At 52.1% G+C, this 41,661-nt stretch carries 42 protein-coding genes and 2 pseudogenes; 33 read left to right on the forward strand and 11 right to left on the reverse strand.

All coding sequences use genetic code 11. The features are described 5' to 3' along the window. Nucleotides 1-272: 272 nt before the first annotated feature. Nucleotides 273-662 carry an MliC family protein gene (locus ACFPVS_RS09455; protein WP_096294549.1) on the reverse strand — a complete coding sequence of 130 codons (390 nt, stop codon included), beginning with the start codon at nucleotides 660-662 and terminating at the stop codon, nucleotides 273-275. Between the two features lie 313 nt (nucleotides 663-975). On the opposite strand from ACFPVS_RS09455, the gene ACFPVS_RS09460 reads away from it, so the two are divergent. Continuing rightward, nucleotides 976-1,929, forward strand: coding sequence for a bile acid:sodium symporter family protein (locus ACFPVS_RS09460; RefSeq protein WP_096294548.1), 954 nt, complete (start codon nucleotides 976-978; stop codon nucleotides 1,927-1,929). Nucleotides 1,930-2,006: 77 nt separating this feature from the next. Here ACFPVS_RS09460 and ACFPVS_RS09465 read toward each other — a convergent pair. The 3 genes and pseudogenes from ACFPVS_RS09465 to trpB all read right to left on the reverse strand — a co-directional run bounded on the left by ACFPVS_RS09465 (nucleotide 2,007) and on the right by trpB (nucleotide 5,588). Then, a pseudogene (locus ACFPVS_RS09465) lies at nucleotides 2,007-3,277 on the reverse strand (O-acetylhomoserine aminocarboxypropyltransferase/cysteine synthase family protein). 282 nt (nucleotides 3,278-3,559) lie between these two features. Then, nucleotides 3,560-4,288, reverse strand: a complete 729-nt coding sequence (locus ACFPVS_RS09470) for a dienelactone hydrolase family protein (protein ID WP_096294547.1) — start codon at nucleotides 4,286-4,288, stop codon at nucleotides 3,560-3,562. A 94-nt stretch (nucleotides 4,289-4,382) separates the two neighbouring features. Then, complete coding sequence (gene trpB, locus ACFPVS_RS09475; protein WP_096294546.1) at nucleotides 4,383-5,588, reverse strand: tryptophan synthase subunit beta; 1,206 nt, start codon at nucleotides 5,586-5,588, stop codon at nucleotides 4,383-4,385. Nucleotides 5,589-5,823: 235 nt separating this feature from the next. On the opposite strand from trpB, the pseudogene aldA reads away from it, so the two are divergent. Next, a pseudogene (gene aldA / locus ACFPVS_RS09480) lies at nucleotides 5,824-7,023 on the forward strand (aldehyde dehydrogenase). A gap of 289 nt (nucleotides 7,024-7,312) precedes the next feature. Here the strand turns inward: aldA and ACFPVS_RS09485 are convergent. Then, on the reverse strand, nucleotides 7,313-10,255 hold the full coding sequence (locus ACFPVS_RS09485; protein WP_096294545.1) for an Rne/Rng family ribonuclease: 2,943 nt from the start codon (nucleotides 10,253-10,255) through the stop codon (nucleotides 7,313-7,315). A gap of 640 nt (nucleotides 10,256-10,895) precedes the next feature. Here ACFPVS_RS09485 and ACFPVS_RS09490 point away from each other — a divergent pair. The 12 genes from ACFPVS_RS09490 (at nucleotide 10,896) to ACFPVS_RS09545 (ending at nucleotide 19,592) form a co-directional block, all read left to right on the forward strand. After that, on the forward strand, nucleotides 10,896-11,885 hold the full coding sequence (locus ACFPVS_RS09490; protein WP_096296058.1) for an RluA family pseudouridine synthase: 990 nt from the start codon (nucleotides 10,896-10,898) through the stop codon (nucleotides 11,883-11,885). 526 nt (nucleotides 11,886-12,411) lie between these two features. Further along, complete coding sequence (locus ACFPVS_RS09495) at nucleotides 12,412-13,065, forward strand: HAD-IA family hydrolase (protein WP_198345362.1); 654 nt, start codon at nucleotides 12,412-12,414, stop codon at nucleotides 13,063-13,065. A 441-nt stretch (nucleotides 13,066-13,506) separates the two neighbouring features. Continuing rightward, entirely contained in the window at nucleotides 13,507-14,310 is an 804-nt protein-coding gene (locus ACFPVS_RS09500) for an ABC transporter ATP-binding protein (RefSeq protein ID WP_096294543.1), read from the forward strand. A gap of 62 nt (nucleotides 14,311-14,372) precedes the next feature. Then, nucleotides 14,373-14,894, forward strand: a complete 522-nt coding sequence (locus ACFPVS_RS09505) for an RDD family protein (RefSeq protein WP_096294542.1) — start codon at nucleotides 14,373-14,375, stop codon at nucleotides 14,892-14,894. A gap of 66 nt (nucleotides 14,895-14,960) precedes the next feature. Beyond that, on the forward strand, nucleotides 14,961-15,737 hold the full coding sequence (gene mlaE / locus ACFPVS_RS09510) for a lipid asymmetry maintenance ABC transporter permease subunit MlaE (RefSeq protein WP_096294541.1): 777 nt from the start codon (nucleotides 14,961-14,963) through the stop codon (nucleotides 15,735-15,737). A 5-nt stretch (nucleotides 15,738-15,742) separates the two neighbouring features. Next, entirely contained in the window at nucleotides 15,743-16,252 is a 510-nt protein-coding gene (gene mlaD / locus ACFPVS_RS09515; RefSeq protein WP_123804213.1) for an outer membrane lipid asymmetry maintenance protein MlaD, read from the forward strand. Nucleotides 16,253-16,288: 36 nt separating this feature from the next. Beyond that, the gene (locus tag ACFPVS_RS09520) at nucleotides 16,289-16,876 is read left to right on the forward strand and encodes an MlaC/ttg2D family ABC transporter substrate-binding protein (RefSeq protein ID WP_096294540.1); all 588 of its coding nucleotides are present in this window, start codon (nucleotides 16,289-16,291) and stop codon (nucleotides 16,874-16,876) included. A gap of 61 nt (nucleotides 16,877-16,937) precedes the next feature. Further along, a complete protein-coding gene (locus ACFPVS_RS09525) occupies nucleotides 16,938-17,216 on the forward strand; it encodes an STAS domain-containing protein (RefSeq protein WP_096294539.1) in 279 nt (92 codons plus the stop codon). Continuing rightward, on the forward strand, nucleotides 17,213-18,049 hold the full coding sequence (locus ACFPVS_RS09530) for an MlaA family lipoprotein (RefSeq protein WP_123804211.1): 837 nt from the start codon (nucleotides 17,213-17,215) through the stop codon (nucleotides 18,047-18,049). Before ACFPVS_RS09525 ends, ACFPVS_RS09530 begins: the two co-directional genes overlap by 4 nt. A gap of 241 nt (nucleotides 18,050-18,290) precedes the next feature. Next, nucleotides 18,291-18,653, forward strand: a complete 363-nt coding sequence (locus ACFPVS_RS09535) for a VacJ (RefSeq protein ID WP_096294538.1) — start codon at nucleotides 18,291-18,293, stop codon at nucleotides 18,651-18,653. A 67-nt stretch (nucleotides 18,654-18,720) separates the two neighbouring features. After that, on the forward strand, nucleotides 18,721-19,107 hold the full coding sequence (locus tag ACFPVS_RS09540) for an acyl-CoA thioesterase (RefSeq protein WP_096294537.1): 387 nt from the start codon (nucleotides 18,721-18,723) through the stop codon (nucleotides 19,105-19,107). Further along, the gene (locus ACFPVS_RS09545; protein WP_096294536.1) at nucleotides 19,104-19,592 is read left to right on the forward strand and encodes a peroxiredoxin family protein; all 489 of its coding nucleotides are present in this window, start codon (nucleotides 19,104-19,106) and stop codon (nucleotides 19,590-19,592) included. The genes ACFPVS_RS09540 and ACFPVS_RS09545 overlap by 4 nt, the downstream gene beginning before the upstream one ends. A 208-nt stretch (nucleotides 19,593-19,800) precedes the next feature. Here ACFPVS_RS09545 and sodA read toward each other — a convergent pair whose 3' ends face one another. After that, entirely contained in the window at nucleotides 19,801-20,421 is a 621-nt protein-coding gene (gene sodA, locus ACFPVS_RS09550; RefSeq protein ID WP_096294535.1) for a superoxide dismutase [Mn], read from the reverse strand. A gap of 246 nt (nucleotides 20,422-20,667) precedes the next feature. On the opposite strand from sodA, the gene obgE reads away from it, so the two are divergent. The 11 genes from obgE (at nucleotide 20,668) to ACFPVS_RS09605 (ending at nucleotide 30,830) form a co-directional block, all read left to right on the forward strand. Next, nucleotides 20,668-21,822, forward strand: coding sequence for a GTPase ObgE (obgE, locus tag ACFPVS_RS09555; protein WP_378595714.1), 1,155 nt, complete (start codon nucleotides 20,668-20,670; stop codon nucleotides 21,820-21,822). Nucleotides 21,823-21,827: 5 nt separating this feature from the next. Continuing rightward, entirely contained in the window at nucleotides 21,828-22,340 is a 513-nt protein-coding gene (locus ACFPVS_RS09560; RefSeq protein ID WP_232507476.1) for an AAA family ATPase, read from the forward strand. A gap of 155 nt (nucleotides 22,341-22,495) precedes the next feature. Continuing rightward, entirely contained in the window at nucleotides 22,496-22,951 is a 456-nt protein-coding gene (locus tag ACFPVS_RS09565) for an AAA family ATPase (protein ID WP_232507475.1), read from the forward strand. A gap of 10 nt (nucleotides 22,952-22,961) precedes the next feature. After that, nucleotides 22,962-23,468 carry a cysteine--tRNA ligase gene (locus ACFPVS_RS09570; RefSeq protein ID WP_378595715.1) on the forward strand — a complete coding sequence of 169 codons (507 nt, stop codon included), beginning with the start codon at nucleotides 22,962-22,964 and terminating at the stop codon, nucleotides 23,466-23,468. Nucleotides 23,469-23,471: 3 nt separating this feature from the next. After that, the gene (gene cysS, locus ACFPVS_RS09575) at nucleotides 23,472-24,875 is read left to right on the forward strand and encodes a cysteine--tRNA ligase (protein ID WP_123804207.1); all 1,404 of its coding nucleotides are present in this window, start codon (nucleotides 23,472-23,474) and stop codon (nucleotides 24,873-24,875) included. A 506-nt stretch (nucleotides 24,876-25,381) separates the two neighbouring features. Next, a complete protein-coding gene (locus ACFPVS_RS09580) occupies nucleotides 25,382-26,383 on the forward strand; it encodes a tripartite tricarboxylate transporter substrate binding protein (RefSeq protein WP_096294534.1) in 1,002 nt (333 codons plus the stop codon). 192 nt (nucleotides 26,384-26,575) lie between these two features. Beyond that, a complete protein-coding gene (locus ACFPVS_RS09585) occupies nucleotides 26,576-27,013 on the forward strand; it encodes a tripartite tricarboxylate transporter TctB family protein (protein ID WP_096294533.1) in 438 nt (145 codons plus the stop codon). Nucleotides 27,014-27,022: 9 nt separating this feature from the next. Then, complete coding sequence (locus ACFPVS_RS09590; RefSeq protein WP_378595716.1) at nucleotides 27,023-28,519, forward strand: tripartite tricarboxylate transporter permease; 1,497 nt, start codon at nucleotides 27,023-27,025, stop codon at nucleotides 28,517-28,519. 156 nt (nucleotides 28,520-28,675) lie between these two features. After that, entirely contained in the window at nucleotides 28,676-29,728 is a 1,053-nt protein-coding gene (locus tag ACFPVS_RS09595; RefSeq protein ID WP_232507473.1) for an AbrB family transcriptional regulator, read from the forward strand. Between the two features lie 141 nt (nucleotides 29,729-29,869). Beyond that, nucleotides 29,870-30,247 carry a heme-binding protein gene (locus tag ACFPVS_RS09600; protein WP_096294532.1) on the forward strand — a complete coding sequence of 126 codons (378 nt, stop codon included), beginning with the start codon at nucleotides 29,870-29,872 and terminating at the stop codon, nucleotides 30,245-30,247. Nucleotides 30,248-30,302: 55 nt separating this feature from the next. Continuing rightward, entirely contained in the window at nucleotides 30,303-30,830 is a 528-nt protein-coding gene (locus tag ACFPVS_RS09605; protein WP_096294531.1) for a superoxide dismutase family protein, read from the forward strand. A gap of 63 nt (nucleotides 30,831-30,893) precedes the next feature. Here the strand turns inward: ACFPVS_RS09605 and ACFPVS_RS09610 are convergent, their stop codons facing one another. Together ACFPVS_RS09610 and ACFPVS_RS09615 are read right to left on the reverse strand one after the other, a co-directional pair. After that, entirely contained in the window at nucleotides 30,894-31,406 is a 513-nt protein-coding gene (locus tag ACFPVS_RS09610; protein ID WP_096294530.1) for an acyltransferase, read from the reverse strand. 43 nt (nucleotides 31,407-31,449) lie between these two features. Further along, the gene (locus ACFPVS_RS09615; RefSeq protein WP_157742679.1) at nucleotides 31,450-31,590 is read right to left on the reverse strand and encodes a hypothetical protein; all 141 of its coding nucleotides are present in this window, start codon (nucleotides 31,588-31,590) and stop codon (nucleotides 31,450-31,452) included. A gap of 40 nt (nucleotides 31,591-31,630) precedes the next feature. On the opposite strand from ACFPVS_RS09615, the gene rpmE reads away from it, so the two are divergent. From rpmE to ACFPVS_RS09635, 4 genes are all read left to right on the forward strand, one after another. Further along, entirely contained in the window at nucleotides 31,631-31,846 is a 216-nt protein-coding gene (gene rpmE, locus ACFPVS_RS09620; RefSeq protein WP_096294529.1) for a 50S ribosomal protein L31, read from the forward strand. A gap of 197 nt (nucleotides 31,847-32,043) precedes the next feature. Next, nucleotides 32,044-33,699: a hypothetical protein gene (locus tag ACFPVS_RS09625; RefSeq protein ID WP_096294528.1), complete on the forward strand. Its 1,656-nt coding sequence runs from the start codon at nucleotides 32,044-32,046 to the stop codon at nucleotides 33,697-33,699. Between the two features lie 326 nt (nucleotides 33,700-34,025). Next, nucleotides 34,026-35,912, forward strand: coding sequence for a tRNA uridine-5-carboxymethylaminomethyl(34) synthesis enzyme MnmG (gene mnmG / locus ACFPVS_RS09630; RefSeq protein WP_096294527.1), 1,887 nt, complete (start codon nucleotides 34,026-34,028; stop codon nucleotides 35,910-35,912). 372 nt (nucleotides 35,913-36,284) lie between these two features. Beyond that, nucleotides 36,285-36,416, forward strand: coding sequence for a hypothetical protein (locus ACFPVS_RS09635; protein ID WP_255408361.1), 132 nt, complete (start codon nucleotides 36,285-36,287; stop codon nucleotides 36,414-36,416). 64 nt (nucleotides 36,417-36,480) lie between these two features. Here ACFPVS_RS09635 and ACFPVS_RS09640 read toward each other — a convergent pair whose 3' ends face one another. The 3 genes from ACFPVS_RS09640 to ACFPVS_RS09650 form a co-directional block, all read right to left on the reverse strand. Then, the gene (locus ACFPVS_RS09640; protein WP_232507472.1) at nucleotides 36,481-36,966 is read right to left on the reverse strand and encodes a hypothetical protein; all 486 of its coding nucleotides are present in this window, start codon (nucleotides 36,964-36,966) and stop codon (nucleotides 36,481-36,483) included. Next, on the reverse strand, nucleotides 36,945-38,276 hold the full coding sequence (locus tag ACFPVS_RS09645; protein ID WP_232507471.1) for a Na/Pi cotransporter family protein: 1,332 nt from the start codon (nucleotides 38,274-38,276) through the stop codon (nucleotides 36,945-36,947). Before ACFPVS_RS09645 ends, ACFPVS_RS09640 begins: the two co-directional genes overlap by 22 nt. Nucleotides 38,277-38,417: 141 nt before the next feature. Continuing rightward, complete coding sequence (locus tag ACFPVS_RS09650; protein WP_096294526.1) at nucleotides 38,418-38,957, reverse strand: DUF924 family protein; 540 nt, start codon at nucleotides 38,955-38,957, stop codon at nucleotides 38,418-38,420. Nucleotides 38,958-39,094: 137 nt separating this feature from the next. Here ACFPVS_RS09650 and ACFPVS_RS09655 point away from each other — a divergent pair, with 137 nt between their 5' ends. The 4 genes from ACFPVS_RS09655 to ACFPVS_RS09670 all read left to right on the forward strand — a co-directional run bounded on the left by ACFPVS_RS09655 (nucleotide 39,095) and on the right by ACFPVS_RS09670 (nucleotide 41,392). Continuing rightward, the gene (locus ACFPVS_RS09655; protein WP_096294525.1) at nucleotides 39,095-39,532 is read left to right on the forward strand and encodes a hypothetical protein; all 438 of its coding nucleotides are present in this window, start codon (nucleotides 39,095-39,097) and stop codon (nucleotides 39,530-39,532) included. Nucleotides 39,533-39,543: 11 nt separating this feature from the next. Further along, complete coding sequence (locus ACFPVS_RS09660) at nucleotides 39,544-39,720, forward strand: hypothetical protein (protein WP_157742678.1); 177 nt, start codon at nucleotides 39,544-39,546, stop codon at nucleotides 39,718-39,720. Between the two features lie 164 nt (nucleotides 39,721-39,884). After that, on the forward strand, nucleotides 39,885-40,508 hold the full coding sequence (gene rsmG, locus ACFPVS_RS09665; RefSeq protein ID WP_096296056.1) for a 16S rRNA (guanine(527)-N(7))-methyltransferase RsmG: 624 nt from the start codon (nucleotides 39,885-39,887) through the stop codon (nucleotides 40,506-40,508). A 113-nt stretch (nucleotides 40,509-40,621) separates the two neighbouring features. Continuing rightward, nucleotides 40,622-41,392: a ParA family protein gene (locus tag ACFPVS_RS09670; protein ID WP_096294523.1), complete on the forward strand. Its 771-nt coding sequence runs from the start codon at nucleotides 40,622-40,624 to the stop codon at nucleotides 41,390-41,392. The last annotated feature ends 269 nt before the right edge of the window (nucleotides 41,393-41,661 follow it).

Raw genomic sequence — 41,661 nt, forward strand, 5'->3', positions numbered from 1 at the left:
TGGGCAGTTGTCCGGCGGGCTGCCAATCGGGCAGCCGGTTAATTTTGAGCAACGGGCAGCTGCCGGTATGTTTGCCCGTCATGATTCGGGCTTGTTGGTGGAAGAAGCTGCTCATAAAAAAACTCCTCTGAATTCTTTAGGGGGAATTTAGGGGAGTTTTGGGTTTTTTTTGCAAAGGTCTCAGGCCGTCTGAAAACATAAGTTTCAGACGGCCTTTTTAGCTTTTAGGCAAACGTGTTTTTATTGCGATGACACGATTTCACACACCGAAATTATTTGCCGTGATAGCAGACGGTTGCGCCTTTGGCACCGTGCAAACCGGTATATTCAAAGTAGGCTTCGCTGCCTTTTTGGTGCCATTCCGCACCCGTACCCCACAGGCCGGTGTTGCCGGTGTAAAGCTCGCCGGAAGCGGCTGAAGTTCGGGTCAACTGAGCGCTGCGGTTTGCTACGGTGAGTTTTACCTTGTCTTCGCCGATGTTTTCGACATTTACGCTCATGCCGTTTTTGCATTCGAAGGTCATGGGTTTGCTCATGCCGGCATGGTGATGATGGTGGCCATCGCCGTGATGATGGTGATGGTGGTGGCTGTTGCCGCTTTGGGCGCAGGCAGCCAGCAGGATAATCGAAGCGGCCAATGTGGCGGCAGTAATGGTTTTCATAAAACACTCCTTTTCAGTTGCAGTATGCTTATGCATTACCGATAACAATTACATTCTCTACAATTTTCTGTAAAACTTATCAGGCCGTCTGAAAAATTAGCCTGTAAACGCCAATTGCAGGGCCGTCTGAACCATTATGTTTCAGGCGGCCTCATTTTATTGGTATATTCATAAAATATTATTCCTAAAAACAGTATATTGCGCGCAACCGTCTAAGAAATTGCCGCATATTTTGGCGGCAACGCATTTGCTAAACGCAGTAAAAATCTGTTAAAAACCGCTTTACCGATTTTTCTATATAAGGGATAACAAGATGTCGATTTTTGCTGTTATCAGCCACCAACTGACGCGATTTACTGCGCCGGTGATTATTTTGGCTTCCATCACCGCCTTTATTGAACCGGCTACTTTTGCCTGGGTGAAAGGCGACACGCAGATTTTGGTATTGGGCATCATCATGCTCGGCATGGGCATGACCTTGGGCAAAGCCGACTACCGCATTTTGGCGCAGCGGCCGTTGGATATTTTGGTGGGCGCGGCGGCGCAATATACCATCATGCCGTTGGTGGCGATTGCTGTGGCCAAAGCGCTGGATTTGTCCACCGGCCTGACGTTGGGCTTGGTATTGGTCGGCACGTGTCCGGGCGGGGTTTCTTCCAACATTATGTCTTTTTTGGCTAAAGGCGATGTGGCGTTTTCGGTGGGAATGACCACGGTTTCAACCTTGCTCGCTCCGGTGATGACGCCGCTGTGGATGATGTATCTGATCGGTGAAACCGTCGATATGGACGGCTGGGGCATGTTTAAATTTATGCTGCTGGTGACGCTGCTGCCGGTGGTCATCGGCTCGGTGTGCAATATGTTCTTTAAACATAAGCCTTGGTTTGCCGATGTCCGCGCGGTGATGCCCGGCGTGGCGGTGCTGGCTTTTGCCTGTATTGTCGGCGGTGTGGCAGCGGTACACGGCCACCGCTTTATGGAATCGGCACTGGTAATGTTGGTTGCCATCGCGGCCCATAACATCATCGGCTATATTTTGGGCTACTATTCCGGCGCATTGTTCGGCATGGACACAGCCAAAAAACGGACGTTGGCCATTGAAGTTGGCGTGCAAAACGCCGGTTTGGCCACGGGCTTGAGCGCGAAATTTTTCCCAACCAACGCCGAATCCGCCGTCGCTACCGCCGTGGCCTGTGTATGGCACTCGGTATCCGGCACCGTGTTGGGCAATTTGTTTGCTTGGTGGGATAAGCGCAAAGCGCAATAAGGTCGGGGTATCAAAAGGCCGTCTGAAAGTATTGCTTTCAGACGGCCTGTTTTTATGAACGGTGTTTGTTCAACGCCTTACTTCGCGGCTTCCAAAGCTTGCGCCAAATCGGCCAGCAAATCGTCGATGTGTTCAATGCCCACGCTCAGGCGCACCATGTCGGCACCGACACCGGCGGCGGCGAGTTCTTCGTCGTTTAACTGGCGGTGGGTGGTGCTGGCCGGATGGGTGGCGAGTGATTTGGCGTCGCCAATATTCACCAACCGCAGGAAGAGTTGCAGCGCGTCGATGAATTTGGCACCGGCTTCGCGGCCGCCTTTGATGCCGAAGCTGAGCAAGCCCGATGCTTTGCCGCCGTAGTCGCGGTCGATTAAGGCTTTATACGGGCTGTCGGCCAGCGCGGGGTAGTTTACCCATTCTACTTGCGGGTGGCTTCGCAGGAACTCGGCCACTTTTACGGCGTTTTCGCAATGGCGTTCCATACGAAGGGCAAGCGTTTCCAAGCCTTGCAGCAGTAAAAACGCGCTTTGCGGCGACAAGGCCGCGCCGGTATTGCGCAGCGGCACCACGCGGGCACGGGCGATGTAGGCTGCCGCACCGAAATGCTCGGTGTAGTTGACGCCGTGGTAAGACGGATCGGGCTGGTTGAAAATTTTGTCGAAACGCGGATTGCCGGCCCATTGGAATTGGCCGCCGTCAATAATCGCGCCGCCGATGGTGGTGCCGTGGCCGCCGATGTATTTGGTCAGCGACTGCACCACAATATCGGCACCGTGTTCAATCGGGCGGAACAAAGCCGGAGACGGCACGGTATTATCTACCATCAACGGCAAACCTTGTGCGTGGGCGGCTTCGGCAAAGGCTTTGATGTCCACCACGTTAATCGCCGGATTGCCGATGGATTCGCAATACACCAGCTTGGTGCGTTCATCGGCCAGCGCGGCGATTTGCTCGGGCTTGTCGGCATCGGTAAAGCGCACTTCAATGCCTTGGCGCGGCAGGCTGTGGGCGAAGAAATTGTAGGTACCGCCGTAGAGCGTTTTGGTGGCGATGATGTTGTCGCTTCCACTAAGGTTTGCACGGCATAGGTAACCGCCGCCATGCCGCTGGCCACGGCCAATGCGGCGATGCCGCCTTCGAGCTTGGCCACCCGCTCTTCCAATACGGCGGTGGTCGGGTTCATGATGCGGGTGTAGATATTGCCCGGCACGGCCAAGTTGAACAAATCGGCGCCGTGCCGGGTGTCGTCAAAGGTATATGACGTGGTTTGGTAAATCGGCACGGCGGCGGCTTTGGTGGTCGGGTCGGAATGATAACCTGCGTGCAGGGCGATGGTTTCTCGTTTCATGTTTTCCTTTTCCTTGAAGTCGTTATTGTTGAGGCCGTCTGAAAAGCCTTGTTCAGACGGCCTGAGACCTTTGCAAAACCCCATGAACCACCAATAAAAACCCAAACAGCCGTCATTCCCGCGCAGGCGGGAATCCATCTTAAAATTTCAGAAACTTATTTTATTCAACAGTTTGCCATACTCAAAAATGGATTCCCGCCTGCGCGGGAATGACGTCGGTTCTTTGTACAGTGGCTTTTCAGGCAGTTTTGGAAAGGTCGCGGCCTATATTTTAAAACACCATCACAAAACGCGTTTGAACAAATCCAGCATATTTTGCCATGATTGCTCGGCCGCTTCTTGCTGGTAGCCTAAATCCACACCGTTGCGCTCACCGTTGTGAGTGGCTTTCGGATTGGTGAAGCCGTGTTTGGCATTGGGGAACACGTCAATATGGAAACGGGCTTCGGCGGCTTGCATTTCGGCCCGGAAAGCTTCGACGTCTTCCATGGTCACCAAGGTATCCGACTCACCGTGCTCAATCAGCAATTCGCCTTTGATGGTGCCTTTTTCGGCCGGTTTGGAAGGGGTCAGGTTGCCGTGGAAAGTGGCCACCGCTTTCAACGGCGTACCGCGGCGGGCGGCTTCCAGCACCACACGGCCGCCGAAACAGAAACCGATGGCGGCCAAGCGCCCGCCGTCGCTTTCAGCTTGTGCCGCCAGCGCGTCTAAAGCCAGCTGTGTGCGTTCGGCCAGCAATTCCGGATTATTCACCAGCTTCATCATGTTTTCACCGGCCACCGTAGCATCTTCGGTGAGCATGGCGTTGCCGTATAAATCAGCGGCCAACGCAGCATAACCTTGTTCAGCCAAACGTTCGGCGCTGCTTTTGGCGTGTTTGCTCAAGCCCCACCATTCGGGTGCAACCAACACGGCGGCGGCTTTTCCACCTTGTGCCGGATAGGCGAAATGGCTTTGCAGGGTGGTACCGCTGCTGTCGGTATAGCTGACGGTGCGCGTGAGAATGCTCATGGGGATTTCCTTTCTCTAATGGTTAGACTCGGGTGGGATTTGGGTTGGATTAGGCCGTCTGAAAAAAATAATTTCAGACGGCCTATTAGTATCATTAAACCTTGATTTTACTCAACACATAATCAATGTCTTTGTCGCCACGGCCGGACAAATTCACCAGTAGGCGCTTGCTGCTGTCGAGTTCGGCAGCGCGGCGCAAGGCGTAGGCGATGGCGTGGGACGATTCCAGCGCCGGAATAATGCCCTCTTCGCGCGACAGGGTCAAAAACGCATCCAAACATTCTTGGTCGGTGGCGCATTCGTAGCGGCCGCGGCCGTTGTCTTTCAACAGGCAGTGTTGCGGGCCTACGCCGGGATAATCCAAACCGGAGGCGATAGAATGCACGGCGGCAGGTGTGCCGTCTTCTTCTTGCAGATAGTAGCAGTTAAAGCCTTGAATGTTGCCAAACCTGCCTTTGGCCATGGTCGCGGCGTGGCGGCCGGGTTTATCCAAACCTTCGCCGGCCGGTTCGACACCGACCAAATTGACCGATTCATCATCAATAAAGGCATTGAACAAGCCGATGGCATTCGAACCGCCGCCCACGCAGGCCACCACCTCATCAGGCAAACCGCCATATTGTTGGGCAAACTGCTCGCGCGCTTCATGGCCGACAATCGATTGGAAATATGCCACCATTTCCGGATAAGGCGCCGGGCCTACCACCGAACCGATGGCGAACATGGCGGTACCCAATTGCGACAAATACGATTCAAACGCCGAATCCACCGCCTCTTTCAGCGTACCCGCACCGGCAGACACCGGCACGATTTTCGCGCCCAAAATTTTCATGCGCGACACATTGGGATGCTCTTTGGCAATGTCGACCACGCCCATGTGGATTTCACATTCCAATCCGACCAAGGCCGAAGCGGTGGCCAGCGCCACGCCGTGCTGACCGGCGCCGGTTTCGGCAATGACTTTGGTTTTGCCCATTTTTTTCGCCAGTAGCGCTTCACCGATGCAGTGGTTGATTTTGTGTGCGCCGGTATGGTTTAAGTCTTCACGTTTCAGAAAAATCTGTGCGCCGCGTTGCGACAGGCTTTGGGCATGATAAATCGGACTCGGACGGCCGACATAAGCCGCCTGCAGGCGTTTCATTTCATTGATGAAATCTTCATCGCCGATGATGTTGTGAAACGCGGTGTTTAATTCTTCTAAAGCCTTGGCCAATTCGGGATGGCCGATTTTGCCGCCGTGTTTGCCGAAATTGCCGTCTGAATCCGGCAGAATCATGGGGTTTAACTGCTCTTTTGCCATGTTTGACTATCCTCTATTATCGGTTTCATTGAGGCCGTGTGAAAAGTGTGGCGACGGCGAATCTGTTTCTATTATAAACGATTTACCTGTGATTTGTTTTAGACTAATTTGTCAAATTATTTGTTTAAAATAAAAATATTATCATTTATATACAAGCCTTTGTCATTTTCTGCTTGTTTCAGGCGGCGTTATTTCCCACACTAAACTACATCCGACTACAAACCAGGAGGAACGCATGAAACAATTAGCGATGTACATCAACGGCCGCTTTGAAAACGATTTCCAAGGCCAATGGCGCGATGTATTGAACCCCTCGGCCGAAGAAGTGATCGCCAAAGAGCCGAAAGGCAGTGCGGCCGATGTTGACCGTGCGGTTGCGGCGGCACGTTTGGCGCAAACCGGATGGGAACGCACACCGGCGGTCGAGCGTGGCACGTATTTGCGAAAAATTGCCGGCGGTATTCGTGCGCGTGCTGATGAACTGACCGATGCCTCGGCAACACCATCGTGGTAAAACCGGGCAGCATTACCCCGATTAACTGCCACATCTTCGCCGAAATCGCCGATTCAGTCGGTCTGCCTGCCGGTGTCTCCAACGTGATCAACGGCGCAGGTGCGGAAATCGGCAATGCCTTGCCGGCGCATCCGCAAGCCGACATGGTGAGCCTGACCGGTTCGGTTGATGCCGGCCGCCAAGTGATGGAAGCCGCATCGCAAAACATCACCAAAGTCTCACTGGAATTGGGCGGCAAAGCCCCTGCCATCGTGTTGAAAGACGCGGATTTGGACTTGGCGGTAAAATCGATTTTGGCATCACGCGTGGGCAACCGGCCAAATCTGTAACTGCGCCGAGCGCGTGTATGTGCACAACGGCGTGAAAGACGCGTTCACCGAAAAAATGATTGCCGCCATGCAGGGCGTGCGTTTCGGCAATCCGGCCGAAGCAGAAAACGGCACACTGGAAATGGGCCCGCTGATTGAAGAGCGCGCAGTGAAACCGGTGGCCGAAAAAGTCGAGCGCGCGGTGCAGCAAGGCGCAACTTTGGCTTGCGGCAAACGCGCCGAAGGCAAAGGCTTCTTCTTCGAGCCTACGGTGTTGACCAATGTCGACAACAGCATGGACATCATGAAAGAAGAAACCTTCGGCCCGGTATTGCCGATTGCAAGCTTCGAAACGCTGAACGAAGTCATCGGCTTGGCTAATGATTGCGAATTCGGCCTTACCAGCTCGGTATACGCCACCAACCTGAACGAAGCCTTCTACGTCACCCGCCGCCTTCAATTCGGTGAAACCTACATCAACCGCGAAAACTTCGAAGCCATGCAAGGCTTCCACGCCGGTTGGAAAAAATCAGGTATCGGAGGCGCCGACGGCAAACACGGTTTGGAAGAATATTTGCAAACCCAAGTGGTTTATCTGGAAACCGATATTTAAGCAGATTGAATTCATCTCATTGAAGAAAGTAATTCAATCAAAAGGCCGAGACCTGTGCAAAACTTCAGACTGGAGTACAGTTTGACGTTACAGCAGCGCAAAAAGCGAAGACAGACCATCAAGATAGGCAAGTTTTCGAGCAGCACATAATGAAGAAATGTGCCAAAGATGACGATTTTGCAAAGGCATCAGGCCGTCTGAAAACTTCAGACGGCCTGCTATTCATAATGAAAAACAAAAAAGCCCGATGTTAACCATCGGGCTTTTGCCAAGACTAATTGCTTCATGCTCAATCTTTGCGGGTTTCCACCAAAATCATCTCAACTTCAACGTTTTCAGCTTCCACTTTCGGCACATCGGCACGGCGTAAACCGTATACCTTTTCCGGTTGCGCTTGAGCCAAAGCGGCAACGGCCTCAGGGTTGGTTTCGACAAACACCAATTCGCCCAATGACGGCATCGCATCGGCAACGGCCTGCTCTTTCTCCACCACTTCTTGCACCGCTGCTTCAACTTCTTTAGAGGCTCTGGCCGCAATCAGCTCGTCTTCCATGACCGCTACGGCTTGGGCTTCTTGATCGGCCGGCACGGCGGTCATCGGCAAAAATTCATCCGCCGCCTCAATGGCAAATACGGAAGTCACAGCAGCGGCTACGTTGCCGACAGCGTTATCAATGATGACACGTTCGTCATCGGTGCTTTCTTCCACACGGATGGCTTCCGCTTCATGCGCTTCGGTTTCAATGGCGAAAGTTACGGTTTCGGCTTCAACCGGCTCCGGAATCACAACCACCAATGGTGCGTTCTCCTCCACTTCGGCCACCGGCTCGCCCGGTACGGCAACCGCCACCGGCGTTTGCTCCACGGTTTCGCCAAACACATGCGCCACGGCAAAGCGTACTTTATCCGCTGCATCGGCGATATTCAGATAATGCTCGATTTTCTCGGCAGACGGAATATTGCGTTTTTTGTTGCTGCTGCGGCGGTCACGCTGATTACGGTTGTTGTTGCGGTCGCGTTGGTTGCGGCTGTTGCGCTCGCGCGGCTGCTTTTCAGCCGCCGGTGCGCTTTCAACAGCCACCTCTGCCACGGTTTCCGCGGCAACATTTTCGACCACTACATTTTCTTCAGCAGTTTCAACGGCAACGTTTTTGTTGGCATTGCGGTTGTTGCGGCTGCGCTTGTTGGCAGCAGGTGCGGCTTGCCCGCCGGTTTCAGACGGCATATCGGTCAGAGCAGCAACCGAGGCGGCGGCTTGGTTGCGTTCTTCTTTATTTGAACGGTTGCGCTCGCAGCGGTTGCGGTTGTTTTCCTTGCCTTCCGCTTTGGCTTCGGTCTTGTTGTCGGCTTTGCTGTCAACGGCTTTCGTTTCTTTGGCTTCGGCGCTGACTTCGTGCACTTCTACCTTGCTGCCGTCGCGTTTGTTGCGGCGCGGGTTTTGGCGGCGGTTTTGCTGGCGGCGGTTGTTGTTGCCGTTACGGTTGCCGTTGGCTTGGCGTTTTTCGGCTTTCTCTTCCACCGGTTTTTCAGGCTCGGCAGAGGCCGTCGCGCCACCGAAGATTTTGCCCAGCCAGGCCTTGAAGTTGTCCCACCAAGTGGCCGGTTTTTGCTCGGCCACGGTCGGCGCCGGTTGGGTGTGCTGCACGCCTTTTACCGCAGGTTCAGGGCGGGCGGCTTTGGCGCGCTCGCTGCCGAACGGTTTGGCGTTTTCGTCTTCAGCAGGCTCGGCCACGCGTTTGTAGCTCGGCTCGCCGTCTTCTTCCACATCATCGGTGCGGATGCGGCTGATTTCGTAATGCGGATTTTCCAGGTGAATGTTCGGAATCAGCAATACGGATACGTCCAAACGCTCCTCCATACCAAACAGTTCGGCGCGTTTTTCGTTCAGCAGGAAGGTCGCCACATCCACCGGCACTTGCGCATGCACTTCGCCGGTGTTGTCTTTCATGGCTTCTTCTTGAATGATGCGCAACACGTGCAGCGCGGTCGATTCGATGCCGCGGATCACACCGGTCCCGGCACAACGCGGGCAGGCCACATGGCTGCTTTCACCCAAGGCCGGTTTCAAACGCTGCCGGCTCAACTCAAGCAGGCCGAAGCGGGAGAGCTTGCCCATTTGCACGCGCGCGCGGTCTTTCTTCAGCGCGTCACGCAACACGTTTTCGACATCGCGTTGGTGTTTCGGGTTTTCCATGTCGATGAAGTCGATGACCACCAAGCCGCCCAAGTCGCGCAAACGCATTTGGCGTGCCACTTCTTCGGCCGCTTCCATATTGGTTTTGAACGCCGTGTCTTCGATGTCGGCGCCGCGTGTGGCACGGGCGGAGTTGACGTCAATCGATACCAGCGCTTCGGTGTGGTCGATCACAATCGCACCGCCGCTGGGCAGGCTGACGCTGCGTGAGAACGCGCTTTCGATTTGATGTTCGATTTGGAAGCGTGAGAACAGAGGCGTATGGTCTTCGTAAAGCTTCAGGCGGCCTATGTTGTTCGGCATCACATAGCTCATGAATTCAGACACTTGGTCGTGCACTTCTTGATTGTCGACCAAAATCTCGCCGATATCCGGACGATAGTAATCGCGGATGGCGCGGATCAGCAGCGAGCTTTCCATAAACAGCAAATACGGATCTTTATGCGCTTCGCCCGCTTCTTCGATGGCGCGCCACAGTTTCAGCAGATAATCGAAATCCCACTGCAGTTCTTCCACGCTGCGGCCGATACCGGCGGTGCGCGCGATCAGGCTCATGCCGCGCGGCACGTCCAATTCGGCCATCGCGGCTTTCAGTTCGGCGCGCTCTTCGCCTTCGATACGGCGCGATACGCCGCCGCCGCGCGGATTATTCGGCATCAACACCAAATAGCGTCCGGCCAGGCTGATGAACGTGGTCAGGGCTGCGCCTTTGTTGCCGCGCTCGTCTTTTTCCACCTGCACAATGACTTCCATGCCCTCTTTGAGCACGTCTTGAATGCGGGCGCGGCCGCCTTCGTAATCTTGGAAATACGAACGCGACACTTCTTTAAACGGCAAAAAGCCGTGTCGGTCGGTTCCGTAATCGACGAAACACGCTTCCAACGACGGCTCGATGCGGGTAATCACACCTTTGTAGATGTTGCCCTTGCGCTGTTCTTTGCCCAGCGTTTCGATGTCCAAATCCAATAAATTTTGGCCATCGACAATCGCAACGCGCAGCTCTTCGGCTTGCGTTGCATTAAATAACATACGTTTCATGATAGTAACCTCGTTTGGCTGCACCGTCTTTTCAGACGGCCTCACGCAGCCGGCTGGCACTCACGAGGCGGGACACGCTGCTTACTTGAACATTAGGCAAGCAGGCTGGTGGTCCTGATGTAATCAGTTTTTGAGTTGAATTTCCGCAAGGTTTCATGCCGTCTGAAAAAATACGGTCATGTACGGTCGGGTTCGGATAAAGAAGGTCATAAAGAACAATTCGGTATCATGAAATGAAAGACACCGCCGCCTGTATACCATCTTTTCAGTATGTCAGGCCTAAAATTAAGCGCGGATTGAACATCATCAAGCCGCATAAATCAGGTAGCCGTCATCTTCTTCATCGTTTGCCTGTTGTTATTCTTCAGATTGCTGCGCGGCGGGCGGAACCCTGAAAATCCGTTCGTCTTATGCTCTGTGAGATGGGCAAATCAATTCAAACTTAATTACGCTCTCCCGTTTACTGGCTGTCTATAAACAGAAGGAAATGCTTTGTAGAGTGCGTTTTTAATATAAAATCTATTTTTAACAGTAAATCCGTTTTCCGGAAGGGATTTTCCCTGCGGCAGCAGCTGTAATTTTATGTTGCCGCGCGCCCGTTTGCAAAACGGTGAAAACGAATGTTTGGATTATAGAGAAAATGCACCCAATACGCAAAGATTCAGTCAGCCAAATTACCCTTACCGAACACGAAGCAGGCCAACGTCTTGATAACTATCTGATAAAAATTCTCAAGGACGTGCCGAAAAGCCATATTCACCGCATTATCCGCGCCGGTGAAGTGCGGCTGGATAAAAAGCGCTGCAAGCCCGACACCCGCATCGCAGCCGGCCAAGTTTTACGCATTCCGCCCATCCGCATTGCCGAAAAACAAAGGCCGTCTGAAACCGCCCCAACGACTCCCGCGCGCGAATTTGAAATTGTCTATGAAGACGATGCCTTGTTGGTCATCAACAAACCTTCGGGCGTAGCGGTACACGGCGGCAGCGGCGTGAGTTTCGGCGTGATCGAACAAATCCGCCAAGCCCGCCCCGAAGCCAAATATCTGGAACTGGTGCACCGCCTCGACAAAGACACCAGCGGCCTGCTCATGATTGCCAAAAAACGCAGCGCCTTGGTGAAACTGCACGAAATGATCCGTAACGACCACCCGAAAAAAATCTATCTGGCATTGGGTGTAGGCCGTCTGAACAACGACCGTTTCCACGTCAAACTGCCATTGTTCAAATACACCGGCGCACAAGGCGAAAAAATGGTGCGCGTGAGTGATGAAGGCCAATCGGCGCACACCATCTTCCGCGTACTCAAACGCTATTCAGACGGCCTGCTGCACCAAGTCGGCCTGTCTGCGCTTACTTTGGTCGAAGCCGCGCTCAAAACCGGCCGCACCCACCAAATCCGCGTGCACATGCAGTCACAACACAGCCCCATTGCCGGCGACGAGCGCTACGGCGACTACCAAGCCAACAAACGCCTGCAAAAACTCGGCCTCAAGCGCATGTTTCTCCACGCTTGCGAGCTGCATTTAGACCATCCGCTCACGGGTGAAAAACTGGTTTTAAAAGCCGACTTGCCGCAGGAATTGACGCAATTTATCGTGATGTTGGACAATCAGCATCAGGCCGTCTGAAAAAGACAAATAAAACAAAGGCGACCTTTCCTGAAAAAATCCACTTTATCCAAGCCATCGGTAGCTGTATCGGCCACATTTGCCCTCTCCGGCTGCCATTTAACCAGCCGCGCGTTAGACAACATCGACGCGCTGCCTGAAACCACCATCAAGGATGAAAACATCTATTCTTTCGGCCTCGCCCAACCCGACAGCAAAAACCTGCCGCCCAACCGCTTGGTGATGCTCGCTGAAAAACGCCCCATGTGACCGACATCACGCCCGAAGCCGTCTGTGTTGAACGCGAAAGAGGTAACTACGGACTAAGCGGTGCAGGTGTTGCCTCGGCAATGATTCTGACTCCGTTTGCCATTGCCGGCGATCTGATTATGCTGCCGGTTATGCCGTTCCTTGGGCCGTTTATGCGGCCCAGAGGTACGAAAATATAAGCAGATGGGATGGGCTTTTCAGACGGCCTCGAGACTTTTGCAACATCCTTAAATATCTGAATGCCCGTGATTTCAGGCCGTCTGAAACAAAGGAACCGATTATGAAACCGAAACTCGTCATTTTCGACTGGGACGGCACGCTGGCCGACACCACCCTGCCGATTATCGCCACCGTGCAGGAAAGTTTTACCGAAAACGGTCACGCCGCACCCGAAGCCGACCAAATCCGTCCGCTTATCGGCTACAACCTGCCGACCATCGTGTGCCGCCTTGCGCCGGATTTGAACTTGCACCAACAGGAAGAAATCATCGAAACCTATGCCGCGCATTACTTAAACCCGAACAACCGCAACATGACCCTGTTCCCCGATGCCATCCCCTGCTTGGAAACGCTGAAAGCGCAAGGCTATTGGCTGGCCGTGGCCACCGGCAAAGGCCGCACGGGTTTGGACAACTCCATCGCCCAAACCGGTACTGCCGACTTTTGGCTGGCCACCACCTGCGCCAGCGAACAGCCGTCAAAACCGGCGCCGGATATGGTGTTGAAATTATGTGACGAGCTCGGTTTAATGCCGTCCGAAACCATTGTCATCGGCGACACCACACATGATTTGGACATGGCCGCCAACGCGGGGGCACCGGCGATTGCGGTCACCACCGGCGCGCATACGGAAGAAAAACTGCGCACCAGCCCGCATTTGGCGATTTTGCCGAATTTGTCTGCTTTACCGGATTTTTTGGCGGCTTTGTAAACCGGATTGCGAACAATAAACAGCTGAGACTTTTGCCAATCCCAGATTTAAGTGCAGGCCCGGTTCAAGCAGTACATAAAGCTCAGGCATATTATCAAAAAGATAGGCATGATTCCGAGCAGCGCATAATCGAAAAAATGTACCACAGACGGGGATTTTGCAAAGCACTCGGGCCGTCTGAAAAACAATGTTTCAGACGGCCTTTTTTGTATTCGCCTCATCATAAGAAAACTTTATTTTTGTCCGCAAAACCGACACCCAATTACATACACAGATGCATGCTGTTGTACGGCTACCACCCGCCGAAATCTGCCCGCACCTTGTCTTTTCACGCGTTTTAACAAACCATGAAAGGCTTTGAGGCCGTCTGAAATTGCCCTAAACCGGCAGAAGTATTAAAATATCAAGTAATTAAAATACATCCAAACCGCACGCTGTCTTATGAACCCGACGCCCTTTATCGAAATGAAAGACGTGGCTTTTGCCTATGGCGGCCGCCTGATTCTGAGCAATATCAATTTCACGATTGCACAGGGGGCGTTTGCAGCCGTAATGGGAGGCTCGGGAAGCGGTAAAACCACGCTGATGCGCCTGATTACCGGCCAGATTCACCCGCAGCAGGGGCAGGTATTGATTGAAGGTCGCGACTTGGCCGAGTTTTCCGCCGCCGAATTGCATGAGCACCGCCGCCGTATGGGCGTTTTATTCCAACACGGCGCGCTGTTTACCGATTTGACCGTGTTCGATAACGTGGCGTTTCCGATGCGCGAACTGACCAAGCTGCCTGAAGCGGTGATTCGTGATTTGGTGTTACTGAAACTTAACGCCGTCGGTTTGCGCGGCGTGGAAAAATTGATGCCGTCCGAACTTTCCGGCGGCATGGCGCGACGTGTGGCCTTGGCGCGCACCATCGCGCTCGACCCTGAAATTATGCTGTATGACGAACCGTTTACCGGTCTCGACCCGATTTCACTGGGCGTGATTGCCCACTTAATCAGCCGCGCCAATACCGCGCTGCGTTCGACCAGCGTGATGGTGTCGCACGATATTGAAAAATCACTGCAAATCGTTGATCAAGTAATTTTCTTGGCACACGGCGAAATCATGTTCAGCGGCTCACCTGCAGAAATGCGCGAACTCGATTCGCCGTGGGTACAGCAGTTTGTCGGCGGCTTGGCCGACGGCCCGGTGGCCTACCGTTATCCGGCGCAAACGACTTTGCAGCAGGATTTATTGGGCGGTTAAGAATACGCATTCAGCCGGCCTGTGTACCATAGAAGGCCGGCTGAAAAAATAAGGAGGCGCCAATGCCTTCTACCCCATATAAAACCCGCCCCGGCACCATAGCCGTTGTCATCAACGATGTCGCAGCCAAACTCGGCCTGACCTTGGCTTCACTATGGAAACGCTTGGGCGCGGTGTTGATTAACCAATGCCTGGCGATGGTGTGTTTTATCGTGATGGTGGCCGTATTCAGCCTGACCGACCAATACACGCTCGATACTGATGCGTTTTTGTTTATCAACTTGGGCACTTTTTTTCTGTTGCTGCTGGCTTATCTCGGCATGCAGCTTCATTTTATCCGCCGCCACGGCCAAACCATCGGTAAGAGGCTGATGAAGATTCGGCCGATATTGGAAGCAACAGGCGGGCAGCTGACTGCGGCACAATATGTGTTCAAGCGCGAACTGTTGATTTATGTCATCAACAGCTTGGTCGGCCTGCCCATTTTGATTAATGCTTTTTTGGTGCTTTCGCGTGGCTACAACCGCCGTTCGCTGGAAGACATGCTGGCCAAAACCATTGTCGTGAACGCACCAGACCATTAAATGAACTTTTTCTGTTTTCAGACGGACTGATGAATAGGCCGTCTGAAAGATAACCGTTTTAAAAATATGAATTTTATCCAATCCGTCGGCTCAAAAACCTTGGGCTTTATCCAATCTCTCGGCAGCGTCACCTTGTTTCTGCTGCAAATTCTGGCGAAATCGGCCACGGCTTTTACCCGCCCGCGCCTGAGCATCCGTCAGATTTATTTTGCCGGCGTGATGTCGGTCTTGATTATTGCCGTTTCAGGCTTATTTGTCGGCATGGTGATTGGTTTGCAGGGCTATACGCAATTGGCGAAATTCAAAGCCGCCGATGTGTTGGGCTATATGGTGGCCGCTTCCCTTCTGCGCGAACTGGGGCCGGTATTGGCGGCGATTTTGTTTGCCAGCAGCGCAGGCGGTGCGATGACCAGCGAAATCGGCCTGATGAAAACTACCGAGCAGCTTGAAGCGATGAATGTGATGGCGGTCGATCCCGTTGCCCGTGTGGTGGCGCCGCGCTTTTGGGCAGGCGTGTTTTCTATGCCGCTTCTGGCCTCGATTTTCAACGTGGCCGGCATTTTCGGCGGCTATCTGGTCGGCGTGCAATGGCTGGGCTTGGACAGCGGCATTTTCTGGTCACAAATGCAGAGCAACATGACCATCAGCTACGATGTCGTCAACGGCCTGATTAAATCGGTGGTGTTCGGTGTGGCTGTTACCTTGATTGCCGTGCACCAGGGCTTTCACTGCGTACCGACTTCAGAAGGGATTTTACGCGCCAGCACGCGCACGGTGGTGTCTTCCGCCCTGACTATTTTGGCGATTGATTTTGTTTTAACCGCATGGATGTTTACTGAGTAACGACAATGAAAAAAAGTATTTTAGAATTTTGGGTCGGTTTGTTTGTCTTGCTGGGCGTGGCGGCACTGGGCTTTTTGGCCTTCCGCGTAGCAGGTGGCACGGGCATGGGCAGTGCACAACAAACCTACACCGTGTATGCCGATTTCAGCGACATCGGCGGGCTGAAAACCAATGCGCCGGTTAAATCGGCCGGCGTATTGGTCGGCCGCGTTTCCGCCATCACACTCGACCCCAAAAGCTATCAAGCGCGCGTAACCTTGAATCTCGACAAACAATACGAATTCAGCACGGACGTTTCCGCCCAAATCCTCACTTCCGGCCTCTTGGGGGAGCAATACATCGGCCTGTTGCAGGGCGGCGACATGGATAATTTGGCCGAGGGCGACACCATCAGCGTCACCAGCTCGGCCATGGTATTGGAAAACTTAATCGGCAAATTCATGACCAGCTTTGCCGAAAAACAATCCGGCGATTCTGATTCAGCCGCTTCGGGCAACGCAGATTCGGCCCCATAAACACAACAATATTTTTTAATTTAGGAATACACAAACATGAAAAAATCAGCTTTCTTCAGCGCCTTGGGCATCGGTTTATTGAGCATCAGCTTAGCCGCCGCTCCTGCGGATGCCATCAACCAAATCCGCCAAAACGCGACCCAGGTTCTGACCATATTGCAAAGCGGCGATGCCAACACCGCCCGCCGCAAAGCCGAAGCCTATGCCATGCCTTATTTTGATTTCCAACGCATGACCGCCTTGGCCGTGGGCAATCCTTGGCGCACCGCCACCGATGCGCAAAAACAGGCTTTGACCAAAGAATTCCAAACCCTGTTGATCCGCACCTACTCCGGCACCATGATGAAATTCAAAAATGCCAAAGTAAACGTGAAAGACAATCCGGTCGTTGCCCGCAACGGTAAAGAAATCACCGTACGTGCCGAAGTGAGCGCTGCCGGCGAAAAACCGGTCAACATGGATTTCACTACCTACCAAAGCGGCAACCGCTACCGCGTGTACAACGTGGCCGTTGAAGGTGCAAGCTTGGTGACCGTTTACCGCAACCAATTCGGCGAAACCGTTAAAACCAAAGGCATAGACGGCCTGATTGCCGACTTGAAAGCCAAAAACAGCGGCAAATAATCCTTAAGCGCACGGCTTTAGCCGTGCCTTTTTACGCCAAACTTCACAGACTCAAAACCTCATGAATTCAGAAATCCGCGACAACGTGCTGTATCTGAGCGGCGACATTACCGTCAAAACCGTGACCGATTCAGCCTACCGCCAATTCGAACAGCAATGCCGTCTGAAAGAAACCGACGCGCTGGATTTAAGCCATGTCAGCTATGCCGATTCCGCCTGTGTGTCGCTGCTGCTGACCGCATTGCGTTTAAAAAACAAAGCCGTCCAATTGCGCCACATTCCCGAATCGGTGCGTGCGCTGACTGATTTGTACGAAATTAAAGACTGGGTGACCCCATGAGAAAAACTGCTGCTTCCCTGCTGCTCATCAGCTTATTCGCTGCCCAACCGGCCTTTGCCGAACGTAATCCGGCCGACCCTTACGAGCCCTACAACCGCGCCGTATCCAAGTTTAACGATAAAGCCGACCAATATGTCATGTCGCCTGTTGCCCGCGGCTACCGTAAAGTCACGCCGCAGCCCGTGCGCACCGGCGTGAGCAACTTCTTCAACAACCTGCGCGACGTGGTCAGCTTCGGCAGCAACGTGTTGCGTCTCGACATCAAACGCGCCAGTGAAGACTTGGTGCGCGTCGGTTTGAACTCCACCTTCGGTTTGGGCGGTTTGATTGACGTAGCAGGCGCAGGCGGCGTACCCAACAACAAAAATTCCTTGGGCGACACCATGGCTTCATGGGGCTGGAAAAACAGCAATTACTTTGTAGTGCCGCTGCTAGGGCCTTCTACCGTGCGCGATACCTTAGGTACTGCTGTGACCGTGGCTTATCCGGTGAAGAATGCCGTGTTTGAAACCAGCGCCGGCCGCTGGGGCACCACCGCACTCAACGCCATCAACACCCGCGAAAGCCTGCTCGATTTGACCGACAGCTTGGAAGGTGCCGCCATCGACAAATACAGCTACACCCGCGATTTGTACATGCGCATGCGCAATCAGCAGACCGGCGGCCAAACCGTGCAGAGTGCCGATGAAGACATCGACATCGATGATTTGGTCGACAGCGGCAGCACCACGCAAAACATGCCTATCGAAGCGACCGAACCCGATACCGCCGCACCGGCAGACGACTGGGAAAAACTCCAGCCGGCCGGCAGCGGTATGATCCGCTTGGATTGATTCGCCTTAAAGCTCTCAGGCCGTCTGAAAACATACATTGCTTTCAGACGGCCTGAGCATTTTATAAAACCTCGGATTTAATGCCGTTCGAAATTGACCCATCACATAATGGAGAAATGCACCGGATGGGCGTTTTGTTAAGATTTCGGCCTTTTCATGACACCACCTTTGGGCTATTATTCCGTTACGGTCTAAACAAAAAGACCGGGTCATCCGCTCTACTCAACAAAAGGAACCCATCATGTACGAAGTCAACCGCAGCGTCTTTTTACTCGTGCCGCTCGATCCGTTTTGGAACTGGCTGCAATCCCTGCCCGGCAACCATTTGGCCGATTTGACTTTGGAAAATTTACAGGCCGATGCCAATGCCTATCTCGTTCGTCCGTGCGAAACTTCCGATGAAGTATGGGACGAAATCGAATCGCGCTTTGAGGACATTTTCGCAGCCGAACTGGCCGACTGGTGCGAAGACGAAAGCGAATGGCCGGATTTGCACGCCGATATTTTCAACGAATGGTTCGATATCCAGCTCTCCACCGTCATCACCGACTTGGAAGCCGGGCCATTGGCGCGTGAAGCGTTCCAACCCTTGAATTTGAATTAACCTTTGACAGGCCGTCTGAAAACACATTTCTGCATCGCCGTAAATTTTCAGACGGCCTCATAAACCCATGAACATCCGCGTCCGCAATTACCACATCGACAGCTACGGCCACGTCAACCACGCGCGCTATCTTGAGTTTCTCGAAGAAGCGCGCTGGACGTTTTTCGACCAACGCGGTTTATTATCGCTGCCGGACAACGTGCATTTGGTCGTCGCCCGCATCGACATCCGTTACCGCCGACCCGCTGTTGACGGCAACGAATTGCGCGTACACAGCCACATCAAAGAATTAACCGCACGCCACCTGCTGATGACGCAAACCATCGAGTTGGTGCACAGCGGCAAAAACGCTGTCGAAGCCGGCATCACGCTGATGCCCGTCGATGCCGCCAGCGGCCGCAGCATCCGCTTTCCCGACAACCTGTTAACCTCACTTGAATCATTGATCGCATGAAAAAACTGATTACCCTCGCCGCCGTAGCCATTGTCGGCGCATTGCTGGCCTTTATCCTGATTCCCGACAACAAATCCGCGCCGGCATTCAGCCTGACCGATTTGCAAGGCCAAACGGTCAACAACGCGAGCCTGCAAGACAAAGTAACCTTTATCAATTTCTGGTTCCCATCCTGCCCCGGCTGCGTGAGCGAAATGCCGAAAGTCATCAAAATGGCCAAGGATTATCAGGGCAAAGATTTCCAAGTATTGGGCATTGCCGAACCGATTGACCCGATTGAAAGCGTGCATCAATACGTCAAAGAATACGGCCTACCGTTTACCGTGATGTATGATGAAGGCGGCACCGTCGGCAAAGCCTTCAGCACGCAGGTGTACCCGACTTCCACGCTCATCAACAAAAAAGGCGAAATTCTGAAAACCTTCGTCGGCGAACCGGATTTCAACAAGCTTTACCAAGAAATCGACCAAGAATTGGCGAAATAAGTAATGATGAAAGGCTGTCTGAAACGGAGAAGTTTCAGACGGCCTTTTGCATCCATCAGCGATTAATCCAAGACCTTTGCAAAGCGCCAGATTTGCGTACAGTTCGAAGCGAGGTCAGACAAAAAGCGCAGGCATTACCTAGATAGACCGGCTTTCAAGCAGGGCATAACGAAGAAATGTGCCAAAGATGAAGAATTTGCCAAAACCATTAGGCTTTTTCTTCAAAACGCTTCGCCGCTTCGTCCCAGTTCACCACATTCCAAAACGCTTTGATGTAATCCGGACGGCGGTTTTGGTATTGCAGATAATAAGCGTGTTCCCACACGTCCAAACCGATAATCGGGTAGCCTTTGCAACCGGCCACTTCTTCTCCCATCAGCGGCGAATCCTGGTTGGCGGTTGACACCACTTTCAGGCGGCCGCCGTCCCACACCAGCCATGCCCAGCCGGAACCGAAGCGGCTGGCAGCCGCTTTTTCAAATTCGGCTTTGAATTCGTCTACCGAACCAAAATCGCGCTCGATGGTTTCTTTCAGACGGCCTTGCAAGGTCGTGCCGGTTTTCAGGTTTTTCCAAAAGAAAGAATGGTTGGCATGGCCGCCGGCATTGTTGCGCAACACGGTTTGCTTGTCGCTCGGCAATTCTTTCAGGCGGGCAATCAATTCTTCCGCCGGCAAAGCGGCAAACTCAGGCAGCGATTCCAACGCCGCATTGGCATTGTTGACATAAGCCTGATGGTGCTTGGTATGGTGAATGTTCATCGTCATTTCATCGAAATGCGGCTCCAAAGCATCGTAGGCGTAGCCCAGTTCGGGTAAAGTGTAAGCCATGTGCGTTCCTTTCTCTTTGCAGTTGTGTGCAGCCAATTAAATAATATTGATATTAATTTCCATTTAAAAAATATGCAAGCCCAACCGCACGCTGAAGATAAGCACACAAGCCCTTGACTTATCCTTTATAATAACTCTCAACCCATTATTTTTTTCAGACGGCCTGCTTTTTCAGCTTTCAAAACCGAACGATATCCCATAGGCCGTCTGAAACACCAAACAACTTTTAAAAATATTGAGAATCGAATGAAATTTATTGATGAAGCAAAAATCGAAGTTGTTGCCGGTAAAGGCGGCAACGGCGCGGCCAGTTTCCGCCGTGAAAAATTCGTGCCGCGCGGCGGACCCGATGGCGGCGACGGCGGCAAAGGCGGCAGCGTATGGGCTCAAGCCGATGAAAACTTAAACACCTTGGTCGAATACCGTTTCGTTAAGCGCTATCAAGCCAAAAACGGCGAAAAAGGCTACGGTGCCGACCGCTACGGCGCCGGTGCAGACGACATCACCCTGCACATGCCCGTCGGCACGCTGATTCGCGACATCGACACCGACGAAATCGTCGCCGACCTGACCCACCACGGCCAGCGCGTTTGTTTGGCACGCGGCGGCAAAGGCGGTTTGGGCAACATCCATTTCAAATCATCGGTCAACCGCGCACCGAAGCAAGCCACGCCCGGCGAAGAAGGCGAAGCGCGTTCGCTACAATTGGAATTGAAAGTCTTAGCCGATGCCGGTCTGCTCGGTATGCCGAATGCCGGCAAATCCACGCTGATTTCCGCCGTATCCGCTGCCCGCCCAAAAGTAGCCGATTACCCGTTCACCACCTTACACCCCAATTTGGGCGTGGTGCGCATGGACGAAAACAACAGCTTTGTCATGGCCGACATCCCCGGCCTGATTGAAGGCGCGGCAGAAGGTGCCGGCTTGGGTCACCGCTTCCTGAAGCATCTCTCGCGCACCGGCCTGTTGCTGCATGTGGTCGATTTGGCGCCGTTTGACGAAACCGTCAATCCCGCCGAAGAAGCCTTGGCCATCATCAACGAATTGCGCAAATACGACGAAGAACTCCACGCCAAACCGCGCTGGCTGGTGCTGAACAAATTCGACATGCTCGATGACGAAGAAGCCGAACGCCGCACCGCCAAATTCCTCGAACAAATCGGCTGGGATTACCCCGCACCCGATGACCGCTTCGAATTTGACATGTCCACCCCGCGCCTGTTTAAAATCAGCGCCCTGGCACACCAAGGCACACAAGACCTAGTGCGCCAAATCAGCATGTATTTGAACGAGAAAAAACGTTTGGACGCAGAAAAAGCCGCCGCAGAAAAAGCAGCGGCCGCGTTGGAAATTGCCGAGAATCAGCCGAAAACCGATACCAGTGTGTTTCAGGCGGAATAAGTCAAATGATGGAAAGTTTTCAGACGGCCTGCGGGATAGAAAGGCCGTCTGAAAACTCGAAAAACAATCAACTTGGAGTAAGCATCGTGTCTTCAAAAGAATATGTGAAATCATTGAAAGTAGAGAATTTTACTGTTTTACCGAACGAAAATTTTGAATTCTCAAAAAATCTTAATGTAATTGTTGCAGAAAATGGCTGTGGTAAAACACATCTGCTTAAGCTTATTTACAGCCTACTAGAAGTAACCTCTAATGAAAAAAACAGATTAATTAAAACTGATTTACAGAAAAGCTTTGCTAACAAATTGGTAAATGTCTTTCGACCAGATGGTTTAGGTCGCTTAACAAAGCGAGTGCAAGGTAGAGTTAAAGCCAATATCACACTGGAATTAAATCAATATACTCATAGCCTTCTGAATTTTTCTACCACCTCTACCACGGAGGTAAAATTAGAAAAAATAGGGCTAAAAGAGACCGAATATACAAATACAGCTATTTTCCACCCAGCAGAGAACTAATCACATTATGCCCTTGGTTCAATTCATTATATTTAAATAACAGCATTCCTTTTGAAGAAACTTGGTTTGATACATGTGTCCAGCTCAGTCTACCTTTAGCGAAAGGACCGCGCCTTAACAAAATTAAAACATTATTACAACCGATTGAAGCAGCTATGGGGGGGACCGTATATGAAGAGAATGGGCGCTTCTATTTGTCACTGACAAGTAAAACTGGAAAAATTGAAGCTCCTTTAGTTGCGGAAGGCCTGCGCAAATTTGTCATGATTGCTCGTCTCATTTCAACTGGTGCACTCTTAGATAAAGGCTATCTTTTTTGGGATGAACCTGAAGCAAACTTAAATCCAAAACTGATTAGAGTAGCAGCAGAAATTATCTTTGCTCTATCCAAACAAGGCATTCAGGTTTTTATTGCAACACATTCTTTATTTTTATTACGCGAACTTGAAATCCTCAAATCAAAAGAAAAAAATTTCTCAAGCCGTTATTTTTCACTTATTGCCACTGATAATGGAGTGAAATTAGAACAAGGGAATGATATGTATGACTTAGATACAATTGTTGCACTTGATGAAAGTTTAGCTCAATCTGACAGATATTTAGATATTTGAAGGATAACGTATGACAATTACTGAAGGCTCACTAAAATTCGAATTTCCTGAAAACTATCAGGCCTCCAAATACGATGAGTGGTCACATTATCGTAATCAATTTGAAAATAAATGCTCAAAGGGCAATAAGGCCATTGACTTTATTGCATATGAAAACGATCAAGTATTATGGCTCTGTGAAATTAAAGATTTTAGAGAAGGGGAACGCAATCCCAAAAAACCACCTTTAGAGGAAGAAATCGCCCAAAAAGTAAGAGATACTCTTGCAGGCATTGTTTCAGCTAAATTCCAAGCGAATAGTTCCGATGAAAAAAACTTTGCTGAAAAAGCCTTAAGATGCCAAAACATTCGTGTTGTCTTACACATAAAACAACCTAAGAGAACAAAACAAATATATGATCTGCCTGATTTACGAGATAAATTAAAGCAATTACTGAAAGCCATTGATCCTCGTGTTGCCATCACAACTATCTCAAAAAAGAATGATGTACCTTGGACGATTACAGAAAGTTCTTAATCCATGCTAACCATCTACAACACCCTAACCCGTCAAAAAGAACCTTTCGCCCCCATCAACCCTGAAAACGTGCGCATATACGTGTGCGGCATGACCGTGTATGACTACTGCCATCTCGGCCATGCGCGTGTGATGGTGGTGTTCGACATGATTGCGCGCTGGCTGCGCGAGCGTGATTATCCGCTCACTTATGTGCGCAACATCACCGATATTGACGACAAAATCATTGTGCGCGCGGCGGAAAACGGCGAGACCATCGGCGAGTTGACGGCGCGTTTTATTGAAGCGATGAACGAAGATGCGGCGGCTTTAGGCGTGCTGCGTCCGGATGTCGAGCCGAAAGCCACGGAAAATATTCCGCAGATGATTGCAATGATTGAGCGCTTGATTGCCAAAGGCAAGGCGTATGCGGCGGAGAATGGCGATGTGTATTACGCCGTGCGTGAGTTTGCCGCTTACGGCCAGCTTTCAGGAAAATCGCTGGATGATTTGCGCGCAGGCGAGCGCGTGGAAGTGGGCGGTTTCAAACGCTATCCTTTGGATTTTGTGCTGTGGAAAGCGGCTAAAGCGGGCGAACCGGCTTGGGAAAGCCCGTGGGGGCAAGGTCGTCCGGGTTGGCATATCGAATGCTCGGCGATGAGTGAAAATCTCTTTGGCGACACGTTCGACATTCACGGCGGCGGCGCGGATTTGCAATTCCCTCACCATGAAAACGAAATCGCCCAAAGCGTCGGTGCGCACGGCCATTCGTGCGGCCACAACCACGGCGGCAAAGCGATTGAAAGCCATGTGAAATATTGGTTACACAACGGCTTTATCCGTGTGGACGGCGAAAAAATGTCCAAATCGCTGGGCAATTTCTTTACCATCCGCGATGTGTTGAAAGCCTATGATGCCGAAGTGGTACGCTTTTTTATTTTGCGCGCGCATTACCGCAGCCCGCTGAATTATTCCGATGCGCATTTGGACGATGCCAAAGGCTCATTGACGCGTTTGTACACCGCGCTGAAAAATACCATGCCGTCTGAAAGCTTTAATGCGGACAACGATTATGTGCGCCGCTTCCAAGCCGCGATGGATGATGATTTCGACACCGTGCAGGCCATGGCGGTTTTGTTTGAGCTGGCAAATGAAGTCAACAAAACGCAAAACGCCGACCTCGCCGCCTGCCTGAAGCATTTAGGCGGCACCATCGGCCTGTTGCAACGCGACCCGACTGAGTTTTTACAAGGCGGCAGCGTTTCAGACGGCCTGTCTAACGGAGAAATCGAAGCACTGATTGAAGCCCGCAAACAGGCGCGCGCCGATAAGAACTGGGCAGAATCCGACCGTATCCGCGATGTGTTGGCCGCGGAAAACATTATTCTGGAAGACAAATCCGGTGTGACCACTTGGCGCCGTGGCTAAAACCTGACAAACCCTGATTCAACCGTTTGAGTAAAGGCTTCGTTTGATCTGATATTTTTCAGCCCAAACGAAGCCTTTTTGATTGCGTTTTGCAATCTCTCCCGCTGAAGTCATCAAAATATTAATATTTTGTGACCGTCGAATGGTCACTGACACTGATGCCTTTATGTCATCACGATAAATCAATTACAAACAACAACATAAAATTTGGTTCTATTTCTAATTAATACTTCTGCATAATGCAAAACCACACCGGCACAGCCATCATTAAAATCATCAATTTAACCTTAACGAAATTTAAAATATCTTGATTATTTGCTGAAATTCTGACACAAACTTTCTATTTCCCTTTGAATTATATGGGTTTAATCGCTTTAAAATTTTTAATCTATTCTTGACAAGACTTGATGATTCTTTTAATTTTGCAAAGATTGTCAACAAAGAAGCCACAGCAACATGATGTTGCCGAGCTTTTACTTCAATAGTCAATAGTAAGGAGAAACTACATGTTCCGCAAATCCACTACCGCTGCAATCAGCTTGGCCGCTTTGGCTGCATTAGCCTTGAGTGGCTGTAACAAAGACACTGCCGAAGCAGGCGAACCAAAAAAACCTGAATGTATTGCCCCTGCCAAACCGGGTGGCGGTTTTGACTTGACCTGCAAGCTGGCGCAAACCGGCTTGAAAGACACCGACCAGCTGAAAAAACCGATGCGCGTGACCTACATGCCGGGCGGTGTGGGCGCGGTGGCCTACAATAAAATCGTGGCCAACGATCCGGCCAACGGCGATGCGATTGTGGCCTTTTCGACCGGCTCACTGTTGAACTTGGCACAAGGCAAATTCGGCCAATACACCGAGAAAGACGTGCGCTGGTTGGCAGCAGTCGGCACCGACTACGGCATGGTGGCGGTAAATGCCGAATCGCCTTTGAAAAATTTGAACGATTTGGCTGAAGCACTGAAAAAAGATCCTAAATCCATCAGCTTCGGTGCGGGCGGCAGCGTGGGTGGTCAAGACTGGCTGCAAACCGCAATGATGGCCAAAGCGGCCGGCGTGAACCCGAAAGACATGACTTACGTAGCCTTGGAAGGCGGTGGTGAAGCGGTTACGGCGGTATTGGGCAACCACATCAATGTCGTGAGCGCCGGTATTGCCGAAATGGGGCCGCACATTGAATCAGGCAAAATCCGCGTGTTGGCCGTATTCTCGCCGAACCGTTTGGAAGGTAAGCTGAAAGACATTCCAACGGCGAAAGAACAAGGCTTCGATGTAGAGTGGCCGGTGATCCGCGGCTACTACATGGGCCCGAAAGTGTCTGACGAATCGTTCAACTGGTGGAAAAACCACTTCGATGCGATGTTGAAAGACCCGAAATTCGCCGACATCCGTGCCGGCCGCGATTTGTTGCCGTTTGAATTGACCGGCGAAGAATTGCAGCAATACGTGGTGAAAACCACCGACGAAATGCGCGCTTTATCTAAAGAGTTTGATTTGAACACCAAATAAAATAGTTCCACTGCGCTTTCAGACGGCCTGCTGGCTTTCATCAGGCCGTCTGAAAAGCATTTGCTTATTTTGCGGACCAAATCAATTCTGGGATAAATGTTCAGCATAAAGATAAGATTAGCCATTAAAAAGGCCGTCTGAAATTCTCGCTGAACCATAAAAATGAATCCTTCACGGAGATATGGAGATATTATGAATCTCGAACGCTGTTTTTCCGGTTTGCTGCTCGCGGCAGCCGTGTTCCTGCTGTATCTGGCATGGGGCTACACTGCGCCGATCAGCTATGATCCGTTGGGTCCGCGCCCTTATCCGGTGCTGATCCTGTCACTCCTGGCCGTATCCTGTCTGTTTTTAGTCATTCGCCGCAACAGCGAAGTCATCGACTTGGGCTACACCCCCAATATGCTGAAAAAGCTCGGCATTTGCTTGGCGGCTTTGTTGCTGTATGCCGTTTTGTTTGAATTGCTCAGCTTTCCGCTGGCTACCGCGCTGATGGCGTTTACCGTCGGCACATTATTCGGCGGCAGTTTCAAGGCTTGTGCGCTTTCAGGCATTGCGCTGGGGGTAGGCTTTTATCTGCTGTTTGACCGCCTGCTGGATGTTCCACTGCCGGTCGGCTTTTTCGGTTAAGGACGGAACATGGATACTTTAAACTTTTTAATGAGCGGTTTTGCCGTGGCTTTAGAGCCGCAAAACCTGATGCTGGCCTTCTTCGGCGCATCCCTGGGCACTATTGTCGGTATGCTGCCGGGTTTGGGGCCGATTAACGGCGTGGCGATTTTGCTGCCGTTTGCTTATGCACTCGGCCTGCCTCCCGAATCGGCTTTGATTTTGTTGGCAGCCGTTTATTTGGGCTGTGAATACGGCGGTCGTATTTCGGCCATTTTGATTAACGTGCCCGGGGATGCGGCGGCGATTATGTCCACGCTCGACGGCTATCCCTTGGCCAAACAGGGTAAGGCAGGCATTGCCTTGTCGCTCTCTGCCGTCAGCTCGTTTACCGGCAGCACCATCGCCACCACCGGCGTGGTCTTGTTTGCGCCGCTGCTGGCAAACTGGGCGGTTGCGTTCGGTCCTGCCGAATATTTCGTCCTGATGGTATTCGCTATTACCTGCCTTAGCGGCCTGGTCGGCGACCAACCGCTAAAAACCGCCATCGCCTCCTTAATCGGCTTAGGCTTGGCGACCGTAGGCGTGGATGCCGTAACCGGCGTGTACCGCTTCACGTTTGATTCAGTCAACCTTTCAGACGGCATTCAGTTCACCACCATCGTAATCGGTTTCTTCAGTGTGAGTGAAATCCTGATTATGCTCGAGCACACCGAGCGCGGCCAAAAAGCGTTGGAACAAGGCAAACGCGCCCTGTTTAACGCGAAAGAATTTCTGTTTGCTTTCGGCAGTATGGTGCGCAGCGGCGTGGTCGGTTTCGTGGTGGGTATTTTGCCGGGTGCGGGTGCCACCATTGCCAGCGCGATGACCTACACCAACGAGAAGAAACTTGCCGGCGCTTCAGGTAAATTCGGTGAAGGCGACTTGCGCGGTATCGCCGCGCCTGAAGCAGCCAACAATGCTTCTGCCTGCGGTTCGTTCATTCCGATGCTGACCTTGGGCGTACCCGGCTCCGGCACGACTGCCGTGATGATGGGCGCGTTGACCTTGTACAACATCACTCCCGGCCCGCAGTTGTTCAGCGAACAGCCTGATATCGTATGGGGCTTGATTGCGTCGTTGTTTATCGGTAACGTGATTTTGCTGTTACTCAATATTCCGTTGGTCGGCTTTTTTGCCAAGCTGTTGAACATCCCTAACTACATCCTGATTCCGGCCATCGCCACCGTGAGCTTTGTCGGCGTGTACGCGATTCACAGCACCACGTTCGACTTGGTATTGATGGTGGGCTTGGGCATATTGGGCTACTTCCTGCGCAAACTCAATTTCCCATTGTCTGCGCTGATTTTGGGCTATGTATTGGGCGAATTGATGGAATCGAGCCTGCGCCGCGCTTTGTCGATTTCACAAGGCGATTTGGGCGTGTTGTTCCATGGCCCGATTACCAAAGTATTGTGGGCGTTGGCCTTGTTGATGGTATTGCTTCCGGTTTTCCGCTGGCTGCGCCGCCGCAAACAAACTGTATAACGCATCACGACAGCCGCCTGAATCCAGCGCGGCTGTTTTCTTGGTATCATGAAAATATTCAGGCTGAGACTTTTGTAATATCTCAAGAACCACCAATAAAAACCCTAAAGGCCGTCTGAAAATTTTCAGACGGCCTATAAACCATAACGATTTTCCATGCAAAACATGAACCGTTTTCTTTCCTATCTGCCCGGTTTTGCCGCCGCGCTCACGGGTGCGCTGCTGGCTAACCTGCTCAACCTGCCGATTCCGTGGCTGCTCGGCTCATTGCTCGCTTGCGCTACTTTGTCTATCTGCGGGGCCAACATCCGTACCCTGCCTTCCGGCCGTAAAGTGGGCTTGTGCATCATCGGTATGTCGCTGGGGCTGTATTTTACGCCGCAGATGGTCGGGATGATCGGCACTAATGCGCTGTGGCTGGGCGCGGGCATGTTGTTCGCCTTGATCTTAAGCCTGTGCGGCACGCTGCTGCTATACCGTTTTGCCGGTATCGATTTCAAAACCGCGTGGTTTGCGGCCACAGTCGGCGGCGCAAGTGAAATGGCTAATTTGGCCGAACAGCACGGCGCGCGCGTGGATAAAGTAGTGGCCGCCCACTCGCTGCGTGTGTTGATGGTAGTGACCATTGTGCCGTTTTTTTACCGATTTATGGATTATCACGGCTTGGATAATTCGATTATCGATAAAGGTGGCGTGCATTACGGCGGATTGCTGCTGCTGATTGCCTGCTGTGCCGGCACAGGTTGGCTGTTTCAAAAACGCGGCTGGGCCAACCCGTGGACATTCGGCCCCTTGGCGGCTGCGGTGTTACTGACCGTATGCGGTGTGCATTTGTCGGCCATTCCGAAAGAATTGTCATGGGCAGGCCAACTCTTAATCGGCTGGTCACTCGGCACCAAATTCCGCTCTGATTTTTTCCGCGCCGCACCGAGATTATTATCGGTTACTGCCGTTTTGGTGTGCATGAGTTTACTGTTGACCGCGGGCGTTTCCCAACTGCTGGCAACGTGGTCGGATATTCCCCTACCCACTTTAGGGCTAGGACTTGCTCCGGGCGGTGTGGCAGAAATGACCATCACCGCCAAAGTGTTGCAACTGGGTGTGCCGCTGGTAACCGCGTTTCATGTGTTGCGCATGCTGGTGGTGGTCGGTTTGGCCGGTTGGCTGTATGGCGTGCTGGATCGGCGGTTTGGTATAGGGGCGCGCTAAAGACGTTTCATCAGCAGCCCATGTGAAATGCTAGACTTATTTAGCCCATGAGAAGCAATCAGTTAAATTAGATATTTATATTTTTAGAAAGAGCGTAAAACTGAAGCAATCATCATTTTTCCCGCGATAAGGAGAAGTACCATGCGACATGCTAAAACTCTTTTCGTCATGTGTTCGATGATTGTCAGCAATACTATTTTTGCCGCAGATTTAATCAAAACACTGCCCGACGATTTGACTTTGAGTCAGGCTCAAACTGTGATTCAAGCAGCAGTCAAAAAAGCACGTACGGCCCGATACTTCAACATGAGCGCCCGCGGCTTAGGTAATGCGGCACAACCCGGAAAAGAATTATACGGTATCGAAGTCACCAATAATGGTTTGGCCATTTTTGCCGGCGGCGTTTTACTGGTCAATTCAGCAGGTATCATTGCGGGTAGCGTCGGTGTAAGCGGTGGTTCAGTAGATGAAGACAAAACAGTAGCCAAAGCAGCGGCATCTGCGTTACCTAAAAAATAAGCAAACCAGTATATTGAATCCAATATGCACGTTGACCAAGATTAAGGAGAAACTGATGAAGACATTACTGACTGCCGTTTTATTGAGTATGACCGCTGCAGCCTATGCCGCACCTACGGATATTGTGGTGCCGATGTCGCTGCTGGACGCGCAAAACGGCGATAAAGTGGCAGGGGAAGTGCGCATCAGCCAAAGCAGATACGGTGCGGTATTCACCCCGAAAATCGAAGGTTTGACGCAAGGCATTTACGGTTTCCACGTACATGAAAATCCAAGCTGCGCAGCCAAAGAGAAAGACGGCAAACCGGTAGGAGGTTTGGCAGCCGACGGCCACTGGGATCCTAAGAAAACCGGCGCCCACAAAGGCCCTTGGGACGACAGCGGCCACTTGGGTGATTTGCCTGCGTTGGCAGTAGATGCCAATGGCCATATCCAACCGGTTGCCGCACCGCGCATTAAGAAAATCAACGCCCTCAAGGGCCGCTCGCTGATGATTCATGCCGGCGGCGACTACTACAGCGACCATCCTGCCGCACTGGGCGGCGGTGGCGCACGCAAATACTGCGGCGTGATTGCCAAGTAAGCTTGAAACATGATATGCGAAGCTGTGGCCGCCTGAAAATATTGGGCTCAGACGGCCTTTTGTTTAGCCCAATAAATTCTTCTTCACTACCGCAGGATTGCCGGCAGCCAAAGAGTACGGCGGCACGCTCTTGGTGACTACTGCGCCGGCACCGATAATCGAGCCTTTACCGATGGTTACGCCGCCCATAATAATGGCCCGGCGGCCAATCCATACATCGTCTTCAATCACAATCGGCTTGGTGTCGGTATAGCCGTAAAACTGTTTGGTTGCTTGATCAAATTTATGGCTGTTGGAATAAAACAGGCATTCCGGCCCCATCATCACATTGTTGCCGATGCTCAGGCCGTAGCAGATTTCGCAATCCACACCAATGCCCGAATGGTTACCGACCACCGTGTCTTTCAACACATAAGCGCCTTTTTCGATGTTGACATTGCTGCCCAAATGCGGCGAAATTTGACGGGCAAGTACCGCGCGGATTTTTTTGGCCAATTTGCCAAACGGCTTGCTGTACGATGCAGGCAGCCATTTGCCGAGTGTTCTCAACAATATCAAAAACAGCTTTGCTTTCATTGCATTTCCTCACACTAAATCATCAATCTGAATTCAATTTCAGTTAGACACACAATACCACACAAGTTTCGCCCGTGATTCGATAATATTTGCGCCGACCTGTTGCAAAACGCCCCAATGCCGCAATATCTGCTTGACGAAACAGCAAAAAAATAGCGATAATCGCACCCTTGTCTTGAAGCATAGGTAAAACCCCTATGCCCGCTTAATCGAAAGGAAACAATATGAAACAAGGTATCCACCCTAACTACCACGAAATCACCGTGACCTGCTCTTGCGGCAGCAAATTCGTGACCAAATCTGCGATGGAAAAAGACAACTTCAACATCGAGGTTTGCTCTTTGTGCCACCCATTCTACACCGGCCAACAAAAAATCGTTGACACCACCGGTCGCGTGGACAAATTCAACAACAAATTCGGCAACTTGTTCAAACGTTGATAGCCCGATGGAAAAAAGACTGCTTTGGCAGTCTTTTTTTGTGTTCAGACGGCCTTATTCCAATCAGAAGACCAGAAGGCCGTCTGAAAAAAATATGGTCGAAGAATATCATTGGCCGCTTTTGACCCAAGCATTCCCCGATTTGGCCGTAATTTGTTACACTAGCGCATCTTTTAGATTTTTGAAACCGCTGTATCATGTTGACTTACACGCCACCGGACTCCCGCAAACCTGCTAAAACCCACGAAAAACCTTGGCTTTTATTGCTGATGGTGTTCGCTTGGTTGTGGCCGGGCGTATTTTCGCATGATTTGTGGAACCCGGACGAATCGGGCTTATTCACCGCTACCGAGGCCCTGCTCAACGGCACCACTTCCCTGCTGGTGCCGCATGTATTCGAGCAACATAATTTCCATATTTCACCGGTTTACCTGTGGGTGGCCGGTGCTTTTCAAGCGCTGCTCTCGCCTTGGGCGGCAGATGCTTATGCGGCCACACGCTTTGCCAGCGTGTTTTTTACCGCGATCGGTTTGCTGTTGTGCGGTTTTGCCGGTTTCAATTTTTTAGGCCGCCACCATGGCCGCAGCGTGGTGCTGATTTTAATCGGCAGTATCGGTTTGTTGCCGATGGCGCATTTCATCAGCGACATGTCGGCGGTGTTTGCCGCACTGGGCATGGTATTGTGCGGTTTTTCGCTGGCATACAAGCGCGTGATTACCGGTGCGCTGCTGTTGGGTGGCGGCTGGGCGCTGCTGTCACTGACGACCGGGTTTTTATTGCCGTTAGCCTTGATTATGATGGCATTTGCCTTGGTGCTGCATCCGCAATGGCAGTTCAAACGCTATTATCTGACCCTAATCGGTGCCTTTGCATTTGCCCTGCCGCTGATGGTGGTGTATCCGCTGTTGCTGCTGTATTTGCAGCCGAAAATGTTTGAAATGTGGCGCAATGCTTATATGTTCGGCACTTACGGCGGACTGCTTGATTTTAAGACGGCCTTTAACCTACCCTATTATTTGAAAAACCTACTCTGGTTTGCCCTGCCTGCGTGGCCGTTGGCGGTGTGGGCATTCATTCGTACCAAGATGAACGCGCAAGGATGGGGCGGTTTGTGTTTGGCGTGGTTGATTTTAGCGACCGCGCTCCTCACCTTCAATCCGCAACGTTTTCAAGACCATTTGGTTTGGTTGCTGCCGCCGCTGGCTTTGCTCGGCGCAGCCCAACTCGACGGCTTGCGCCGCGGCGCAGCAGCGTTTATCAACTGGTTCGGCATCATGGCCTTCGGTTTGTTGGCCGCCTTTATGTGGGTCGGTTTTGCTGCCATGAATTACGGCTGGCCGGCAAAACTGGCCGAACGCGCAGCTTATTTCAGCCCGTATTACTTGCCGGAAATTAATCCGTTTCCCATGACTGTAGCGGTATTGTTCACACCCTTATGGCTGTGGGCGATTACCCGCAAGCATATCCGTGGCCGCCAAGCCGTGACCAACTGGGCGGCCGGTGTGACGTTAACCTGGGCATTGTTGATGACGCTGTGGCTGCCCTGGCTGGATGCTGCCAAGAGTTACGCGCCGGTGGTGAAGCAGATGGAATTGTCGCTTTATCCTGAATTGCGTCATCAATTTAGCGAAGGCCACGAATGCATCAGCGTGGATTCTCACGACCACCGCAGCCGCATCGCTTGGGCACAATACAGCGAATGGCATTTGCAACCCGATAATCCAAGCTGCCGCTACCGCTTGGTGCAGCAGCCGAAAGACACCGCCGCTCCGCAAGGCTGGACGAAACTCTGGCAGGGAGCGCGACCACGCAATAAAGTAGAAGGTTTTGCCTTATTGCGCCGAGAAAGCTAAAACCCATTTCAAAGCCGAAGCCTTTGCAAAACTTCAGATTTGAGTACAGTTCGAAGTCAAAGCAGCGCAGAAAGCGCAGACATATCACAAAGATAGGCAAGCCCTCGAACAGCGCCTAACGGAGAAATGTGCCAAAGATGAAGATTTTGCAAAGATTTCAGGCCGCCTGAAATTCAATTTCAGATGGCCTTTAACCCGACTGAAAAACAGCGTACAATCACACGTTTATTTTAAATTCCATTACTTTTTCAGACGGCCTCACACACAAAACCCCAAACACACACCTTCAATCAGGCCGTCTGAAACCTCAATACACTATATCCAACATGATTTACCCTAAAACCTACGACGTGATCGTGGTCGGCGGCGGCCATGCCGGTACCGAAGCCGCGCTGGCCGCCGCACGCATGGGCGCGCAAACGCTTTTGCTCACCCACAATATCGAAACCCTCGGCCAAATGTCGTGCAACCCTTCCATCGGCGGCATCGGAAAAGGCCATTTGGTGCGCGAAGTCGATGCGCTCGGCGGCGCGATGGCGCTGGCCACCGATATGAGCGGCATCCAGTTCCGCCGCCTGAACGCCAGCAAAGGCGCGGCGGTGCGCGCCACCCGCGCACAGGCCGACCGCATTCTTTATAAGGCCGCCATCCGCGAAATGCTGGAAAATCAGAAAAATCTCGAACTCTTCCAACAGGCGGTGGAAGACATCACGTTGGCAGGCGAGCACGTGTCGGGCGTGAAAACCGCCATGGGGGTGGAATTCAAAGCCCGCGCCGTGGTGCTGACCGCCGGCACGTTTCTGGCGGGCAAAATCCACATCGGTTTGGAAAACTACGCCGGCGGCCGTGCCGGCGACCCGGCCGCGCAAGGTTTGTCGGGCCGTCTGAAAGAATTGAATCTGCCGGTGTCGCGCCTGAAAACCGGCACGCCGCCGCGCATTGACGGCCGCACCATCAACTTTTCGCAGCTCACCGAACAACCCGGCGACACGCCCGTGCCGGTGATGTCCGTACGCGGCAATGCCGCCATGCACCCGCGCCAGGTTTCCTGCTGGATTACCCACACCAATCTGCACACGCACGAGATTATCCGCTCCGGTTTCGACCGCAGCCCGATGTTTACCGGCAAAATCGAAGGCGTGGGGCCGCGCTATTGCCCGTCGATCGAAGACAAAATCAACCGCTTCGCCGATAAAGACAGCCACCAGATTTTTCTCGAGCCGGAAGGCCTGACCACCCACGAATACTACCCCAACGGTATTTCCACCAGCCTGCCGTTCGATATTCAATTGGCGCTTGTGCGCTCGATGAAAGGCTTGGAAAACGCCCATATCCTGCGCCCCGGTTATGCCATCGAATACGACTATTTCGACCCGCGCAACCTCAAAGCCAGTTTGGAAACCAAAACCATCGCCGGCCTCTTTTTCGCCGGCCAAATCAACGGCACCACCGGCTACGAAGAAGCCGCCGCACAAGGCTTGCTGGCCGGTGCCAACGCCGTGCAATATGTGCGCGAACAAGAGCCGCTTCTGTTGCGCCGCGAGCAGGCTTATCTGGGCGTGTTGGTGGACGATTTGATTACCAAAGGCGTGAACGAACCCTACCGCATGTTTACCAGCCGCGCCGAATACCGCCTGCAATTGCGGGAGGACAACGCCGATATGCGCCTCACCGAAGAGGGCCGCAAAATCGGCTTGGTCGGCGAAGCGCAATGGCGTGCGTTCAACGAAAAACGTGAGGCCATTGAGCGCGAAATCCAGCGCCTGAAAACCACTTGGTACACCCCGCAGAAACTGCCGGAGGGCGAACAAGTGCGCGTGTTCGGCCAAAAACTGTCGCGCGAAGCCAACCTGCACGACTTGCTGCGCCGCCCCAATATCGGTTACGCCGCGCTGATGACGCTGGAGGGTGCGAGGCCGTCTGAAAACCTGGCCGATGAGGTAACCGAGCAAGTAGAAATCCAAGTGAAATACCAAGGCTATATCGACCGCCAAAACGACGAAATCGAAAGCCGCCGCGACATCGAAACGTTGAATCTGCCTGCCGACATTGATTATGGCAAGGTCAAGGGTTTGTCGGCGGAGGTGCAGCAGAAACTCAACCAGCACCGCCCCGAAACCGTCGGTCAGGCCAGCCGCATTTCCGGTGTAACGCCCGCTGCGGTGGCTTTACTGATGGTGCATCTGAAACGCGGGTTTAAAGACGCAAAATAGGCTTTACCGGGGATAAAGGCCGTCTGAAAACAAATGTTTGCTTTTTCAGACGGCCTTAGGCTTTATTGGATTTAAGTTCACAATCTCTGATTGACAATCGGTTTAAAAACAGAAATTGAAACGTAAGGAGCGTCAACCCACCTTATTCCGCCACAATAGAGCATGATGATGAAACAACAACCATCACGGTGCCCCACGGCTTAAACGAAGCCAGCCGCACGCTGGTTGGCCGTTTCGGCACGCACGACAAATCGGAAGCAACCGGCATCATCGGCCATTAAGTGTAAAGGCCGTCTGAATGGCTTGATAAGCGCACCCATCGGCCTAATAATATGGCTAACTTGATTTTTAACACCCCATAAGAGACCAACCATGAGCGAACAAGATTTTGATTTGGACAACTTAGACGATTTACTCGGCGATTTCGACGGCGTAGCGGTTGAAGGCGGCGTGGATGCGGAAAGCGAAGACGACAACTGCGTCGGCGGCGCGTGTAAAATTTAAGCAGTAAACATCACAGTCCGTCTGAAAAGGATTTTCAGACGGACTGTGATATTGCGAACAGATTTTATCCAGCCACTTCTTCAGACGGCCTATCTACCACTTTCTCCGCCGTCACCTGCGTATTTTGCAGACTCAAAATCTCCAAAGCGCCGCGGCCAATGCGGCGGGCATAGTTGATGTCGTTCAGCAGCGAAGACGTTTGCCAGCCGTTGAGTTCTTCATTCTTCAGCTTCACCATCACGCGGCCGCGGAAGGTTTCCAGCGTTTCGGTATGCACGTTTAATTGCTGCATCAAATCATTGCGTTCCGCTTCGGCTTCCATGCCGCCAATACGGCGGAACAAGCGCAAGGTTTTGAAAACATGGCGGCGAAGGCGCAGGTAATCTCGTTCGGCGGCCGAGCCTCCGCCCGTCAAATACCGTTGCATGTTTTTCTGTAAATGCTTGCTTTCTTTCACCATTTCAACCATCTGCCAAGTAGCAGCGAATGCACGGTTGAGTTGTTCTTGCTGCGTCTTTTCTTCTAAATCTATTTTGCCGGCAAAATCCAAAATCGCACTGTAAAGCGGCTTGATTTGCCGCTCGTAAACCTGTGTGGCATCGAGTTCGAGCGGGGCAGTCGGCGCGGGCAGCGTCTTGCCTTCATTGGAATCATCGCGGTAAAACGCCTCATTGGCACATAAATCGCGTGACACATGGCTTCGATACTGGCGCGCCCCAAATGATAAACTTCTTTTTCTATCGCCACCAAAGCGGTATCGTCGGCACGCAGCATGTTTTCGTGCAGATAGCGCGGCGCCAGTATGGCTTGATTTTCCGGCAGCAACACTTCTTCCGCTGCTTTATCCGGCAGCCAACGTTGCAACAGCGCCGCAAAACAGCCTTGCAATTTCCAGAATACGGCAACGCCGAGCAAGTTAAACAAGGTATGGAACATCGCCAATTGCAGCAGCGGACTCATGCCCCACCATTCGCCCGGCAGCAACACCAAACGCGTGAGCGGCCACCACAGCAGCAAACATAACGCCGCCGTCACCAAATTAAACACCACATGCGCCAAGGCCAGCCGCTGGCCGTTGCGGTCGCTGCCGAGCATGCCGACCAAAGCGGTGGTGGCACTGCTGCCGACGTTGGAACCGACTGCAATCGCAAATGCCTGCATCAGGCTGACTTGTCCGCCGGCCAACGCCGCCAATGTTAAAATCAGCGTGGCATGTGACGATTGCAACACAACCGTCAGCAACAAGCCGACCACAAAGAAAATCAGCGGCTCGACCATGCCGCCGATTTGGCTTTTATCGAAATCCATGTCCGCACCGAAGGCTTGGAAGCCTTCTTTAATCGCGTCCACCCCCAGAAAAATCAACGCAATGCCGACCAGCACACGGCCGATGGCTTTGGTTTTGCTGTTGAAAAAACCGATGACAATGCCGAACACCAGCATCGGAATCGCCGCCGGACTCAAGCTCACGCTTTGACCGGCCAAGGCCAACAGCCAAATACCGCTGGTCGAGCCCAAATTAGTGCCCAAAATAATTGCGATACCACCTGCCAGCTGAATCATGCCGGTGCTTAGAAAAGCAATCGTCAGCAGCGACACCAAGGTGCTCGATTGCAGCACAAAGGTCGCACCCATACCGAACAGCGCGCCTTTCAGTGGCGTGGCAGTGGATTTCTCCATCCATTTGGCCAACTTGCCGCCGGCGACATTGTGCAAACCTTCTTCAATGCACTGCATGCCCAGCAGAAACAAAGCCAAGCCGTAACAAAGCTGCATCCACGACGGGCTATAAAGAAAACTCGCCGCCAAGCCCGACACCAGCAAGACGGCCAAAACATATTGCGATGCTTTTTTCCTCATTCATTGACTCCGAATTATTGTTATTTTTCTGCAACATAATATTTTTACAAAAAGATGACAATCAACAAAGGCCGTCTGAAACGTTTCAGACGGCCTTTGAAAGCCCTTTATTTATTTGCGTTCAGACGGCATAAACCCTTGTTAAAACGAAGAACCCGGCCGGGTTAAAAATACTTTCTCCTCCGCCGTACTGTCCCGCCCCAACATCTCATTTCGGTGCGGATAGCGGCCGAAGCGGTCGATAATCGCTTTGTGCTGCCGTTCAAAATCCAAGGTCACGGCATCGGCGTAGCGTTCGAACAGCGGCAAGGCCTGCTTATGCACCGCTTGGCTTTCGCTGTGCATAAAAGGCATCAGCATGAAATTGCGCTCGGCTTGATCCAAATCTGCAAAACCAGCGTGTTGCACCGCTTCTTGCGCCAAGACTAAAGCCATATTGTCTTGGGCAAACGCATTCGCACGGTCGCGCCACACATTACGCGAAAACTGATCCAACACGATGATTTCGGCCAAACGCCCGCGCAAAGTGTCGCGCCAAGCAGATAATTCGCCACGTGCGGCCTGCTGCCATACGCCCATAAATCGGCGGCGGATTTCGGCATCAAAATCATCGCTTTTGGCAAACCAGCAGGCTTTGTTTGCCTGATCAAACCAAAAATCCAAAACAGCTTGCGCATTCATTATTTTTTCCTTTTTCAGACGGCCTTTGAATATCTTAATCGAGTAAAACGTAAGTTTTGCATATTTCGTGTGTAATCTAACAAACAGCAGGCCTAAATACGGCCTGACATTATCCATTTACCTTTAGGACGCTTAACATGATGACGCAAACTGTCAAACGCTTCGTCGGCATGGGTGTAATCGGCATCACTGCCGCCGTCGGACTGGGCGGCTGCGTGGTTTCAGACGACCCCGCCGTGAATGCCATTGCCACCACCGCCACCGCCGGCACTGTCGCTTCTTTACTGTATTACAGTCTGGATGACGGCTACTATTACGACAACCACTACAACCGTATGCCGCGCTCGTATCGTCCGGCCTACAATACCCATGTGCGCCGCATCGACAGCATGAGTGACTACCGTCGCCGTTATCCGCTTGAAACACGTATGCATCAGCAAAACCGTGTGTTATCCGACCGCGTTTACCGCCAACGTGAGCAAAACCGCATACTGGAAAACCGCTTGGAACAACAACGCATACAAAACCGCCACATGCAACAGCGTGTAAAGATTCGCGCAACCGCAGCATTTTGATGCGTGAGCGCATGGAACAACAGCGCCGCAACCATCAAGTGCGTGAAAACATCCATCAGCAGCGCATTTACCGCAGCAACGAATCGCGTTTGCTCAATCGACAATCCAATACGCAAAACCGCCAGATGCCGGTGCGCTCGCCGCGCTCCAACAGTCTGCGCGCACCATGGGAACAATACGGCTCGTAATTCAAGCGCTTATTCCCTCACAGGCGAAAGGCAGCGCCGATACCTTCATGTATCCACGCCTGCTTTTCGCCTGTTTTTTTGTGCCGAATATGTTCAGACGGCCTCATTTTCCGTTACCATACCACCTAGGCGGATAATCCGCCATGACTAACTTGGAAACCGCCATGAACCACACCCAGCAACTGCAAAACGGCCTCGCCGAAATGGGCTTGAGCCTGACTGAAGACCAACAAAACAAGCTCATCCAATACGTCGAACTGCTTAAAAAATGGAACAAAACCTACAACCTCACCGCGCTGCGCGATGAATCGCTGATGATCAGCCACCACCTGCTCGACAGCTTAACCCTGCTGCCTTATATCGAAGGGGCACAAACCATGCTCGATGTCGGTTCCGGCGGCGGCCAGCCCGGCATCCCGACTGCGATTTGCCGCCCCGACTTGAAGATTACCCTGCTTGATGCCAACACCAAAAAAACCTCGTTTTTGCAGCAAGCCGTGATTGAACTGGGCTTGGACAACGTGCGCGTGATCAGCGGCCGCGTTGAGGCCGTGCAGGATTTTCAAGCCGATGTGATTACCAGCCGCGCCTTTGCCGAGCTGGCTGATTTCGTCAACTGGACGGCGCAGCTGCTGAAAGACGGCGGCTACTGGGCGGCTATGAAAGGCGTGTTCCCGCAAGAAGAAATCGACCGCCTGCCGGATTTTGCGACCGTGGACAAAGTGGAAGAAATACATGTGCCGCAACTGAATGCCGAGCGGCATATGGTGATTATGCGCAAGAAATAATACCGTATAAAGGCCGTCTGAAAATCTGTCGTTTTCAGACGGCCTTGTTATACCCATTTGACGCAAATAACGGTACAATTCCAGCCATCATACTCTTATTATCGACAAAGCACATGAGCGCAAAAATCATCGCCATCGCCAACCAAAAAGGCGGCGTCGGCAAAACCACCACCACCGTCAATCTGGCGGCTTCCTTGGCCAACCGCGGCCAACGCGTATTGGTCATCGACCTCGATCCACAAGGCAACGCCACGACCGGCAGCGGCATCGACAAAGCCAGCTTGGAACAAGGCGTATATCAAGTGGTGTTGGGCGATGCCGATATTCAGACGGCCGTGGTGAAAAGCGAGAGCGGCGGCTATGACGTATTGGGTGCCAACCGCACCTTAGCCGGTGCCGAAATCGAACTGGTGCAGGAAATCGGCCGCGAACTGCGCCTGAAAAACGCCCTGCAAGTGGTGGAAAACGATTATGATTTCGTGCTGATTGATTGTCCGCCATCACTCACCCTGCTCACGCTCAACGGTTTGGTGGCGGCCAACGGCGTGATTGTACCGATGTTGTGCGAATACTACGCGCTGGAAGGCATTTCAGATTTGATTGCCACCGTGCGTAAAATCCGCCAAGCCATCAATCCGCAGCTCGACATCACCGGCATCGTGCGCACCATGTACGACGGCCGCAGCCGCCTGGTGATGGAAGTGAGCGAGCAATTGCAGCAACATTTCGGCGATTTGATGTTCGATACCACTATTCCGCGCAATATTCGCTTGGCAGAAGCGCCGAGCCACGGCATGCCGGCACTGGCTTACGATGCCGCCACTAAAGGCGCACAGGCATATTTGGCGCTGGCTGACGAGCTGCTGGCGCGTCTGAAAGCATGATTGCTTGTCTACAAATTTAATATATTTAAATTTTATAGCGGATTAACTTAACTTTCGCTACGGCGTTGCTGCGCCTTGCCGTACTATTTGTACCGTCTTCGATTTGCTGCCTCGTATCGGAGTAATTAAATCCGCTATAAATCAAGAATTAAGGCCGTCTGAAAAACAACGCTTTCAGACGGCCTGAGATGTAGGAAATTGTCGGGTTGTTTACACTTTTTATGCAAAACAGCTTTTATTTTCTGCCTAAATGATTGTTTTAGGATTGT

This window comes from Neisseria weixii (assembly GCF_042658245.1).
Classification (GTDB): domain Bacteria; phylum Pseudomonadota; class Gammaproteobacteria; order Burkholderiales; family Neisseriaceae; genus Neisseria; species Neisseria weixii.

Coding starts and splice junctions, on each gene's coding strand:
- ACFPVS_RS09595 (WP_232507473.1), top strand. CDS start 28,676: ATGCAAAACATGAACCGTTTTCTTTCCTATCTGCCCGGTTTTGCCGCC.
- ACFPVS_RS09585 (WP_096294533.1), top strand. CDS start 26,576: ATGAATCTCGAACGCTGTTTTTCCGGTTTGCTGCTCGCGGCAGCCGTG.
- ACFPVS_RS09645 (WP_232507471.1), bottom strand. CDS start 38,276: ATGAGGAAAAAAGCATCGCAATATGTTTTGGCCGTCTTGCTGGTGTCG.
- mlaE (WP_096294541.1), top strand. CDS start 14,961: ATGAATTTTATCCAATCCGTCGGCTCAAAAACCTTGGGCTTTATCCAA.
- ACFPVS_RS09560 (WP_232507476.1), top strand. CDS start 21,828: ATGATGGAAAGTTTTCAGACGGCCTGCGGGATAGAAAGGCCGTCTGAA.
- ACFPVS_RS09570 (WP_378595715.1), top strand. CDS start 22,962: ATGACAATTACTGAAGGCTCACTAAAATTCGAATTTCCTGAAAACTAT.
- ACFPVS_RS09660 (WP_157742678.1), top strand. CDS start 39,544: ATGGAACAACAGCGCCGCAACCATCAAGTGCGTGAAAACATCCATCAG.
- ACFPVS_RS09490 (WP_096296058.1), top strand. CDS start 10,896: ATGCACCCAATACGCAAAGATTCAGTCAGCCAAATTACCCTTACCGAA.
- ACFPVS_RS09455 (WP_096294549.1), bottom strand. CDS start 662: ATGAAAACCATTACTGCCGCCACATTGGCCGCTTCGATTATCCTGCTG.
- ACFPVS_RS09520 (WP_096294540.1), top strand. CDS start 16,289: ATGAAAAAATCAGCTTTCTTCAGCGCCTTGGGCATCGGTTTATTGAGC.
- ACFPVS_RS09580 (WP_096294534.1), top strand. CDS start 25,382: ATGTTCCGCAAATCCACTACCGCTGCAATCAGCTTGGCCGCTTTGGCT.
- ACFPVS_RS09670 (WP_096294523.1), top strand. CDS start 40,622: ATGAGCGCAAAAATCATCGCCATCGCCAACCAAAAAGGCGGCGTCGGC.
- trpB (WP_096294546.1), bottom strand. CDS start 5,588: ATGGCAAAAGAGCAGTTAAACCCCATGATTCTGCCGGATTCAGACGGC.
- ACFPVS_RS09565 (WP_232507475.1), top strand. CDS start 22,496: ATGGGGGGGACCGTATATGAAGAGAATGGGCGCTTCTATTTGTCACTG.
- ACFPVS_RS09530 (WP_123804211.1), top strand. CDS start 17,213: ATGAGAAAAACTGCTGCTTCCCTGCTGCTCATCAGCTTATTCGCTGCC.
- ACFPVS_RS09655 (WP_096294525.1), top strand. CDS start 39,095: ATGATGACGCAAACTGTCAAACGCTTCGTCGGCATGGGTGTAATCGGC.
- mnmG (WP_096294527.1), top strand. CDS start 34,026: ATGATTTACCCTAAAACCTACGACGTGATCGTGGTCGGCGGCGGCCAT.
- ACFPVS_RS09615 (WP_157742679.1), bottom strand. CDS start 31,590: ATGCTTCAAGACAAGGGTGCGATTATCGCTATTTTTTTGCTGTTTCGT.
- ACFPVS_RS09610 (WP_096294530.1), bottom strand. CDS start 31,406: ATGAAAGCAAAGCTGTTTTTGATATTGTTGAGAACACTCGGCAAATGG.
- ACFPVS_RS09650 (WP_096294526.1), bottom strand. CDS start 38,957: ATGAATGCGCAAGCTGTTTTGGATTTTTGGTTTGATCAGGCAAACAAA.
- ACFPVS_RS09600 (WP_096294532.1), top strand. CDS start 29,870: ATGCGACATGCTAAAACTCTTTTCGTCATGTGTTCGATGATTGTCAGC.
- mlaD (WP_123804213.1), top strand. CDS start 15,743: ATGAAAAAAAGTATTTTAGAATTTTGGGTCGGTTTGTTTGTCTTGCTG.
- cysS (WP_123804207.1), top strand. CDS start 23,472: ATGCTAACCATCTACAACACCCTAACCCGTCAAAAAGAACCTTTCGCC.
- ACFPVS_RS09590 (WP_378595716.1), top strand. CDS start 27,023: ATGGATACTTTAAACTTTTTAATGAGCGGTTTTGCCGTGGCTTTAGAG.
- ACFPVS_RS09540 (WP_096294537.1), top strand. CDS start 18,721: ATGAACATCCGCGTCCGCAATTACCACATCGACAGCTACGGCCACGTC.
- rpmE (WP_096294529.1), top strand. CDS start 31,631: ATGAAACAAGGTATCCACCCTAACTACCACGAAATCACCGTGACCTGC.
- rsmG (WP_096296056.1), top strand. CDS start 39,885: ATGAACCACACCCAGCAACTGCAAAACGGCCTCGCCGAAATGGGCTTG.
- ACFPVS_RS09470 (WP_096294547.1), bottom strand. CDS start 4,288: ATGAGCATTCTCACGCGCACCGTCAGCTATACCGACAGCAGCGGTACC.
- obgE (WP_378595714.1), top strand. CDS start 20,668: ATGAAATTTATTGATGAAGCAAAAATCGAAGTTGTTGCCGGTAAAGGC.
- ACFPVS_RS09460 (WP_096294548.1), top strand. CDS start 976: ATGTCGATTTTTGCTGTTATCAGCCACCAACTGACGCGATTTACTGCG.
- ACFPVS_RS09505 (WP_096294542.1), top strand. CDS start 14,373: ATGCCTTCTACCCCATATAAAACCCGCCCCGGCACCATAGCCGTTGTC.
- ACFPVS_RS09635 (WP_255408361.1), top strand. CDS start 36,285: ATGAGCGAACAAGATTTTGATTTGGACAACTTAGACGATTTACTCGGC.
- ACFPVS_RS09535 (WP_096294538.1), top strand. CDS start 18,291: ATGTACGAAGTCAACCGCAGCGTCTTTTTACTCGTGCCGCTCGATCCG.
- ACFPVS_RS09605 (WP_096294531.1), top strand. CDS start 30,303: ATGAAGACATTACTGACTGCCGTTTTATTGAGTATGACCGCTGCAGCC.
- ACFPVS_RS09545 (WP_096294536.1), top strand. CDS start 19,104: ATGAAAAAACTGATTACCCTCGCCGCCGTAGCCATTGTCGGCGCATTG.
- ACFPVS_RS09625 (WP_096294528.1), top strand. CDS start 32,044: ATGTTGACTTACACGCCACCGGACTCCCGCAAACCTGCTAAAACCCAC.
- ACFPVS_RS09525 (WP_096294539.1), top strand. CDS start 16,938: ATGAATTCAGAAATCCGCGACAACGTGCTGTATCTGAGCGGCGACATT.
- sodA (WP_096294535.1), bottom strand. CDS start 20,421: ATGGCTTACACTTTACCCGAACTGGGCTACGCCTACGATGCTTTGGAG.
- ACFPVS_RS09485 (WP_096294545.1), bottom strand. CDS start 10,255: ATGAAACGTATGTTATTTAATGCAACGCAAGCCGAAGAGCTGCGCGTT.
- ACFPVS_RS09500 (WP_096294543.1), top strand. CDS start 13,507: ATGAACCCGACGCCCTTTATCGAAATGAAAGACGTGGCTTTTGCCTAT.